The sequence below is a fragment of the Rhizobacter sp. P5_A1 genome (genome assembly GCF_056400745.1).
Genome location: NZ_JBFUKR010000040.1, coordinates 1 through 40,995 on the forward strand (window position 1 = coordinate 1; position 40,995 = coordinate 40,995).

Annotated in this window: 33 protein-coding genes; 17 read left to right on the forward strand and 16 right to left on the reverse strand. The window is 69.2% G+C overall.

Translation table 11 applies throughout. From position 1 onward, the window contains the following. From AC1DTW_RS26005 to AC1DTW_RS26020, 4 genes are all read left to right on the forward strand, one after another. A partial coding sequence (locus tag AC1DTW_RS26005) for an AsmA family protein (protein WP_477984540.1) occupies positions 1-1,096 on the forward strand: 1,096 nt, incomplete at its 5' end. A gap of 108 nt (positions 1,097-1,204) precedes the next feature. Continuing rightward, positions 1,205-1,756 carry a hypothetical protein gene (locus AC1DTW_RS26010; protein WP_477984542.1) on the forward strand — a complete coding sequence of 184 codons (552 nt, stop codon included), beginning with the start codon at positions 1,205-1,207 and terminating at the stop codon, positions 1,754-1,756. A 12-nt stretch (positions 1,757-1,768) separates the two neighbouring features. Continuing rightward, a complete protein-coding gene (locus AC1DTW_RS26015) occupies positions 1,769-1,972 on the forward strand; it encodes a hypothetical protein (RefSeq protein ID WP_477984544.1) in 204 nt (67 codons plus the stop codon). Between the two features lie 33 nt (positions 1,973-2,005). Beyond that, the gene (locus AC1DTW_RS26020) at positions 2,006-2,614 is read left to right on the forward strand and encodes a hypothetical protein (protein WP_477984546.1); all 609 of its coding nucleotides are present in this window, start codon (positions 2,006-2,008) and stop codon (positions 2,612-2,614) included. A gap of 18 nt (positions 2,615-2,632) precedes the next feature. Here the strand turns inward: AC1DTW_RS26020 and AC1DTW_RS26025 are convergent, their stop codons facing one another. From AC1DTW_RS26025 to AC1DTW_RS26060, 8 genes are all read right to left on the reverse strand, one after another. Then, a complete protein-coding gene (locus tag AC1DTW_RS26025) occupies positions 2,633-3,841 on the reverse strand; it encodes an AI-2E family transporter (protein ID WP_477984548.1) in 1,209 nt (402 codons plus the stop codon). A 112-nt stretch (positions 3,842-3,953) separates the two neighbouring features. Next, the gene (locus AC1DTW_RS26030; protein ID WP_477984550.1) at positions 3,954-4,268 is read right to left on the reverse strand and encodes a BON domain-containing protein; all 315 of its coding nucleotides are present in this window, start codon (positions 4,266-4,268) and stop codon (positions 3,954-3,956) included. A gap of 84 nt (positions 4,269-4,352) precedes the next feature. Continuing rightward, on the reverse strand, positions 4,353-4,889 hold the full coding sequence (locus AC1DTW_RS26035; RefSeq protein WP_477984552.1) for a ferritin-like domain-containing protein: 537 nt from the start codon (positions 4,887-4,889) through the stop codon (positions 4,353-4,355). Between the two features lie 142 nt (positions 4,890-5,031). Further along, on the reverse strand, positions 5,032-13,653 hold the full coding sequence (locus AC1DTW_RS26040; protein WP_477984554.1) for a glycoside hydrolase family 94 protein: 8,622 nt from the start codon (positions 13,651-13,653) through the stop codon (positions 5,032-5,034). 10 nt (positions 13,654-13,663) lie between these two features. Next, positions 13,664-13,834 carry a hypothetical protein gene (locus AC1DTW_RS26045; protein ID WP_477984556.1) on the reverse strand — a complete coding sequence of 57 codons (171 nt, stop codon included), beginning with the start codon at positions 13,832-13,834 and terminating at the stop codon, positions 13,664-13,666. Positions 13,835-14,142: 308 nt separating this feature from the next. Continuing rightward, on the reverse strand, positions 14,143-14,538 hold the full coding sequence (locus AC1DTW_RS26050) for a hypothetical protein (protein WP_477984558.1): 396 nt from the start codon (positions 14,536-14,538) through the stop codon (positions 14,143-14,145). Positions 14,539-14,611: 73 nt separating this feature from the next. After that, positions 14,612-14,773, reverse strand: coding sequence for a DUF1328 domain-containing protein (locus AC1DTW_RS26055; protein WP_477984560.1), 162 nt, complete (start codon positions 14,771-14,773; stop codon positions 14,612-14,614). A gap of 220 nt (positions 14,774-14,993) precedes the next feature. Continuing rightward, positions 14,994-16,400: a CHASE3 domain-containing protein gene (locus tag AC1DTW_RS26060; protein ID WP_477984562.1), complete on the reverse strand. Its 1,407-nt coding sequence runs from the start codon at positions 16,398-16,400 to the stop codon at positions 14,994-14,996. 50 nt (positions 16,401-16,450) lie between these two features. On the opposite strand from AC1DTW_RS26060, the gene AC1DTW_RS26065 reads away from it, so the two are divergent. Then, positions 16,451-17,083, forward strand: a complete 633-nt coding sequence (locus tag AC1DTW_RS26065; RefSeq protein WP_477984564.1) for a response regulator — start codon at positions 16,451-16,453, stop codon at positions 17,081-17,083. Between the two features lie 17 nt (positions 17,084-17,100). Here AC1DTW_RS26065 and AC1DTW_RS26070 read toward each other — a convergent pair whose 3' ends face one another. Next, positions 17,101-17,505, reverse strand: a complete 405-nt coding sequence (locus AC1DTW_RS26070) for a response regulator transcription factor (RefSeq protein WP_477984566.1) — start codon at positions 17,503-17,505, stop codon at positions 17,101-17,103. A gap of 231 nt (positions 17,506-17,736) precedes the next feature. Here AC1DTW_RS26070 and AC1DTW_RS26075 point away from each other — a divergent pair, with 231 nt between their 5' ends. From AC1DTW_RS26075 to AC1DTW_RS26085, 3 genes are read left to right on the forward strand one after another with little or no spacing between them, the layout of a single operon-like run. Beyond that, on the forward strand, positions 17,737-19,254 hold the full coding sequence (locus AC1DTW_RS26075) for an ABC transporter permease/substrate-binding protein (protein ID WP_477984568.1): 1,518 nt from the start codon (positions 17,737-17,739) through the stop codon (positions 19,252-19,254). Between the two features lie 34 nt (positions 19,255-19,288). After that, complete coding sequence (locus AC1DTW_RS26080) at positions 19,289-20,716, forward strand: DNA recombination protein RmuC (protein WP_477984570.1); 1,428 nt, start codon at positions 19,289-19,291, stop codon at positions 20,714-20,716. Continuing rightward, the gene (locus tag AC1DTW_RS26085) at positions 20,703-21,920 is read left to right on the forward strand and encodes an MFS transporter (protein WP_477984572.1); all 1,218 of its coding nucleotides are present in this window, start codon (positions 20,703-20,705) and stop codon (positions 21,918-21,920) included. The genes AC1DTW_RS26080 and AC1DTW_RS26085 overlap by 14 nt, the downstream gene beginning before the upstream one ends. On the opposite strand, the gene AC1DTW_RS26090 is transcribed toward AC1DTW_RS26085, so the two are convergent. From AC1DTW_RS26090 to AC1DTW_RS26110, 5 genes are all read right to left on the reverse strand, one after another. Beyond that, positions 21,910-22,551 (reverse strand): glutaredoxin domain-containing protein, encoded by a 642-nt coding sequence (locus tag AC1DTW_RS26090; protein ID WP_477984574.1) that lies wholly within the window; start codon positions 22,549-22,551, stop codon positions 21,910-21,912. The genes AC1DTW_RS26085 and AC1DTW_RS26090 overlap by 11 nt on opposite strands. Positions 22,552-22,641: 90 nt before the next feature. After that, positions 22,642-24,705 (reverse strand): M3 family metallopeptidase, encoded by a 2,064-nt coding sequence (locus AC1DTW_RS26095; RefSeq protein WP_477984576.1) that lies wholly within the window; start codon positions 24,703-24,705, stop codon positions 22,642-22,644. A 34-nt stretch (positions 24,706-24,739) separates the two neighbouring features. After that, on the reverse strand, positions 24,740-25,594 hold the full coding sequence (locus tag AC1DTW_RS26100) for a bifunctional methylenetetrahydrofolate dehydrogenase/methenyltetrahydrofolate cyclohydrolase (protein WP_477984578.1): 855 nt from the start codon (positions 25,592-25,594) through the stop codon (positions 24,740-24,742). Between the two features lie 93 nt (positions 25,595-25,687). After that, positions 25,688-26,311 carry a response regulator transcription factor gene (locus tag AC1DTW_RS26105; RefSeq protein ID WP_477914943.1) on the reverse strand — a complete coding sequence of 208 codons (624 nt, stop codon included), beginning with the start codon at positions 26,309-26,311 and terminating at the stop codon, positions 25,688-25,690. Next, complete coding sequence (locus tag AC1DTW_RS26110) at positions 26,308-28,851, reverse strand: PAS domain-containing sensor histidine kinase (RefSeq protein ID WP_477984580.1); 2,544 nt, start codon at positions 28,849-28,851, stop codon at positions 26,308-26,310. The genes AC1DTW_RS26105 and AC1DTW_RS26110 overlap by 4 nt, the downstream gene beginning before the upstream one ends. Positions 28,852-29,034: 183 nt before the next feature. Between AC1DTW_RS26110 and aceE the strand changes: the two genes are divergently transcribed. The 4 genes from aceE to lpdA are packed head-to-tail and all read left to right on the forward strand — an operon-like array spanning position 29,035 to position 35,825. After that, on the forward strand, positions 29,035-31,767 hold the full coding sequence (aceE, locus tag AC1DTW_RS26115; protein WP_477984582.1) for a pyruvate dehydrogenase (acetyl-transferring), homodimeric type: 2,733 nt from the start codon (positions 29,035-29,037) through the stop codon (positions 31,765-31,767). 35 nt (positions 31,768-31,802) lie between these two features. Next, positions 31,803-33,482 carry a dihydrolipoyllysine-residue acetyltransferase gene (aceF, locus tag AC1DTW_RS26120; protein ID WP_477984584.1) on the forward strand — a complete coding sequence of 560 codons (1,680 nt, stop codon included), beginning with the start codon at positions 31,803-31,805 and terminating at the stop codon, positions 33,480-33,482. A gap of 1 nt (position 33,483) precedes the next feature. Continuing rightward, positions 33,484-34,062 carry an Ntn hydrolase family protein gene (locus AC1DTW_RS26125; protein WP_477984586.1) on the forward strand — a complete coding sequence of 193 codons (579 nt, stop codon included), beginning with the start codon at positions 33,484-33,486 and terminating at the stop codon, positions 34,060-34,062. A 2-nt stretch (positions 34,063-34,064) separates the two neighbouring features. After that, positions 34,065-35,825 carry a dihydrolipoyl dehydrogenase gene (gene lpdA, locus AC1DTW_RS26130; protein WP_477984588.1) on the forward strand — a complete coding sequence of 587 codons (1,761 nt, stop codon included), beginning with the start codon at positions 34,065-34,067 and terminating at the stop codon, positions 35,823-35,825. Between the two features lie 15 nt (positions 35,826-35,840). Here the strand turns inward: lpdA and AC1DTW_RS26135 are convergent, their stop codons facing one another. Then, positions 35,841-36,386, reverse strand: coding sequence for an NUDIX hydrolase (locus AC1DTW_RS26135; RefSeq protein WP_477984590.1), 546 nt, complete (start codon positions 36,384-36,386; stop codon positions 35,841-35,843). Between the two features lie 123 nt (positions 36,387-36,509). Between AC1DTW_RS26135 and AC1DTW_RS26140 the strand changes: the two genes are divergently transcribed. From AC1DTW_RS26140 to pgeF, 3 genes are read left to right on the forward strand one after another with little or no spacing between them, the layout of a single operon-like run. Further along, positions 36,510-37,217 carry a fumarylacetoacetate hydrolase family protein gene (locus AC1DTW_RS26140; RefSeq protein WP_477984592.1) on the forward strand — a complete coding sequence of 236 codons (708 nt, stop codon included), beginning with the start codon at positions 36,510-36,512 and terminating at the stop codon, positions 37,215-37,217. Positions 37,218-37,222: 5 nt separating this feature from the next. Beyond that, positions 37,223-37,864: a maleylacetoacetate isomerase gene (gene maiA / locus AC1DTW_RS26145; protein WP_477984594.1), complete on the forward strand. Its 642-nt coding sequence runs from the start codon at positions 37,223-37,225 to the stop codon at positions 37,862-37,864. Next, positions 37,864-38,646, forward strand: coding sequence for a peptidoglycan editing factor PgeF (pgeF, locus tag AC1DTW_RS26150; protein WP_477984596.1), 783 nt, complete (start codon positions 37,864-37,866; stop codon positions 38,644-38,646). Before maiA ends, pgeF begins: the two co-directional genes overlap by 1 nt. On the opposite strand, the gene AC1DTW_RS26155 is transcribed toward pgeF, so the two are convergent. After that, the gene (locus AC1DTW_RS26155) at positions 38,563-38,838 is read right to left on the reverse strand and encodes a hypothetical protein (RefSeq protein WP_477984598.1); all 276 of its coding nucleotides are present in this window, start codon (positions 38,836-38,838) and stop codon (positions 38,563-38,565) included. The two genes, pgeF and AC1DTW_RS26155, sit on opposite strands and share 84 nt — an antisense overlap. 154 nt (positions 38,839-38,992) lie before the next feature. On the opposite strand from AC1DTW_RS26155, the gene phaC reads away from it, so the two are divergent. Both phaC and AC1DTW_RS26165 read left to right on the forward strand, forming a co-directional pair. Beyond that, complete coding sequence (phaC, locus tag AC1DTW_RS26160) at positions 38,993-40,699, forward strand: class I poly(R)-hydroxyalkanoic acid synthase (RefSeq protein WP_477984600.1); 1,707 nt, start codon at positions 38,993-38,995, stop codon at positions 40,697-40,699. Between the two features lie 57 nt (positions 40,700-40,756). Continuing rightward, positions 40,757-40,995, forward strand: a 239-nt coding sequence (locus tag AC1DTW_RS26165; protein WP_477984602.1) for a thiolase family protein, incomplete at its 3' end; no start/stop codon positions are given.

Below are 40,995 nucleotides of genomic sequence, written 5' to 3' on the forward strand. Positions count from 1 at the left end.
GCTGCTGCTCGCCGACCTCGGGCCGGCGGTCGGCGCCGCGCCGAAGAAGCCGGCCGCGGCAGCAGCGGCCGCATCGGCGCCGGCCACGACCAGGAAGAAGCCCGCCGCGCCGAAGCCCGCCGGCACGCCTGGCAGCGCCGCCGCGGCGGCGCCGCCGGGCCGCGTCCTGCCGACGCGCGAGTTCGATCTGCCGTCGTTGCGCGCGATGGACGCCAATGTGCTGATCGACATCGACAACCTCGACCTCGGCAGCGGCCTGCTCGAGCCGCTGCGGCCGCTGCGCACGCATCTGTTGCTGCGCGACGGGGTGCTGAAGCTGCGCGAGATCGACGCGCGCACCGGCCAGGGCCAGTTGTTCGGTGCCCTGGAGCTCGACGGCCGCGGTGCGCAGGCGCTGTGGAACGCCGACCTGCGCTGGCGCGGCGTGCAGCTGGAGCGCTGGATCCACCAGCCGCGCGCCGGCCAGGCGCCGCCGTACGCGACCGGCAGCCTCTCGGGCGAGGCGCGCGTGACGGGGCAGGGCCGATCGACCGCCGCGATTCTCGGCAGCCTGCGCGGCGGCGTGCGCATGCACCTGACGGATGCGACGATCTCGCACCTCGCGGTCGAGGTCGCGGGCCTGGACGTCGCGCAGGGCCTGGGCCTGCTGATCAAGGGCGACGACGCGCTGCCGGTGCAGTGCAGCGTCGCCGATTTCGTCGTCGACAAGGGCGTGCTGAAGCCGCGCGCGCTGGTGCTCGACACCCGCGACTCGACGCTGTGGGTCGATGGCTCGGTCTCGCTCGCGAGCGAGACGCTCGACCTGCGCGTCGTCACGACGCCGAAGGATTTCAGCCCGCTGACCTTGCGCACGCCGGTGACGCTGCGCGGCACGTTCGCGAACCCCAGCGTATCGATCGACAAGGGCCGGCTCGGCCCGCGACTCGGCGCCGCGGCGCTGCTGGCGCTGGCGAACCCGCTGGCGGCAATCGTGCCGCTGATCGATCCGGGCAACAGCGCCGAGGCGAAGCGCGACGCCGATGCCTGCCGCAAGCTCGCCCGGCGCTTCGCCGCGGCGCCGCTGTCGGCGCCGGCGAGCGCGCCGCGCCGCCAGTAGGAGAAGAACTACGGGCCGCTGCGGCACCGTCCGCTGGGCCGTGCGGGCGGCGACTTTCCATACTGGAAACACCGCGGAACTGCTTCCGCTCACCGAAAGGAGAGTTCGATGATCACCCTCCAACAGTCCAAGGTCGGCGTTGCGATCGCTGCGATGTTCGCGGTCTCGGGCGGCTTCGCCGCGACCGGCGACAAGACCGAATACAACGCGGCGAAGGACCGCATCGCCGCGGAGTACAAATCGGACAAGGCGGCCTGCGACTCGTTCAGCGGCAACAAGAAGGATGTCTGCCAGGAGAAGGCCAAGGGCAAGGAGAAGATCGCGCTGGCCGAGACCGAGTACAACTACACTGGCAAGCAGAGCGATGCGAACAAGGTCGCGGTCGCCAAGGCCGACGCCGACTACGCGGTCGCCAAGGAGATGTGCGACGACAAGGGCGGCAAGGACAAGGATCTGTGTCAGACCGAGGCCAAGTCGACCCACACCAAGGCGCTCGCGGACGCGAAGATGAACAAGAAGGTGGGTGAGGCCCGCCAGGACGCTGTCGACGACAAGCGCGAAGCCGACTACAAGATCGCGACGCAGAAGTGCGACAGCCTCGCGGGCGACGCGAAGAGCTCCTGTATCGCCGCCGCGAAGGCGAAGTTCCACAAGAGCTGAGGGGAGCACAGCATGCCACGTGATCGCCAACCGCAAGCGGGGTTCAAGCCGGATCGCCACCACGCCCGCAGGGAGTGGGAGCACAGCCTCGAGCACGAGCATCAGATGGAGGCGCGCGACGCGCACGCACGTCAACCCGGCAGGGTGCAGCGCGCGCACGCGTTGCGCGCGGCAGAGGCAGAAAGCCTGATCCGCGAACTCCGCGGGCGCCATTGAGTCAATGCATCGGTGTCGGGAAAGGATCGTGCGATGCGCTCTTCGACCCGCTGGCTGGTGGCGACGACGTTCGGTGCACTTTGCGCCTCGGCGGCGTTCGCCGATGACGATGGCGTCGATGCGCCCGGTGTGACGCGCGAGTCGCGCTTCAGTGCGGCCGACACGCTCGACGCGCCGCGCATCGTGCGCACCGAGTCGCCGGGCGAGCCGCAGCGCAGCCTGCCCGGCTATCGCAGCGAGACGACCGAGCTCGGCTACCGCTGGTGGCTCTCGCGCGGTCGTGCCGATCTGGGCCTCGGCTTGGGCACGCTGAACTATGGCGTGCGGCCGACCGGCAGCGTGCCGGGGCTCGGCGACGCCGCCAGCTCGACCGTGCTCGCCAGCGGCACCGTGATGACGATGGGCGTGCGCTACAGAACCTCCGATCGCTCGGCCGTCTATGCCGACGCGTCGGGGCTGCGCGGCCATGGCATCGAGGGCGGCGAGGGCGTGGTCGGCAAGGTCGGTGTCGAATTCAAGCTCGCGCGCTCCCGCTTCGACATCGGCTACGGCGGTCTCGGCATGCGGCTGAGCGGCGACACGCGGATGAGCCTGCGCGCCCGGCGCGGCGGGCTGGCGGTCTTCATGCGCAGCTCGTTCTGAACATCCGTCGGGCCTGCGTCAGCCCTGCATCAGATCAGCGAGGCGCCGGCCGGAATGCGTGTGGTCGGCGAGCACCTTCGTCAGCACCGTCAGCGCGGGGCCGAGCAGCAGGCCCCAGATGCCCCACAGCGTGCCCCAGAAGACGACGCCGATGAAGACCGTCGCCGCGTTCATCCGCGCGGCACGGCCCTGCAGCCATGAGAGCACGAGTGTGCCGATCACGGTCGACAGCAGCACCACGAAGGCGCCCATCGCGAGCGCCGACGCCAGCGAGCCGTGCGCGAGAAAGGTCTCGGCCGCGCCGAGACCGGTCAGCAGCGCCATCCCGAGGTATGGAACGATGTGCAGCACCGCGGCCGTCACGCCCCAGCCGGCGGCGTCCGGCAGCCCGGCGAGCGCGAACGTGCCCCAGACCGCCAGGCCGATCATCGTGTTCGTGACCAGCAGCACCGCGGCATAGAGCCGGATCTGCCGCACGCACTCGAGTGCGGCGTGCTCGGCCCGCGCGCGCAGCCCCGGGCGCACCGCCCAGAGGTCGAGAATGCGTTCGGCCAGCGGCTGGCCGCCGGAGAGCACGAAGAACGCGATGAAGAACACGACCGTCACGTCGATCACCAGCTTCAGCAGCACGCCGGAGCCGCTGACCGCGCCGTCGCGCAGCGCCTCGGTCGCGGTCTGCACGATGCTCACTGCGGACGCCGATGCGGCCGCGGCGCTCGCGGCCGCATCGACCCGTTTTGCCGCCGCGCGGTTGCGGGCGGCGCGCGTGATCGGCTGCGTGCCGCCAAGGCGCTCGGCCGCCACGTCGAGCTCGACGAAGGCGCGACGCGCGCGCTGCAGCACCGAGTCGACACCCGGGTCCGTGGTCGAGATCTTCTGCGCGACCAGACTGATCATGTCCGGCGCGCGGCCCGCGACACGCGCGAGCTGATCGCCGAAAGCCGCGGCGGCGCCGGCGAGGGCCGCGAGCACGAGCAGCAGGCTCAGCGTCGTTGCGAGCAGGCGCACGCGCAGCCAGCGCGTCAGCAGCGCCGTCAGCGGCAGCACTAGCAGCGCGAGCATCAGCCCGGCGGTCAGCGGCACCATGAAGCGGCGGCCCCACCACAGCGCGACGATGCTCGCCAGCACCGCGAGCACGGTGAGCGCAGGGTGGCCGCTGGCCTGCGTGGGCGTCGGCACAGGGATGGTTGCCGGCTCGGGCGTCCGGTCGAGCATCGGAAGCGTCATCGAGGGGCGGCCTGGCTGGCCGCGAAACGAAACGCCCCGCCATTCACGAGGAATGCGGGGCGTCGTTCGCGCGCCGGTAGGGCCGGCGTGCCTGGACCGAGGATCGTTGTGCCTACGGACGGACCGCGATCTCGTTCTTGACGCTCTTGACGCCCTTGACCTTCATCGCGATGTCTTCGGCGGTCATGCGTTCGGTCGAGTCCTTCGCGAAGCCGGACAGCATCACGGTGCCGTTCAGCGTCTCGACCTTGATGGACGAGGCGTCGACGTCCTTGTTCTGGACGAAGCGCGCCTTCACCGAGCTGGTGATGGTGGCGTCGTCGACATAGGCGCCGACGCTTTCCTGCCCACGCGTCACGGCGCAGCCGGCGCTGGTGGCAAGGGCGATCACGGCGATGGCGGAAGCGAGTGTGTGACGCAGTTGCATGGTGGATTTCTCCTTGGTTGTTGCGAAAACCGCTCGTTGATCGGGTGGCTCCAGGCCCGCCACCGATGGGCCGGGTTCAGCCTGTCAATCCGTCATCCAGTCGCGCAGATCTTCGGCGTGTTCCTGCTCCTGGCTCAGGATGCCCTCGAGGATGCGGCGCGTGGTCGAGTCCTTGTCGCCGATCAGGTGGATCATCTGCGTGTAGGCCTCGATCGCAATGCGTTCCGCGATCAGGTTGGCCTTGATCATCGCCTTCAGGTCGCTCGAGTCGTCATAGTCGGCGTGGCTGCGCTCGAGCAGCCTCGCCGGCGAGAAGTCGGGTTCGCCGCCGAGCTGCACGATGCGTTCGGCGATCTGGTCGCCGTGCGCCGCCTCATCGTTCGCATGAACCAGGAATTCCTCGGCGATCTTCGGCGACGCGAGCCCCGTGGCGGTGAAGTAGTGGCGCTTGTAGCGCAAGACGCAGACCAGTTCGGTCGCGAGCGCGTCGTTCAGCAGCTTGATGACGTCCTCGCGCCACGGCCCGTAGCTCGGCACGACGCCTCCTTGATCGAGCGAACGCCGCGCGTCGCTGAGGCCTTTTTCGTCGAGCACCAGGCGGGCTCCTTTTTCTGGGTTCATCGAAAGACTCCTTGCTGGGATCACGATGCTGCGAACGCGCGCCGGATGCACGCCGCTGTCGATAGAGGAACTGTAAGAACGCGGCCCGGTGCGGCCCATCGGAGCGCCACACCAGCCGCTGTAGGACAGCACCCCGAGGCGCTCAATGCACGGCCGACGCACTTGGCCGCGCCGGCGCTGCAGGCGTGCCCGAAATCGCGTCGAGCCGCACAAGACAGGTGTTGTGCGCAGCGAGCTCGCTCCAGCGCAGCGACTCGTCGCGGCCCAGCTCGAAGCCGGCGTCGATTGCGGCGGGTTCGCACGGGCCGCGACAGAAGATCACGCGCAGGCTGCGGCCATCGCGGCGCAGCGTCAACTCGGCCTGTTCCCAGTGCGACGGCAGGCACGGTGCGAAGCCGATCTCGTCGCCGCGCAGGCGCACGCCGAACAGGTGCTCGATCGCGGCGCGGTGCAACCACCCCGCCGAGCCCGTGTACCAGCTCCAGCCGCCGCGGCCGACGTAGGGCGGCTCGGCGTACACGTCGCCGGCCATCACATAGGGTTCGATCGCGTAGGCCCGCCCGTGTGTCGCATCCGCGCAGCGGTGCGCCGGGCTCAAGTGGGTGAAGTAGCGGTACGCGATGTCGCCGTGGCCGCTCATCGCGTGCGCTATCAAGGCCCAGACGCCGGCGTGCGAATACTGGCCGCCGTTCTCGCGCACGCCCGGCGGATAGGACTGGATATAGCCGGCGCTCGGCTGCTGCGCCTGCAGCGCGGGGGTCAGCAGCTTGATCAGGCCGGCGTCGGCGTCGACGAGGTGGCGCTCGAGTGCGGCCAGCGCCATGCGCTGGAAGGCCGGCGGCGCCGCGTTCGAGATCACCGCCCAGGCCTGTGCGATCAGGTCGATGCGGCACTCGGCGTTGGTGTTCGAGCCGAGCGGCGTGCCGTCGTCGAAGAACGCACGCCGGTACCACTGGCCGTCCCAGCCATGCGTCTGCAGCGCGACGCGCCATCGTTGCGCGGCCTCTTCCCAGCGCCGCGCGCGCGCGTCCTCGCCGCGCTGCCGCGCGATCGGCGCATAGTCGTCGACGAGCGCGCACAGGAACCACGCGAGCCAGACCGATTCGCCGCGGCCCTGCGCGCCGACGCGGTTCATGCCGTCGTTCCAGTCGCCGGTGCCCATCAGCGGCAGGCCGTGGGCGCCGGTGCGCAGGCTGCGGTCGATCGCGCGTGCGCCGTGTTCGAAGATCGTGGCACTTGCTTCGCTGATGCCCGGAACGTAGTACGCGTCCTCGGCGCCCTCGGGGATCGGCCCGCCTTCGATGAACGCAACCTCCTCGTCGAGCAGCGACGCATCGCCGGTGCATTGCAGGTAGTACGCGCAGGCGTGTGGCAGCCACAGCAGGTCGTCGCTGAAATGGGTTCGCACGCCGGCGCCGGTCGGCGCATGCCACCAGTGTTGCACGTCGCCCTCGGGGAACTGGCGCGACGCGTTCAGCACGATCTGGCGCCGCAGCATCGACGGGTCGGCCCAGGCCAGCGCCATCGCGTCCTGCAGTTGGTCGCGGAAACCGAACGCGCCGCCGGCCTGGTAGAAGCCGGCCTTGGCCCACAGCCGACACGCGACGGTCTGGTACAGCAGCCAACGGTTCACCATCGCGTCGAAGAGTGGGTCGGGCGTCTTCACGGTGGTGGCGCCGAGCAAGGTGTCCCAGCTCGCGCGCGTCGCTTCCAGACGCTGTTTCGCCGGTATCGCCGCCGCGGTCGTGGCGAGCTGGCGCGCCGCGGCCGGGCTCGCGCCGAAGCCGAGCAGGAAGACGCATTCGACGGTCTCGCCGGCAGCAATATCGAGCGGCGCCGACAGGATCGCGCAAGGATCGAGGCCGGCACCGCTGCGCTGGCCGAGGGCGTCGGGCACGACGAGGCGGCCGCGCGCGTCGAAGCATTCGCGGCGATCGCAGGTCCAGTCGAGCGCGGTGTCGGCATCGGTGGTCACCGCGAAGAACGCGCTCCCGCCGCCGAAACCCGCCGAGCAGTCGCGCTGCGTGCACGTCAATGCGGTCACGCGGCGCGGTTCGCTGCCGCTAGCGCTGGACAGGCGCTGCGTGAACGAGGCGGTGTCGGTGCTGGCGCGGTCGCCCCGGCCTGCGCCCATCACCCATTCGGCGATGCCGATCGCACGCAGTCGCTGGCCGCGCGGGCCACGGTTGACGACGCGCAATCGCAGCTGCTTGACGGCCGTCTGCGCATCGACGCACCAGGCTGCACTGACGTCCAGGTCGCCGCGCCGATGCCTGATGACGCTGTAGCCCTGGCCGTGGGCGATGTGGTAGGTCGCGGCCGTATCGCCCCAGGCCGATGGTGCGACGCTCCACAGCTCGCGCGTCTTCAGGTCCTGCAACAGGAACCACTCGCCCGGGGGATCGGCGAGCGCATCGTTCGACCACGGCGTGAGCTGGTTCAGGCGGCTGTTCAACGCCCAGGTGTAGCCGCCGCCAGTTTCGGAGATGTGGGCTCCGAAGCCCGGGTTCGCGAGCACGTTGACCCAGGGTCGCAGCGGGCGCTGGAACACGCTGACATCGAAGCGGAACTCACCGCCGTCGGGCATGAACACGCCCTGCGAGACGCGCGGCTCGGCACCGCCCCCGCCGGCGGCGCGCAGCGCGGTCGTCGAGGTCGCCATGCGTTCCTCGAGCGCGGCCTCGTGCTGCTCGCTCCATTCCTGCAGATGATGCGTCAGCGGTCGGCCGTCGGCGTTGAAGTGCAGACGCGCCAGCGTGCGCAGCGTGTCGAGCTCGTAGGCACCCAGTTCATCGGCGCGCAGCACCTGGAAGCCGGTGTTCGCGCTGGCCGGATGGCCGCCGCTCTGTGCGTTGAACTGTTCTCGCAGCGCGGCGACATCGCGCTGCAGCGCCATCAGGTACGACGCCGGCTCGGCGTTGACGACGACCAGGTCGCAGGCCACGCCGGCCCACGACCAGATTCGCAGCGCCTGCACCAGCGTGCGCAGCAGCCCGATGCCCTGCGGCGCGCCGGCCGAGACCAGCAGGATCGGTCGATCGCCGGAGATGCCGAAGCGCCACAGCAGGCGACGATCGCAGCCGGGGGCGCGGACCTCGGCATCGGGCGGCGCGGCCAGCGCCTCCGGCACGCGGGGCCGCGTCAGGTTCATCACGACCGCGGTCGTCAGTGTCTGGATCGCCGCGTAGTTCTCGGCGTTCAGCGCGAGCTCGCGCAGGCGGATGCCGGTCAGCGTCGCCGACATCAGCGACGCGCGCTCGATTGGGCCGTGCTGGCGATGCTTGTCGATCACCGCGTCCAGCGTTGCACGGTTGTCGGCCGCCGCGGTGCAGAAGGTCAGCTGCAGCTTGGCACCTGGTGCGAGCTGCAGACGCACCGACAGCGCGCAGACCGGATCGAGCCCGGTGTCGAGCGTGGATTCGGCGCTATCGCCTTCGGGCAACGGTGGAAAGGACGCGAGCGGCTGGCTCGCATCGCGGTTGCGGCCGAGCCAGCCGGCGCGGTCGGTCTGCACACGCAGCGCAAGGATCGCCGGATCGGTCTCGGCGAGGAAGTGCGCGGCATGCAGCCCGGCCTCGGTCGGAAGCCGCGGCTTGCGCTCGAACAGCAACGCCTGCTGCGCCGGCTTCCAGACCGAGCGCAGGAACAGGTTCGAGAACGCCGGGTGCGCTTCGTCGGCGCGCGGATCGGCGAGCGTGATCTCGAACGCCGACATCAGCTCGAGCTGGAGCGTGCGCTCGCCGAGGTTGCGCAGCTCGATCTGGCGGAACTCGATGTCGTCCTCGGGGCTGACCCAGACCGTCGTGTGCGCCTGGAGCTCGGCCCACGTCGCGTCGAAGCACACACGGTCGGTGTGGAAGGTGCTCTGGTAGTGCGCGGTCGGGTCGGGCGCGGAATGCTGCGTCAGCGACACGGCCTGGGGCTGGCGATCCCAGCGCAGGTAGAAGAACGCGCCGTGCGCATCGCGCAGCGCATCGTCGCGCGAACGCGTGATACCGACATTGCCCCAGCGGCTCCAGCCCGCGCCGTTCGGGCGCAACGCGACGCTGTAGCGGCCGTTCGACAGCAGGTGCGTCGGGGCGACCGCGGCCATGCCCGGCACGAGGTCGCGCAGCATGCCGGGTGCGCGGCGTTGGCGCGCGTCGGGCGAAGGCCCCGGCGGCGGCGCGAGCAGCACCGAGACCTCGCGCGGCGCACGCTCGTGCAGCAGCGAAGCCACGGCCTCGACATGCGCGTTGCCCATGCCCCAGCGGCGCGGCGTGCCGTCGAGCAGCACGTTCGCGATCGCGACGATGCTCATGCCCTGGTGATGTGCCATGAAGGTATCGACGCGGGTGAAGTCGGAACTCGCGCCTTGCCGGCCGGCGCTGAAGTCGAGCGCCTCGACGAATCCGTAGCGGGCGCGCGCCGTCAACTGCTCCATGCGCGCGAAGTTCGCGACCGACAGATGCGGCGCGAGCTGGGCCGCGAGCGCGGTCGCGTACGGCGCGATCACAAGCTCGTCGGGCGGCGTGCGGCGCAGTGCGAGCCGCGGCACGCCCTGCGGCGCGTACTGGTAGGCGAGCGTGTGATCGCTCGCGGCGTAGGCCGACTCCGAGATGCCCCAGGGCACATGCAGCTGGCGCCCGAACGCGACTTGCTCGCGGATTGCCGCGTGGCAGGCATCGCTGAGCACGCTGCCCTGCGGTTCGTCGAGCAGCAGCGTCGGCATCAGGTACTCGAACATCGACCCCGACCACGAGCGCAGGCCAGCGTACGCGCCGACCGCGTAGAACGGCCGGCCGAGCGCGGCCCAGTGCTTCACCGGCACATCGCCCTTCGCGATCGCGAGCAGGCTGGTCAGGCGCGATTCGGAGGCGAGCAGGTCGTAGAAGCTCGCGTCGAGCTGCTGCTCGGCGACGCGGTAGCCGATGTGGAACAGGTGGCGCTTGCGGTGATACAGGAAGCCGAAGTCGGCCTCCCAGGCGAGCACCTCGCAGCGCCGCGCCAGCACCAGCAAGCGACGTGCCGCGTCGTCGCCGTGCGCACCGTCGTCGCGTCGCGCCTGGGCATCGAACAAGGCACTGCGCAGGGTCACGAGGTGGTCGGCGGCGCGCCACGCGAACAGGTTCAGCGCGTTCGGGGCGAGCGCGGCGCCATCATCCGGTAGCAGGCTCGCGAGCTCGTCCGAGGCGTCGCGCAACAAGGCTTCGAGCCAGTCCGGCCGCGCGTCGATCTCGGCCAGCGGGTCGGGCAGCGCGAGCAGGCGCTGCAGGGCGCCTTCCGGTGCGCCCTCGGCCGCGGCCGAGCGCAAGGGCTCGATGCGCGCCTTCGAGGCACGACACGCGCGCTGCGCCGCGCGCGCGTCGTAGGGCGCGCGCGCGAGCTCGATGCAGGCCTGCGCGACCGCGAGCAGCTGGCCGCTGAGGTTGCCGCTGTCGACGGTCGAGACGTACATCGGCAGCAGGGCTGCCTTGCGCTGGGTGTCGTACCAGTTCAGGAAGTGGCCGCGGTGGCGCGGCAGCTCGGCCAGCGTTGCCAGCGTCGCCTCGAGCCGGGCAATGAGGTCTTGCGTGCCGATCCAGCCGAACTGTCGCGCGCAGGCCGCGGTGAGCAGGTACAGGCCGATGTTGGTCGGCGAGGTGCGGTGCGCGACCAGCGTCTGCGGCGTCAGCTGCAGATTGTCGGGCGGCAGGAAGTTGTCGTCGGGGCCGACGCAGCGTTCGAACAGGCGCCAGGTGTCGCGTGCGGCGTCTTCGAGATAGGCCTGGTCGGCGGCGGGCAGCGCGGCCTCGCGCTTCGGCGGGCGCGGGCGGCTGACCCACCAGGTCCACAGCGGTGAGGCCGCCCAGGCCGCGCACAGAGCCGACGCCAGGCCCGGCCACGGCGTGCCCGCCAGGAGCAGGCCGAGCCACAGCACGAGCGCGACGACCGGCACCGCGCGGTGCGCACGCACGATCGTGCGCCACTGCGTCGAGGCCGAGGCTTGCGCGGTCGCCATGGTGGTCCATTCGAGCAGGTGGCGGCGGCTGACCCCGATGCGCCATGCCGCACGCAGCACCGCATCGAGGCTCATCAGCGCGAGCTGCAGCAGTTGCGCGAGCAGCCACAGGCCGCTGCAGACCGCGCGCCGCAGATCGGCGCCTGCGCGCTGGTAGAAGTGCGCCGTCGCGATCCCGCTGTGGCTCGGCGCCAGGCCCGCGACCGCGCCCATCAGCGGCCCGGCGATCAGCGCGCCGAGCACCAGCGCGAGCGCGGCGAGCGGGTCGACGACGTTCGTGCCGAGCGCCAGCACCAGCAGCGCGAGCGACATCGGCGCGACCAGCGAACGGCGCAGGTTGTCGATCATCTTCCAGCGATTGATCGCGCGGATGCGGTACTCCGACGGGCTGAAGATGAACGGCAGCAGCTGCCAGTCGCCGCGCGTCCAGCGGTGCACCCGCGCCGCGGCGACGTCGGCATGGAACGGGGCGTCCTCGATCACCATGATGTCGGTCACCGCGGCGCAGCGCGCCAGCGAGCCTTCGAGCAGGTCGTGGCTCAGCACCTGCTCGTCGGGCACGCGCTGCGACAGCACCGCCTGCATCGCGGCCACGTTCAACAGGCCCTTCCCGGTGAAGGTGCCTTCGCCGAAGACGTCCTGGTAGACCTCGGAGGTGGCGGCGCTGTACGGGTCGATGCCGCACTGGCCGGCGAACAGCCAGTGGTAGAGCGTGAAGCGCTTCGGCGTCGGCAGCGGCGTCACGACGCGCGGCTGCAGGATGCCGTAGCCCTGCGTGACGATGCGGGTCACCGGGTCGACCTGCGGCTGGTTCTGCGGATGCGCGGCCACGCCGACGAGTTCGCGCAGGCGGCCGGGGGGCAGCTGTGTGTCGCCGTCGAGCGTGACGATGTAGCGCGTGCCGGGCTCGACGCGCGACAACTCGCCCAGATCGATGAAGGGCACGACGGCCGGCGCGCTGTCCGGCGGCGCGGCCAGCGCGGCGATCAGCTGTTCGAGCTTGCCGCGTTTGCGTTCCCAGCCGATGAAGCGCTGTTCCGTGGCGCTGAAGCTGCGCGCGCGGTGCAGCACGATGAAGCGTGGCGCGCGCTGCGCAGTCGGCGCGTAGCGGGCGTTCAGCGCGGCAACGTTGCGCACCGCCGCGTCGAGCAGTGCGGCATCGGACGGCAGCGTTTCGGTCGCTGCGTCGGCCCAGTCGGTCAGCAGCGCGAACTGCGCGTGCGGCTCCGGGTTCGCGAGGTGATGCAGTTCGAGGCGATGTGCGAGCTCGTCGGCTGTGCTCGAGCTCGTCAGCATGGCGGGGATCACGACCATCACGCGGTGCTCAGGCGGGATGCCCTGGGCCAGCCCGAGCCGCGGCAGCCGGCTCGGTTGGGCCGATTCGCTGATCAGCCGGTTGATCACCGCAACGACCGCTTCGGACGCCGGAAAGATCATCAACAGCGCGGCCATGAGCCCGAGCCACGGCGGCGGGCCGGCACCGGCCAGTGCATCGCCCTGGCGCAGCAACATCCACGCGACGAGCCCGACCGTGCCGACGCCGAGACTCGCGAGGTAGGCTGGCAGCGCGGCGCGCCAGCGGAACTTCTGCCACAGCCGCGCCCACGTCTCGCGCAGCCCGAGCTCTCGCGCCAGTTCCCGCCGGCCGGCACCGTGCAACCAATGACCCGCGATGGCATCGGCCGGACCCTCGCGCTCCATCAGGCGCATCAGGGTCTGCGCGACCTCGGTCTCCGAACGGCCGCTGCGGCGCGCCAGCAGCTCGATCGCATGCAGCGTCTGGTCGCGCGTGTCGGCGCGCTCGGCTTCGAACGCCGGCGAGCGCAGCAGCAACTGCATCGTCGTGCTGGTGCGATCGACGATCTCGGGCCAGTCGGCGTCGCCGATCAGCCGCAGCGAGCCGATCGCGTTGCTGACGCTCAGGTTGTCGGCCGCCTGTTCGGCGGGTTGCTGGATTTGGGCGGCGGCGAGATCGGGCAGCGCGCGCTGCAGCCAGTCGTGGTGACTGGCCGGGCCGACGACATGGTGGTCCTGCAGGCGCTGCGCGATCTGCACCAGGAACACGCGGCCGACGCCGCGTCGCTCGAGCAGCGCGAGCAGCGCGTCGAGTCGCTCGGTCGACCAGCTCTCGATGCGGTCGCCGACCAGGTTCGCGATTTCACGCGCCGCCTTGTTGGTCGCCAGTCGTTCGGCAAGGCGACGCAGGTTCTCGACCAGCACGACCCGCAGCGTCGTCGGCAGCGCCCACAACTCGCCGAGCGTGAGTTCGCGCGCCTGCTGGTAGGCGGCGAGAAAGTGCATCAGCAGGTCTTCGTCGAAGGCGCCGTCGGTGTGCGCGACAAAGGCCCACGCAACCCCGTAGACGCGCGGCAGGCCGGCAAGCGGCTCATCGATCAGCACCGGCAGGTTGCGGAAGTAGCGCCGCGGCAAGCCGTCGTGGATCTCCTTGAGCTGCCCTTCGATCAGGTGAAAGTTGTCGAGCAGCCATTCGGCCGCCGGGCTGACCTGGTAGCCGGTGCGCGCCTGGGCGCCGATGTACTGCTGGGCCTCGCGCAGCGTGCGGATGTTGTCCTCGAGCCGCGGGAAGAACGCGGTCGACCGGCTCGGCGCGAGCTGTGCGCGGTGCGTCGCGCCGAGGCTGTGGCCGTGCTGCGCGAAGCGCTCGGGGCCGAAGATCTCGGAGCGATTCGGCGGCTCGACCGGGCCACGCTTGCCGTCGAGGATGTCGAACAGTGATTCAGGAGCGTCGGGGACCTGCCTGAACAGTTCGGAGCGCCGCGTCATGCCGCATGCTTCACAGCGCCAGTGCCGCCAGGCCCATCAGCGCACCGGCGAAGAACACGGTGGTGACGAATCGCGGCGCAATGAAATCATGCACCGCATCGGCCGCGCATCGCAGTGCGAACCAGCGACCGCGGCAGCCGTTGCAGCGGCTGACATGCTCACCCAGCTCGCGCAGCTCCATCGGGGCGCTGTCACTGGCGTCGGCGATCGACGCCGTGGTCCAGCGGGGCGAGGGGGTTGCGCTCGAGCGCATGGGCTTCTCCGGAAAGTATCTGCAGATCGTAAGAAAAGCGTGTCGGTGTGTCTGTCAGCACGACGCGTCGGGGGGCGTAGGACGTGTCCTAGCGCTCGAACAATGGCACCAAAAAAGAAGCGCGCCGCAGCGCGCTTTCAAAGACCCCATAGGAGGGAGAACCGGTCGCGCACCGCGAGGGGGGCGCGACGAAGGGGTCGTTGGAGGTGACGGGTTGTTGCCAGCGCGCGAACGGCTCAGTCGTGACGATGCGACATCCGGCTGGCCAGCATGATCAGCGCCATCAACGCGGCACCGGTCGCGGCAGCGATCAGCATCGCCTTCGCGGGCTCTTCCCGGATGTAGGTCACGGTCGTGTCCTGCGCGCGGTGCGCCTTCTCACGCAACTGCGCCGAGGTCTCCTTGACTGCCTCCGCACTGCGGCGCGCGGCCGCTTCGGCCTGGCTCGAGATGCGGTTGATCAACGGTGTCGCGTGGTCACGGGCGCTCTCGACCTTCTCGCTCAGGCGGTCGAATGCGGTGTTCGCGACGTTCTGCGTCGAGCGGATCGCGTTGGTCGCGCCTTCGGCGGCGTGATCGATGAAGCTCGACGACGATTCGGTCGAGAGGGGTTTGCTGGCGGTGGTGTCCATGGCGGCATGTCCTTCAGGGTTGGCGGGCGTGGCGGGCGGGCGTCGGGCCGGCGCATGTGCGCCGGCCCGTGCTTCATCTCTTGATCAGGCCGAACAGAACGCTCGCGATGGCGAGGATCGCGAACAACACGAACAGGATCTTGGCGATGCTGGCGGCGCCGGCGGCAATGCCACCGAAGCCGAACAACGCGGCGATCAGCGCGATGACGAAGAAGACGACTGCGTAGTGCAACATGTTGGGCTCCCGGTTCATGAAGCGTCGGGCGGCGCTTCTGTTTCACTGTCTCATCTCACTTCTCGCACCGGGACTGATGCGATGGATGAAGTGTGGGTCGAGCCTCGGTCGAGCACGATAGGGCGCGTCGCCGCGGCACTGTCGGGAGAGGGTCTCCGCCGCTGTAGGAATGAACCGACGCGACGCCTGAGCCGCGCCATGGTGCGAACCGCGGGGTGGGTCAGTGGCCCGCGGCGCTGAGCGCACCGGGCGTCGTGGCGGGCGTCGGATCGGCGGCGCTTTCGGGCAGATCGGCCTGGATCAGCGTGCCCTGACCCGGCGCCGACTGCATCACGAGTCGCCCGCCTTCGGTCTCGAGCCGATAGCGCATGCCGAGCAGCCCGTGCGCGCTGCTGCGCGGCGCGTTCACGTCAAAGCCGACGCCGTTGTCGCGCACCGAGACGCGCACCTGCCCGTCGATGGTCACCAGGCGCACCTCGACCTCGGTCGCCCGCGCGTACTTGGTGACGTTGGTCAGCGCCTCCTGGACCAGCCGGTACACCGTGAGCTCGGCGGTCGGACGCAGGCGCACCGGCACGAACTCGACGTCGACCTCGATCTCGCTGCGCTGGCCCCATTCGCGCACCAGGATCTCGAGCGCCGCGACGAGCCCGAGATTGCTCAGCGAAGAGGGCCGCAGGTCTTCGATGATGCGGCGCTTCAGCGCGATGCCGCTGTTCAGCCCGTCGTTCAGGTGCTGCAGCCGCTCGGCGACTTCGACGCTGACGACGCCGAGGCGCGATTTGAGCCGCGCGACGTCGAGCTTGGCGGCCGTCAGCAGCGCACCGAGTTCGTCGTGCAGCTCGCGCGCGAGGTGATGGCGCTCGTCTTCGCGCACGGTCTGCAGGTGGCGCGCGAGTTCGGTGAGCTGCGCGGTGCGCAGCAGCACCTCGCGCTCGAACTGGTCACGCTCCATCTGCACCAGGCGCCGCTGCTCCTCGCGCTGGCGCACCAGCGCGGTGGTCTGGCGCAGGTACATGTACAGCGCGAGCAGGCTCAGCGCGGTCATCGCGGTCACGCCGATGCGGTTCAGCAGCAGTGTCTGCGACAGGCTCTCGCGCGCGACGTCGACCTTTGCGGTCTCGCGGTCGAGCAGTTGCTGACTCAGCGAGCGGACCGAGTCCATCTGCTCCTTGCCGATGTTGCTGAGCATCAGGCCGCGCCAGTTGGCTTCCTTGCCTTCGTCATACAGCTTCATCGTCTCGCGCAATTCGGCGAGCTTGTTCTGCGAGGCCTGTGCCACCTGCTTCATCAGCGCATCGGTGCCCGGATCGGCGCCGTAGTAGCTGTTCAACCACGCGAGCGCGTGGCCGACGCTGGTCTGCGCCACTTCGTACGGCTTCAGGTACTCTGGGCGACCCGTCAGCAGGTAGCCGCGCTGGCCGGTCTCGGCGTCGGTCAGGCCGCGCCACAGGACCTGGATGTTGGTGCTGGCCACGCCTTGCACGCGCAGCGCCTCGAAGGTCGACGTCGCGCGCTGGTACGAACTCTCGCTGATCAGGAACATCGCCAGCGCCGCCAGCGCGGCGAGCGGGAACGCGAACTGGCTGCCGCGCAGCAGCGGAAGCAACTTCAGTGACATCGGCATCGCGACCCCTTTAAACTCCTGTGAATCGTCACTCCGATCGGCAAAACATCATGATTCGAATCGCGATCATCGACGATCACGCAATCGTTCGTGCCGGCCTGCGTCAGTATTTTTCGGAGCAGGTCGACCTGACGGTCGTCGCCGAAGCGGCCAGCGGCAAGGAGGCGATCGACATTGTCCGCAAGGGCGACGTCGACGTGATCGTGATGGACCTGTCGATGCCCGACCAGAGCGGCGTCGATGCGCTCGCTGCGATCAAGGCGCGCGCGCCCGATCTGCCGGTGTTGATTCTGTCGGGTTTCCCGGAAGAGCACTATGCGACGACGCTGCTGCGTCAGGGCGCGAGCGGCTACCTCAACAAGGAATGCGAGCCCGAAGAGATCGTCAAGGCGATCCGCACGGTGTTCCGCGGCCGCAAGTACATCACCGCCGGCGTCGCGGAACTGCTCGCCGACAACCTCGGCGGCGCCGGCGACAAGCCCGCGCACGAGCAGCTCTCGGAGCGCGAGTTCCAGGTCTTCCTGCGCCTGGCCAAGGGCGAGACGATCGGCCACATGGCCGACAGCATGTCGCTCAGCGTCAAGACCGTCAGCACCTATCGCACGCGCGTGATGGAGAAGATGAACCTGTCGTCGAACAGCGACCTGACGTATTACGCGCTGAAGAACGGCCTGATCCAGTAACGTCCGCCGGGTCGCGGTCAGGACAGCAACGCGCCGTGGCCGGTCTCGCCGTCGGCGAGACGCGCGCAATACAGGATCAGCGCGTCGATCTCGTTCGACTTGTCGAACACGCGGCTGGCGCCGAGATCGAGGCACTTGCGGCGCATGTCGGCGGTGGCGTAGTTGCTTAGCACCACCAGGTTCATCGGGCGGCGCAGATCGCTGGCGGCGCGCAGCACGCCGAGGCCCGAGCCGCGCTTCAGGAAGATGTCGATGATGACCAGGTCGCACTCGTGCCCGCCGCTGCCGAGCCAGTGAACCGCAGCGGGTTCGTCTTCGGCCGTTCCGACCACCTTCACCGGCGCGAGCTCTTCGAGCGCGGCGATCAGGTTTTCCCGGATCACCGGGCTGTCTTCGACGATAAAGGCTTTCAAGGCGGGCATGACCGGAAGGTGTTCGAGGCGGACGGTTGCGGCGAGCAGGGAGCCTCGATCTCCAGACCCGAATCAAAGCCACGCCGCCGGGGGCGCATCCCCCAAGTGGCAAGCGATTGTTTCGCAGAAGCCAGAAAGCCACAAACCGGGAACGACCCGATGCAACGTCGGATAGCTCCTACACACCGGGCTCACTGGGTTGTGCTAGGGCCTGTTAACGCTAGCTGCCAGAATCGGCGCATGTCGCATCACCGGGTCAGCCGCGTCATCGCTTTCGCCATCGTCGCGCTGCTGACCGGTGTGGCGAGCGCCGCGCCGCCGCTGATCGTCGGCTCGAAGCGCTTCACCGAGTCGTACATCCTCGGCGAGATCGTGCGCCAGACGCTCGCGCAGCAGGGCATCGCCGCCGAACACCGTCAGGGGTTGGGCAATACGGGCATCCTGGAACAGGCACTCGCCAGCGGCGCGGTCGATCTCTACCCCGAGTACACCGGCACGATCGTGCGCGAGCTGCTGAAGCGCCAGGGCAACCCGTCGCTGGCCGAGCTGAACGAATGGCTCGCGCCGCGCGGACTGAAGGCTGCGGTGCCGCTCGGCTTCAACAACACCTATGCGCTCGCGATGCGCGAGGCGCGCGCCGCCGAGCTCGGCATCGCGCGCATCTCCGACCTGCTCGGCCCGAAGGCCCAGGGCCTGCGGCTCGGCCTCTCGCACGAGTTCCTCGAACGTGGCGATGGCTGGCCCGCGCTGAAGGCCGCGTACCGCCTGCCGCAGGCCGGCGCGAATGCGCTCGACCACGGCCTGGCGTACGACGCGATCAGCAACGGCACCGTCGACCTGATCGACATCTACTCGACCGACGCGAAGGTCGGCCGCTACCAGCTTCGCGTGCTGCAGGACGATCTCGGCTTCTTCCCGAAGTACGACGCGGTGCTGCTGATGCGCAGCAGCGTCGATCCGCGCCCGCTGGCGCGCCTCGAAGGGCGCATCGATGCACCTGCGATGATCGCGATGAACGCGCAGGTCGAGCTCGACGGGCAGAGCTTCGCGGCGGTCGCGCAGCGGTTTGTCGCGGGCGCTTCGGCCCCGCCTTCGACCGCCGCTTCTGCAGGGGCGGCAACGCCGCGCCAGCGCTTCCTCGAGCGGCTGTTCGCGCCCGACTTCGCGCGCCTTGCGCTGCAGCACCTGATGCTGGTATTCGGTTCGCTGCTGATCGCGATCGGCGTCGGTGTGCCGCTCGGCATCGCGGCGTGGCGCTGGCCGCGCAGCGCGAACTGGGTGCTGGGCGTCGTCGCGGTGCTGCAGACGGTCCCGTCGCTCGCGCTGCTCGCGTTCCTGATCGCGCTGCTCGGCAGCATCGGCCTGGTGCCGGCGCTGATCGCGCTGTTCCTGTATGCGCTGCTGCCGATCGTGCGCAACACGCACGCCGGGCTGCGCGGCGTCTCGGATGGCCTCGCGCAGGCGGCGCTGTCGCTGGGCCTGACCCGCGCGCAGAGCCTGCGCGAGGTGCAGCTGCCGCTCGCGCTGCCGACGCTGATGGCCGGCGTGAAGACCGCGGCGGTGATCAACGTCGGCACCGCGACGATGGCGGCGTTCATCGGCGCGGGCGGCTTCGGCGAGCGCATCGTCGCCGGCCTGGCGGTCAACGACACCGGCGCGATGCTCGCCGGCGCGTTGCCGGCCGCGGTGCTGGCGCTGGGGGTCCAGGCGGCGTTCGATCTGGTCGAGCACCGACTGGTGCGCGGCCGCACGCACTGACGGCGGCGGCGCGCGCACAGGCGACAATCGCAGGATGCCTTTCGACTGGATCCCGTCGGCGCTGCTCGCGCTTCTCGTTCTGTTGTTGATACTGACCGTGTGGCTCGCGCTGCGGCGCCCCGATGCGGCCCCGTTGAAGGCGCTGCGCGACGAGCTCCAGGCGGCGGTGCATGCCGACGTGCAGCAACTCGAGCGCGCGCTGCGCGACGAGGTCGCGCGCAGCGCCGGCGCCACGCGCGGCGAGCTCGCGCTGACGCTCGGCACCTTCCAGCAGACACTGCTGACGCAGCAGGGCGACACGGCGCGCACGCAGAACGAGCAGATCGACAGCTTTCGCACGCAGCTGGCCGCCACGCAGCAGTACCAGGCCGACACGCTCGGCCGTTCGGGCGAGCAGCAGGCGCTGGCGCTGCAGCGCTTCTCGGACGCGCTGATCGAGCAGCTGCGCGCGCTCTCGCAGACGAACGAGCTGGCGCTGCGCGAGGTGCGCCTGAGCGTCGAACAGAAGCTCGGCGCGATCCAGCTCGACAACGAGAAGAAGCTCGAGCAGATGCGCGCGACCGTCGACGAGAAGCTGCACGCGACGCTCGAGGCGCGCCTTGGCGAAAGCTTCAAGCAGGTCGCCGACCGGCTCGAGCAGGTGCACCGCGGCCTGGGTGAGATGCAGGGCCTGGCGAAGGATGTCGGCTCGCTCAGCCGCGTGCTCAGCAACGTCAAGACGCGCGGCAATTTCGGCGAGGTGCAGCTGGCGGCGCTGCTCGAAGAGGTGTTCACCGCGGACCAGTTCGCGCGCAACGTCGAGACCGTGCCGGGCAGCAACGCGCGCGTCGACTTCGCGCTGCGGCTGCCGGGCCGGCGCGACGACGGCGCGCCGCTGTGGCTGCCGATCGACGCGAAGTTCCCGCGCGAGGACTACGAGCGCCTGCTCGAGGCGCAGGAGCGCGCCGACCCGGTCGCGGCCGAGATCGCCGCCAAGGCGATCGAGATGCGGCTGCGCGCCGAGGCGCGCTCGATCCGCGAGAAGTACATCGCGGCGCCGCACACCGCCGACTTCGGCATCCTGTTCGTGCCGACCGAAGGCCTGTATGCCGAGGCGCTGCGCCGGCCCGGGCTGGTCGAGGCGCTGCAGCGTGACCACAAGATCATGCTGGCCGGGCCGACCACGCTGCTGGCAACGCTGAACAGCCTGCAGATGGGTTTTCGCACGCTCGCGCTCGAGAAGCGCAGCGCCGAGGTCTGGGAGGTGCTCGGTGCCGTCAAGACCGAGTTCGCGAGCTTCGGCGCGGTGCTCGCGAAGACGCGCAAGAAGCTCAACGAAGCCGCCAACACGATCGATGAGGCCGAGGTGCGTACGCGCGTGATGACGCGCAAGCTGAAGTCGGTCGAGGCACTGTCGGACGACGCCACGCAGCTGCTGCTGCCGGGGACCGCGATCGAGCCCGCCGACGATGAGCTCGCCTGACGCGCGCGGCCGCGAACCCGCGCTGCCGAGCGTGCTGCTCGCGCTGATCGTTGGCCAGATCTGCCTGCATTCGACGATGGCCGGCGTGCGCATGGCGGCGCCGCTGTGGGTGCTGCGCCAGAGCCATGCCGAGTGGGCGGTCGGCGTGCTGATGGGGCTGTTCGCGGTCGCGCCGATCGCGCTGGCACTGCAGGCCGGGCGGCTCGCCGACCGCCATGGCTACCACCGGCCGCTGTACGTGGCGGTCGCGCTCACCGTCGTCGGCGGCGCGTTCGCGGTGCTCGCGACGATCGTCGCGCCCTGGGCCTTCGCGCTGCTGTGCCTGGCCGCGACCTTCACCGGCGCCGGCGCGAACTACGGGCTGATCGCGATCCAGCGCACCGCCGGCCGCAGCGCGCGCGATGCGACCGAGCTGAAGCGCGTGTTCAGCTGGCTCGGCCTCGCGCCGGCCTTGTCGAACGTCGCCGGGCCGGTGCTCGCCGGTGCACTGATCGACGGCTTCGGCTTTCGCGTCGCGTTCGGCGCGTTGCTGCTGCTGCCGCTGTTCGGGCTGTGGTGGGCGCGGCGCGTGCCGGTCGAAGTGCCGCCGCCGCGCAGCGCACCGTTGCGCGCGCAACCCTTCTGGGACCTGCTGCACACGCCGGGGCTGCGGCGCCTGCTGGCGGTCAACTGGCTGCTCTCGGCGAGCTGGGACGTGCACACCTTCGTGGTCCCGATCCTCGGCCACGAGCGCGGCTTCAGCGCCTCGGCGATCGGCCTCGTGCTCGGCGTCTTCGCCGGCGCCGTCGCGCTGGTGCGGCTCGCGATCCCGACGCTCGCGCACCGGCTGCGCGAATCGCAGGTGCTGGCCGGCGCGATGCTGGGCGCGGGCGCCGTCTTCGCGGTCTATCCGCTCGTGCATGCGCCGTGGCAGATGGCGGCCTGCGCTGTCCTTCTCGGCCTCGCGCTCGGCTCGGTGCAGCCGATGATCATGACCACGCTGCACCAGCTGACGCCGCACGAGCGCCACGGCGAGGCGATCGCGCTGCGCTCGATGACGATCAACTTCTCGAGTGCCGTGATGCCGCTGGCGTTCGGCGTCGCAGGCGCGGCGCTGGGTGCGGCGTCGCTGTTCTGGGTGATGGGTGCGGCGGTCGCGGCCGGCAGCGCTCAAGCGCGGCGCATCGGCGCGACCGTGAGGCCCTCGGAGCCTCTCAGAACTTGATGCCCGACGGGTTCGCCGCCGGTGCGGCCGGCGGCGCATCGGGCTGCGAGGCAACGGCCGCCGGCGCGCGCGGCGCGCTCGCTTCGCGGCGCTCGACGACCGGCGTCGCCGCGGCGTATTGGTAGCTCGCGGGCAGGCGCGACTCGCGCGGGTAACCGGCGGCGTCGAGGTACGAGCTCCAGACCGCGGGCGCGTAGCCGCGCATCATCTGCGTGCCGATCGCCAGCGTCGGCGCGTCGCGGCCGCCGGAAAGGCGCTCGAGCGCCTCGCTGTCCTCGGAGCTCAGCACCTGCTTCTCGCCGTAGGGAATGCCGCGCTGGCGCAGCAACTGGCGCGCCGCTTCGCAGGGCTCGCAGGCGCCGCCGACGGTGTAGAGCGTGACCGGGTACTTCGCGGCCGGCTGACGCAGTTCGAGCGGCAGCGCGGCGTCGGTCGGGCCGCTCGCGACACCGCTGCGGCCGAGCGCGGTGACCTTGGCGGCGCTGGCCGGCGGCCGGTCGGTGTAGGTCACCTTGCCGTCGGCGCCGACGACCTTGTATTGCGCATGCGCCGGCACTGCCGCGAGCAGCGCGATCAACGGCGCCCAGCACAGCCAGGCCAGCCGGTTCGTGGACACGCAATCATGCTTCATTGGGAGCTCCCGGGGTGCGGCGATCAATGCTGGAATCTAACCGACGCGGCGGGGCAGCTTCAAGCGATGCGAACGCCGGGACCGTGATCTTCAGCTCAGACCTTGGTGGCGCAGCAGCGCATCGATGCGCGGCTCGCGGCCGCGGAAGGCCTTGAAGCTGTCCATCGTGCTGCGGCTGCCGCCGGTCTCGAGCACGGCCTGCCGGTAGCGCCGGCCGGTGTCGACATCGAGCACATCGGGCGCCTCCTCGAACGCGCTCCAGGCGTCGGCCGACAGCACCTCGGCCCACTTGTAGCTGTAGTAGCCGGCCGCGTAGCCGCCGTCGAAGATGTGCGTGAAGGTGTTCAGCGAACGGCTGAACGCCGGGGGCACCAGCACCGCGACCTCGGTGCGCACTTCGTCGACGATCTCGGCGATGCGCTGCGGCGCGCTCCGGTCGGTGTGCAGCCGCATGTCGATCAGCGCGAGTTCGACCTGGCGCAAGGTGGCCAGGCCGCTGTGGAAGTTCTTCGCCGCGAGCATGCGGTCGAACAGCGCACGCGGCAGCGGTTCGGCGCTGTCGATGTGCGCGGTCAGGCGCTTGACGACGTCCCACTCCCAGCAGAAGTTCTCCATGAACTGGCTCGGCAGTTCGACCGCGTCCCATTCGACGCCGGAGATGCCCGAAACGCCGAGGTCGTCGATCTGCGTCAGCATCAGCTGCAGGCCGTGCCCGAACTCGTGGAACAAGGTTGTCACGTCGTCGTGCGTCAGCAGCGCCGGGCGCACGACGCCGTCGACGTCGACCGGCGGCGCGAAGTTGCAGATCAGGTTCGCGACCGGCGTCTGCAGCTGACCTTCCGGGCGCAGCCAGCGGTCGCGCACGTCGTCCATCCACGCGCCCGGGCGCTTGCCGGGGCGTGCGAACAGGTCGAGATAGAACTGGCCGACCAGGCGCGGCGCGGCGTCGTCGCCTGGCGCAGCCGCCTTCTCGATGCGGAAGAAGCGCACGCTCGGGTGCCAGACCGGCGCGCTGTCGGCGCGGATGCGCACTTCGAACACCGTCTCGACGATGTGGAACAGCCCTTCGAGCACCTTCGGTTCGGTGAAGTACTGCTTGACCTCCTGCTCGCTGTACGCGTAGCGCTGCTCCTTCAGCTTCTGGCTTGCGAACGCAATGTCCCACGCAGCGAGCTCGTCGAGGCCGAGCTCGCTGCGTGCGAACTCGCGCAGTTCGGCCAGGTCGCGCAGCGCGCCGGGGCGCGCGCGGTGGCCCAGGTCTTCGAGGAACGCGATCACCTGCGCCGGCGAGTCGGCCATCTTGGGCACCAGCGACTGCTCGGCGGGGTTCGCATGGCCGAGCAGCTGCGCTTCTTCCTGGCGCAGCATCAGCAGCTCGCGGATCAGCGGGCCGTTGTCGAGCGCGGCCGGGCCGAACTCGCTCGCACGCGTCGCGTAGGCGCGATACAGGCGCTCGCGCAGCGCGCGGTTGCGCGCGTACTCCATGACGGGGAAGTAGCGCGGTGCATGCAGGGTCAGCTTGTACGCGTCGGGCCGGCCCTCGGCCGTCGCGGCATTGCGCGCGGCCTGCAGCACGTCGGCAGGCACGCCGGCGAGCTCGTCGGCGCTTGCGAAGCAGGCATAGCCATCGGTCGCGTCGAGCACGTGCTCGGAGAATTTTTGACCGACCTCGGCCTGCTGGTCCTGCAGCGCCGCGTAGCGTTGTTTGGCCACGCCTTCGAGCTCGGCACCCGAGAGCTTGAAGTCGCGCAGCGCGTTCGACAGCGCACGCAGGCGCGGTGCCGCGAGTTGCGCCGAGCCGGGCGCCGCGAGCACGGCCTTGTACTTCGCGAACAGGCGCTCGTCGGCGCCCATGCGGGTGTGGAAGTCGACGACCTTCGGCATGTTCTCGGTGTAGGCCGCGCGCAGCGCCGGCGTGTCGGCGACCGCGTTCAGGTGGCCGACCATGGCCCATGCGCGACCGAGCCGCTCGGTCGCGACGTCGAGCACTGCGGAAAGCGCGTCATAGTCGGCCGGCACCGCGTCGCTGGTGGCACGGTCGAGTGCGGCGTCGGCTTCGGCGAGCAGCGCGTCGACCGCGGGGGTGATGTGCTCGGGGCGGATCGCGTCGAAGCGCGGCAGGCCGACGGTCGGAAGCAGGGGGTTCGTGTCCATTCGCGGCCTTGTTCGTTCCAGGTTCGCGACCGGCTCAGCGCTGCGCCGCGCGCTCGGCGGCGTCCAGCGTGTTGACCAGCAGCATGGCGCGCGTCATCGGCCCGACGCCGCCCGGCACCGGCGTGATCCAGCCGGCGACCTGCGAGACGCCGGCGAAATCGACATCGCCGCAGAGCTTGCCGGCCTCGTCGCGGTTCATGCCGACATCGATCACGACGGCGCCCGGCTTGACCATCCCCGCGGTCAGCACGTTGCGCTTGCCGACCGCGGCGACGACCACGTCGGCCTGGCGCGTCAGCGCGCCGATGTCGGCGGTGCCGCTGTGGCAGATCGAGACGGTCGCGTTCGCCTGCAAGAGCAGCAGCGCCATCGGCTTGCCGACGGTGTTGCTGCGCCCGATCACGACCGCGTTCTTGCCGCGCAGCGCGATGCCGGTGGTCTCGATCAGCTTCATGCAGCCGTACGGCGTGCAGGGGCGGAAACCGGGCAGGCCGGTCATCAGCTCGCCCGCGGAGAGGGTGGAGAAGCCGTCGACATCCTTCGCGACCGAGATCGCCTCGATCACGCGATGCGGGTCGATGTGCTTGGGCAGCGGCATCTGCACGAGGATGCCGTGGATCGTCGGGTCGTCGTTCAGCGCCCGGACGCGCGCCAGCAGCTCGGCCTCGCCGAAGCTTGCCGGGTAGGTCTCGAGCACCGAGCGGATACCGGCCCCGACGCAGTCGTTGACCTTGTGCTTCACGTAGATCTGCGAGGCCGGATCGTCGCCGACCAGGATGACCGCCAGGCCGGGCGCGTGGCCACGGGCGGCGAGGGCGGCGGCGCGTTCGGCGACTTCGGCGCGGAGGGTCTTGGCGAGGGCATTGCCGTCTATCAGTCGTGCGGCCATCGGTGGCTCCGTGAATGCAAAAGGCCGCTGCGGCGATCACGAAGGGGGCGCCTTCGTGGCCCCGTGCGGCCTTGCGAGTTGATGCGAAAGTCGTCAGGCCTTGGCCTGGGCCCCGAGCGCGATCTTCAGCAGGTCGGCCACGGTGTTGGCGTTGAGCTTTTCCATGATGTTGGCGCGGTGCGCCTCGACCGTCTTGATGCTGATGCCGAGGTCGTCGGCGATCTGCTTGTTCAGGCGGCCGGCGACGATGCGCTCGAGCACCTGCGCCTCGCGCGTCGTCAGGCGCGACAGCAGCGCGTCGCGGCTCGCCGCCTCCTGGTGCTTCGAGAAATCGACGCGGGCGCGGTCGAGCATCTTCTCGACCAGCGCGACGAGTTCGTCCTCCTTGAACGGCTTCTCGATGAAGTCTTCGGCGCCCTTTTTCATCGTCGTGACCGCCATCGGCACGTCGCCGTGGCCGGTGATGAAGGTCACCGGCAGCGGCGAGCGGCGTTCGAGCAGGCGGTCTTGCAACTCCAGGCCGCTCATGCCGTCCATGCGGATGTCGGCGATCAGGCAAGCCACCTCGCGCGGGTCGAAGCGCGACAGGAACGACTCGGCCGAATCGAAGCACTTGACGCGGTAGTCCTTGCCCTCGAGCAACCATTGCAGCGAGTCACGCACGGCTTCGTCATCATCGACAACGTAGACGGTGCCTTTCTTCGGAATCAAGCTCATGAGGTGACTGTGGCCTTGACGTTGGGAAGGCGCTCGGGAACCGAGCTCTGGACCGGCAGCGTGAACGAGAAACGGCAGCCCACTGCGGCGTCGCCATTGTAGAGGTTCTGTGCCTTGATCCGGCCCCGGTGGCTCTCGATGATCGAGCGGCACAGGCTCAGGCCGATGCCCAGGCCCTCGACCTTGGTCGAGAAGAAGGCCTCGTACAGGCGCGAGATCACTTCGGGCTGCAGCCCCGGGCCCATGTCGGTGACGCTGAACTCGATCACCTCGCCTTCGTCCGGCGTGTGGCGCGGCACGACGCGCAGCTCGATGTTGCGGCGTGCCTGCGGCAGCTTCGCGTTGTCGATCGCCTCGGCGGCGTTCTTCAGCAGGTTCAGCACGACCTGCTCGATCAGGATCGGGTCGACCATCAAGACCGGCAAGCGTTGCGCGACGTACGTGTGAATCGCGACGTTGCGCCGCCGCAGCTCGATGCCGGCGAGCTCGACCGCGTCCTCGACGATGCTGCTCGCGCTCGAGGCCTGCCGCTGCGGCTCGCTGCGCTTCACGAACGATCGGATGCGGTGGATGATCTGGCCCGCGCGCTGTGCCTGGCGCGAGGTCTTCTCGAGCGCGGCGATCAGGTCCTCTTTCGCGATCGCGTTGTTGTTGACGCGCGTGATGATGCCGTTGCAGTAGTTCGTGATCGCCGTCAACGGCTGGTTCAGCTCGTGCGCAACCGACGAGGCCATCTCGCCCATCGTCACGAGCCGGCTCGTGACCTGCGCCTTCTCGGCCTGGTTCGCGGCCAGCGCCTCGGCGCTGCGGCGCGCGGTGATGTCGGTCGCGATCAGCATCTGCGCGAGGCGCCCGTCGGTCCACTGCAGGTAGCGCGCGCGCACCTCGAACCATTTCTGCAGCGGCTCGATGAAGACCTCGCGCGAGTCGGAGCCGGCCTCGGTCAGTTCCTGCGTCGGCAGGCCGCCGAAGTGCTCGACCGAATCGTCGAGCTCGGCCAGGAACGGCGTCCCGGCCTCGGCGCCGGCGAGCAGTGCGTGGCCCTGCGATTCGGCGCCGAACCACACGCGGTACGAGCGGTTCGCGAACAGCAGCTCGCCCTGCTGCACCGAGAGCACCGAGACCGCGGCGTCGAGGCCTTCGAGCACGGTCGTGAAGCGCTCGTGCGAGGCCGAGAGCTGGTCGCGGATGCGCTTGGCCTCGGTGATGTTGGTCATCGAGGTCATCCAGCCGGTCTGCACGCCCTTCGGGTCGATCAGCGGCGAGACGTACATGCGCGAGTCGAACAGCGAGCCGTCCTTGCGCATCACCTTGACCTCGATGCCGCCGGCCGGGCTGCGGCCCTGCAGCTCCTGCTGCAGCAGCCGGGCGTTCTCTTCGAGCCGGTCGGGCGGCCAGTGCGGGAAGGGCGGCGTGCGGCCGACGAGCTCGGACTCGAAGAAGCCGGTCATCGCACAGAACGCCGGGTTGACATAGCTGATTCGACCTTCGAGGTCCATCGCGCGCATGCCGGTCAGCATCGAGTTTTCCATCGCGCGGCGGAAGTTGGTTTCCGAGACCAGCGCGCTCTGCATCTGCAGCCGGCGGCGCATGTGGCGCCAGGTGCCGAGCAGCATCCAGACGGTCAGCACCGACAGCGCGGCGACCATCCAGAACAGCGTGTTGCTGATCAGCCCGATGGAGGTGCGGTAGCCGGCCGTGCGCAACAGCAGCCCGTTCGCCGCCGGCGCGAGCGGCAGGTGGTAGACGATCGCCGGGCGCGCCGGCTTCGCGCCGGGCATCTGCGTCACGGTGCTGGCGTAGACGTGTTCGTCGCCGTCGACCAGCGTGACCGCATGGCGGCGCGAGACCTCGGTCGGCACGTTGCGCCGCATCAGCCCTTCGATCGAATACTCGGCAATCAGCGCGCCGGCGAAGGCGCTGCGCTCGAGCAGCGGCACCTGGATCTGGAACACCGCGTTGCCGAACGCGTCGATGAACGGGCGCGAGTAGACCGGCTGGCGCTGCGCCCGGGCGGCGATGAAGGCGGCCTCGGTCGGACTGGTCGATCCTTCGATCGGCAGCGCGGCCGGCGTGTCGTCGGGCGTCGCGCCGGCCTCGGCCGGAAAGGTCGTCGCCGAGTAGCTGGCACGCGGGGCGCGGGCCGCGTTGATCCAGACCAGGTTCGTGATCTCGGGCCGCTCGCGCGTGAAGGCGCCGCCCTGGGCGACGAACTGATCGTGATCGATCGCGCGCGTGACGATCTCGCGCGCGATGCGCACGAGCTGCTCCTGGTTTTCGATCAGGCGCAGGCGAATCTGCGTCTGTGCGATCTCGGTATCGCGCTTGACCGATTGCTGTTCGCGCTCGAATTCCTCATTGCGCAGATACCAGAACGCCAAGATGATCGCAGCGAGAAAGAGCAGCACCGAGACCAAAGGCCCCAGCGTCGCGTAGCGATCCTGACGCGCGGCAGACTGGCGCCGCCACCAGTGGCCGAACAGTCTTTCGGGCCAGGTGCGTGACGAACGCGGCCGAACGGCCTCGATGGCGGGTTGCATCCACGGATTATCGAGGCTGGCGCGGGTCGGGGCCGGCAAGGTGCGCTGGAAAGCGGGTGGCTGCACCGGGCAATGTCAGCGCGAGTTGCACGATATGAAATCGACTCGCACCATTTGGAAATTGTTGTGAGTTGTGCGAGACTCCCGCGCCAGCCCACAAATTCATCCCTGGAGACAAGCAGCATGTCAGCACAGCCTGATTCCTTCCTCGGTGCGGCCGCCAACGATGCGGATGCGCAGGAAACCCGCGAATGGCTCGACGCGCTTTCGGCCGTCATCGGCGCAGAGGGCGGCGACCGCGCCCACTTCCTGCTCGAGACGCTGATCGATCACGCGCGGCAGGCCGGCATCGAGGTGCCGTTCTCGGCGAACACCGCGTACGTCAACACGATCCCCCCGGACCAGGAGGAGCGCACGCCCGGCAACATCGAGATCGAGGAGCGGCTGCGCACGATGATGCGCTGGAACGCGATGGCGATGGTCGTGAAGGCGAACCGCCTGCACCCCGCCGACGGCGGCGACCTCGGCGGCCACATCTCGAGCTTCGCGTCGCTCGCGACGATGTTCGGCACCGGCTTCAACCACTTCTGGCACGCCGAGACCGCCGATCACGGCGGCGATCTGCTGTACATCCAGGGCCACTCGTCGCCCGGCATTTACGCACGCGCCTTCATGGAAGGGCGCATCAGCGAAGAGCAACTGCTGAACTTCCGCCAGGAGGTCGACGGCAAAGGCATCTCGAGCTACCCGCACCCGAAGCTGATGCCCGAGTTCTGGCAGTTCCCGACCGTCTCGATGGGCCTGGGCCCGCTGATGGCGATCTACCAGGCGCGCTTCCTGAAGTACCTGCACGCACGCGGCATCGCCGACACCAGCAAGCGCAAGGTCTGGGTCTTCTGCGGCGACGGCGAGATGGACGAGCCCGAGTCGCTCGGCGCGATCGGCCTGGCGGCGCGCGAGAAGCTCGACAACCTGATCTTCGTCATCAACTGCAACCTGCAGCGCCTGGACGGCCCGGTGCGCGGCAACGGCAAGATCATCCAGGAGCTCGAGGGCGAGTTCCGCGGCGCGGGCTGGAACGTCATCAAGCTGCTGTGGGGCAGCTATTGGGATCCGCTGCTCGCGCGCGACAAGGAAGAGATCCTGCGCAAGGTGATGATGGACACGGTCGACGGCGACTACCAGGCGATGAAGGCCAACGACGGCGCATTCGTGCGCAAGAACTTCTTCGGCCAGCATCCGAAGCTGCTCGAGATGGTCGCGAAGATGAGCGACGACGACATCTGGCGCCTGAACCGCGGCGGTCACGATCCGCAAAAGGTCTATGCCGCGTTCCACAAGGCGGCCAACACCGTGGGCCAACCGACGGTGCTGCTGATCAAGACCGTCAAGGGCTACGGCATGGGCAAGAGCGGCGAAGGCAAGAACACCGCGCACCAGACCAAGAAGCTGATCGACGAGGATGTGCGCGCGTTTCGCGACCGCTTCAACATCCCGATCCCGGACGACCAGCTGGCCGACATCCCGTTCCTGAAGCCGGCCGACGACACGCCGGAGATGAAGTACCTGCACGAGCGCCGCCAGGCGCTGGGCGGCTACCTGCCGCATCGCCGCACCAAGGCCGACGAGAAGCTCGCGGTGCCGCCGCTCGACACCTTCAAGGCCGTGCTCGACCCGACCGCCGAAGGCCGCGAGATCTCGACGACGCAGGCCTTCGTGCGCTTCCTGACGCAGCTGCTGCGCGACAAGGAGCTCGGTCCGCGCGCGGTGCCGATCCTTGTCGACGAGGCGCGCACCTTCGGCATGGAGGGCCTGTTCCGCCAGATCGGCATCTACAACCCCGCGGGCCAGAACTACACGCCGGTCGACAAGGACCAGGTCATGTACTACCGCGAGGACAAGGCCGGCCAGGTCTTGCAGGAGGGCATCAACGAGCCCGGCGGCATGAGCAGCTGGATCGCCGCGGCGACGAGCTACTCGACGAACAACCGCATCATGGTGCCGTTCTACGTGTACTACTCGATGTTCGGCTTCCAGCGCATCGGCGATCTCGCGTGGGCGGCGGGCGACATGCAGGCGCGCGGCTTCCTGCTCGGCGGCACCTCGGGCCGCACGACGCTGAACGGCGAAGGCCTGCAACACGAAGACGGCCACAGCCACATCCTCGCGAGCACGATCCCGAACTGCATCAGCTACGACCCGACCTTCGCGCACGAGGTCGGCGTGATCCTGCACCACGGCCTGAAGCGCATGGTCGAGGACCAGGACAACGTCTACTTCTACCTGACGCTGCTGAACGAGAACTACCCGCAGCCGGGCCTGAAACCGGGAACCGAGGCGCAGATCATCAAGGGCATGTACCTGCTCGAACAGGGTGCACCGGTGCGCAAGGCCGACACGCGGCCCGCGGCGCCGCGCGTCAACCTGCTCGGCAGCGGCACGATCCTGCTCGAGAGCATCGCCGCGAAGAAGCTGCTCGAGGACGACTGGGGCGTCGAGGCGAACGTCTGGAGCTGCCCGAGCTTCAACCAGCTTGCGCGCGATGGCCAGGACGCCGATCGCTGGAACCTGCTGCACCCGAGCGACAAGAAGCCGCGCGTGCCCTACGTCACCGAGCAGCTCGACAAGCACGCCGGCCCGGTGATCGCATCGACCGACTACATGAAGAACTACGCCGAGCAGATTCGCGCCTTCATCCCGAAGGGCCGCAGCTACCGCGTGCTCGGTACCGACGGCTTCGGTCGCAGCGACTTCCGCAGCAAGCTGCGCGAGCACTTCGAGGTCAATCGCCACTACGTCGTCGTCGCCGCGCTGAAGGCGCTCGCCGATGACGGCGCGCTGCCGATCGCGAAGGTCGCCGAAGCGATCAAGAAATACGGCATCAACGCCGACAAGATCAACCCGCTGTACGCCTAACTTCTCACCCCTAAGAAACGACGGAGACAACAAAAATGGCATTGGTGGAAGTCAAGGTCCCGGACATCGGCGACTTCGCAGAAGTGGAAGTCATCGAGCTGCTGGTCAAGCCCGGCGACACGGTGAAGGCCGAGCAGTCGCTGATCACGGTCGAGAGCGACAAGGCGTCGATGGAGATCCCGTCGTCGCAGGGCGGCGTCGTCAAGGAGCTGAAGGTCAAGCTCGGCGACAAGGTCAAGGAAGGATCGCTGGTGCTGGTGCTCGAGGCCGATGGCGCCGCAGCGGCCGCGCCCGCGCCGACCGCCGCTGCGCCTGCGGCCCATGCGCCGGCGCCTGCGCCGGTCGCTGCGCCGGCCCCGGCGGCTGCCCCGGGCGCCGGCCCCGTCGATGTGGTCGTCCCTGACATCGGCGACTTCGACGAAGTCACGGTGATCGAGGTGATGGTCGGCGTCGGCGACAAGGTCAAGGTCGAGCAGTCGCTGATCACGGTCGAGAGCGACAAGGCGTCGATGGAGATCCCGTCGTCGCACGCGGGTGTCGTGCAGGAGGTCAAGGTCAAGGTCGGTGACAAGGTCTCGAAGGGCAGCCTGATCGCACGCGTCGAGGCCAGCGGCGGTGCCGCGGSGGCGGCACCCGCACCGGCGGCGGCGGCCGCGGCCGCGACATCGACGACGGCGCCACCGGCGCCACCAGCGGCACCCGTCGCGGCGCCCGCGACAGACAAGCCGGTGCCGACCGCCGCACTGCCGGCCCATGAGCCGACCGCGACGCGCGGCGTGCTGCCGCATGCGTCGCCGTCGATCCGCAAGCTCGCGCGCGAACTCGGCGCGCCGCTCGAGGAGATCAAGGGCAGCGGCCCGAAGGGCCGCATCACGCAGGACGATGTGCACGCCTTCGTCAAGGGCGTGATGGCCGGCAGCGTGCAGACCAAGGCGCAGGCAGCCGCTGCGCCGGCCGCTGCGGCCGCCGCGGGCGGCGGCATTCCGGGCCTGCTGCCGTGGCCGAAGGTCGACTTCACGAAGTTCGGCGCGGTCGAGCGCAAGGACCTGTCGCGCATCAAGAAGCTCAGCGGCGCGAACCTGCATCGCAACTGGGTGATGATCCCGCACGTCACGAACAACGACGTGGCCGACATCACCGAGCTCGAGGCGTTCCGCGTATCGACCAACAAGGAGAACGAGAAGTCGGGCGTCAAGGTCACGATGCTCGCGTTCGTGATCCGGGCCGTCGTCTCGGCGCTGAAGAAGTTCCCCGAGTTCAACGCCAGCCTCGACGGCGATCAGCTCGTCTACAAGCAGTACTTCCACATCGGCTTCGCGGCCGACACGCCGAACGGCCTGGTCGTGCCGGTGCTGAAGGACGCCGACAAGAAGGGCGTGCTGCAGATCAGCGCCGAGATGGGCGAGCTCGCCAAGAAGGCGCGCGACGGCAAGCTCGGTCCGGCCGACATGACCGGCGGCTGCTTCTCGATCAGCTCGCTCGGCGGCATCGGCGGCACGCACTTCACGCCGATCATCAACGCGCCCGAGGTCGCGATCCTGGGCCTGTCGAAGAGCGCGATGCAGCCGGTCTGGGACGGCAAGGCCTTCGTGCCGCGCCTGCAACTGCCGTTGTCGCTGTCGTACGACCATCGCGTGATCGACGGCGCGCTGGCCGCGCGCTTCAACGCCTATCTCGGCCAGGTGCTCGGCGACTTCCGTCGCGTGCTGCTCTGAGATGACCACCGTCGTGGTGGTCCGAAAGGGCGGCACGGTGGCCATCGCGGCCGACACGCTGGTCACGTTCGGTGACACGCGTCTCGGCCATGGCTACGAGGCGAACCTGAAACTGTTCCAGGTCGGCGACTCGTGGATCGGCATGGCCGGCACGACCGCGCACTTTCCGGTGCTGCGCCGCGCGCTGACTGCGCTGCCGCCGGACGAGCTGAAGCTGCATTCGCGCGACGAGGTCTTCGACACTTTCCTGAAGCTGCACCCGAAGCTGAAGGAGAACTTCTTCCTGAACACCAAGGAAGAAGACGCCGACCCGTACGAAAGCTCGCAGTTCACCGCGTTGATCGCGAACCACGCCGGCATCTTCGGCGTGTACTCGTACCGCGAGGTGTTCGAGTTCGATCGCTTCTGGGGCATCGGCACCGGTCGCGCGTTCGCGCTCGGCGCGATGTATGCCGGCTTCGACAAGGCGAAGAGCGCGCGCGAGGTCGCCGAGCTCGGCGTGCGCGCCGGCTGCGAGTTCGACAAGAACTCCAGCGGGCCGTTCCATGTGCACACCATCAAACTGAAAGTGAAGGGCTGAGCATGAGCCTCATCGAGATCAAGGTGCCGGACATCGGCGATTTCAAGGACGTGGCGGTCATCGAGCTGCTCGTGAAGCCCGGCGATGCGGTGAAGGTGGAGCAATCGCTGATCACGGTCGAGAGCGACAAGGCGTCGATGGAGATCCCGTCGTCGCATGCGGGGCTCGTGAAGGAGGTGCGGGTCAAGGTCGGGGATACGGTCAACGAAGGTTCGGTGATCTTGTCGCTGGAGGCCGAAGGCGCGGCGGCTGCGCCGGCGCCGGCGGCCGTCGCCGCCCCTTCACCTGCACCTGCGCCTGCACCCGCGCCGCTCGCGTCGAGCTACGCCGGCGGTGCCGATCTCGAATGCGACCTGGTCGTGCTCGGCGCCGGCCCGGGCGGCTACTCGGCCGCGTTCCGCGCCGCCGATCTGGGCATGAAGGTCGTGATGATCGAGCGCTTCGCGACGCTCGGCGGCGTTTGCCTGAACGTCGGCTGCATCCCGTCGAAGGCCTTGCTGCACGTCGCATCGGTGATGGACGAGGTCAAGCACTTCGACGGCTACGGCATCACGTTCGCGGCGCCGACGATCGATCTCGCGAAGCTCAAGACGCACAAGGAGAAGGTCGTCGGCAAGCTGACCGGCGGCCTCGCCGCGATGGCGAAGATGCGCAAGGTCACGGTCGTGCAGGGCACGGCGGCATTCCTCGACCCGTTCCACATCGGCGTCGCCGTCGCCAGCGGTGGCAATCAGACCATCAAGTTCAAGCAGGCCATCATCGCGGCCGGCTCCGAGGCGGTGAAGCTGCCGTTCCTGCCGAAGGACGACCCGCGCATCGTCACGTCGACCGGCGCGCTCGAGTTGCGCCAGAACCCGAAGCGCATGCTGGTGGTCGGCGGCGGCATCATCGGGCTCGAGATGGGCACGGTCTACTCGACGCTCGGTGCGCGGCTCGACGTCGTCGAGATGCTCGATGGCCTGATGCAGGGCGCCGACCGCGACCTCGTGAAGGTCTGGCAGAAGATGAACGCGCCGCGCTTCGACAACATCATGCTGAAGACCAAGACGGTCGGCGCCGAGGCGACGAAGGACGGCATCCTCGTCAAGTTCGAGGGCGTCGACGGACCCGCGGGCGGCGTCAAGGAGCAGCTCTACGACATGGTGCTGCAGGCGGTCGGCCGGGTGCCGAACGGCAAGCGCATCGGCGCCGACAAGGCCGGCGTCGCGGTCACCGATCGCGGCTTCATCCCGGTCGACATCCAGATGCGCACCAACGTCGCCCACATCTTCGCGATCGGCGACATCGTCGGCCAGCCGATGCTCGCGCACAAGGCGACGCATGAAGGTCACGTGGCGGCCGAGGTCGCGGCCGGCGACACGAAGGCGGCGTTCGATGCGCGCGTGATCCCGAGCGTCGCCTACACCGACCCGGAGGTCGCGTGGGTCGGCGTGACCGAGGACGAGGCCAAGGCGAAGGGGATGAAGGTCAAGAAGAGCCTGTTCCCGTGGAACGCCTCGGGCCGGGCGATCGCGAATGGCCGCGACGAAGGCTTCACGAAGCTGCTGTTCGACGAGGCGACGCACGCGATCGTCGGCGGCGGCATCGTCGGCACGCACGCCGGCGACATGATCGGCGAACTCGCGCTGGCGATCGAGATGGGCGCCGACGCGGTCGACATCGGCAAGACGATCCACCCGCACCCGACGCTCGGCGAGAGCATCGGCCTGGCCGCCGAAGCGTTCGAAGGCGCGTGTACCGACCTGCCGCCGGTCAAGAAGTAGGCCGCGGCAGGCGCATCAGGCGATGTCGGCGCAGTGCACGTCGAAATGACCCCCGCGCCGGTCGGCGAAGAAGTGCTTCAGGGTCTCGCGCACGGTGCGGAACGCGAGCTCGTCCCACGGGATCTCGTCTTCGCGGAACAGCCGGGCCTCGATCGTCTCGGTGCCGGGCGCGAACTCGGTGTCGAGCAGCCGCGCGCGGAAGTACATGTGCACCTGGCCGACCCGCACGACGCTGAGCACGGTGAACAGGCCCTGCATCTCGAAGTGCGCGCCGGCCTCCTCGAGGGTCTCGCGCGCCGCACCCTGTTCGACGGTTTCGCCGAGCTCCATGAAGCCGGCCGGTAGCGTCCACAGACCGTAGCGCGGCTCGATCGCGCGGCGGCACAGCAGCACCTGCTCGCCCCACACCGGCACCGTTCCGACCACGTTCAGCGGGTTCTCGTAGTGGACCGTGTGGCAGACCGTGCAGGTGGCGCGTTCGCGGTTGTCGTCGGCCGGCACCGCGTAGGCCGTGGCGCCGCCGCAGACCTTGCAGTGCTTGATGCTGTACGGGATCAACATGGGCGCGAGTGTAGCGGCGCGACCCGGCGCGGCAGCGACGCGAGGCAGCGCTGCATGGCATCATTCCACGCTGCCCGCGACCGTGTTTGCGCCGGTCCCCTCAGCCCAACCAGGACTCCCGACATGACCTTTGTTTTCACGCCGCCCGCCACCGCTGCCGTTCCCGTCCAGGGGGGCGCGGCGACGGCGCTGTTTCCGGTGCACCGCATCTACTGCGTCGGCCGCAACTATGTCGAACACGCGATCGAGATGGGCCACAGCGGTCGCGAGGCGCCGTTCTTCTTCATGAAGCCGGCGGATGCGGTGCTGCCGGTCGCCGAGGGCATGGTCGGACAGATGCACTACCCGACGCTCAGCAAGAGCCTGCACCACGAGCTCGAGCTGGTCGTCGCGATCGGCAAGGGCGGGCGCGACATCCCCGCCGCGCAGGCGATGGCACACGTGTGGGGCTACGCGGTCGGCCTGGACATGACGCGCCGCGACCTGCAGAACGACGCGAAGAAGCTCGGCCGCCCCTGGTGCATCGGCAAGGGCTTCGACGAATCGGCGCCGATCGGCCCGATCCGGCGCGCCGAAGAGTGCAGCCTGAATGCCGATACGAGGATCGCGCTCGAGGTCAACGGCCGGCCGCGCCAGGCCAGCACGCTGGGCAAGCTGATCTGGAGCGTCCCCGAGATCATCGAGCACCTGTCGAAGGCCTGGGAACTGCAGCCCGGCGACCTGATCTTCACCGGCACGCCCGAGGGCGTTGCAGCGGTCGAGGTCGGCGATACGCTGAGCGGGCGCGTCGAAGGCGTCGGCACGCTCGAAGTCAAGGTGATCGCGAGCTGATTCGCATGCAGCTGTACCACTACTTTCGCTCGTCGGCCTCGTACCGCGTGCGCATCGCGCTGGCGCTGAAGGGGCTGGACTGCGAGTTGGTGCCGATCCACTTGCTGAAGCACGAGCAGAACAGCGAGCGCTACACCGCGATCGCGCCGGCCGGCCTGGTGCCGCTGCTGAAGGTCGGCGACGAGGCGCTGACGCAATCGATGGCGATCATCGAGTATCTCGACGAGGCCTACCCCGAACCGAGCCTGCTGCCGGGCGATGCGTTCGACCGCGCGCGCATCCGCTCGCTCGCGCAGGACATCGGCTGCGAGATCCACCCGCTCGACAACCTGCGCGTGCTGCGCTACCTCGTGCGCGAGATGAAGCTGAGCGACGACGACAAGACCCGCTGGTACCAGCATTGGGTCGAGACCGGGCTGGAGGTCGTCGAGCGCCGGCTCGCCGGCGATGCGCGCACCGGCCGCTTCTGCCACGGCGACACGCCGACGCTGGCCGACTGCACGCTGGTGCCGCAGATCTTCAATGCGCAGCGCTACGCGTGCCGGCTCGACCATGTGCCGACCGTGATGCGCGTGTTCGACGAATGCATGCGGCTCGATGCGTTCGCGAAGACGCAGCCGTCGGCCTATCCCGAAGCGGGCGGCTGATGGGGCATCCGGACTGGCTGGTGCCGGAGTGGCGGGTTGACCGGCGCATCGGCGCGCTGATGACGACGCGCCGCGGCGGCGTCGGCGCGGCGCCGTTCGACAGCCTCAATCTGCGCGCCGCGGTCGGCGACGATCCGTTGGCCGTCGTGCACAACCAGCGCCTGTTCGCGCAGGCGATCGACGCGACGCCGGTGTTCCTGAACCAGGTGCACGGCGCGGCGGTCGTGCGCTTGACGGCGCTCGATGCACAGCCCGGCGCGGTGCCGCACGAGGCCGACGGCAGCGTCACGACCGAGCCGGGCATGGCCTGCACCGTGCAGGTTGCGGACTGCCTGCCGGTGTTGTTCGCAGCGGCGGGCGGGCGCGCGGTGGGTGCCGCGCATGCGGGCTGGCGCGGCCTGGCGGCCGGCGTGCTCGAGGCGACGCTCGCGCAGGTCTGCGCGGCCGCGCAGTGCGCGCCCAGCGAGGTTCATGCCTGGCTCGGCGCATGCATCGGACCGACGCGGTTCGAGGTCGGTCCGGACGTGCTCGAAGCCTTCGGTGTCGCGCCGCGGCCAGGGACTTCGTCGGCGCGTTTCGTTGCGGCGACGCAGCCCGGCAAGTGGCTCGCCGATCTGCCGATGCTCGCGCGCGAGCGCCTGCAAGCCGCTGGCGTGGGCGGGATCAGCGGCGGCCGCTGGTGCACCGTCTCCGAGCCTTCACGGTTCTTTTCGTTCCGGCGCGATCGCGTCACTGGGCGGATGGCCGCTGCCGTCTGGATCCGGCAGAACCGGCTCGCTTGACCCGGCCGGCGCCGCACGCCGCGACCGCCTGCGCGCCGGGGCCAGGAACAGGTAGGTCACGATCGACAGCGGCAGCACGCCATACAGCAGCAGCGTGAAGAAGGCGCCGAGCAGCGTGCCCTGCGGGCTCGTCGCTTCGACGACCGCGACCATCAGCACGACATAAATCCACGCGATGGCGATCAGTACCATCAGGCCGCCACCCGGTGCTGTCTTATCGTGAAATCAAAAGTCATAATGCGACACGAGAATAGGGATAGCCTGCGCTTGTACAAAGGCCCCGGAGTGACGTAAAACGAGTCCGGAAAGCGCCGCGCCAGACCGCCCCGAACCGCCCAGGAGACAGATGAAGAGCCAACCCAATTTTGCGGCCGCTGCGGGCGCTGCGGCCGCGTCGGACCTGAGCGCCAACGCCCAGGCGATGAGCGCGACCTTCGGCGAGATCTGGAAGTCGATGTCGGGACTGAGCCTGCCGATGCCGGCGATGGCCGAACTGCAGGGCGCCTACATGAAGCAGGCCACCGAGCTCTGGAACCAGACCCTGCAGTCCGCCGCGCCGGCGCCGACCGATCGCCGCTTCGCCGCGCAGGACTGGGCCAGCAGCCCGGCCGCCACCTACACCGCGCAGATGTACCTGCTGAACGCGCGTGCGCTGATGCAGATGGCCGACTGCCTGCAGGGGGACGAGAAGACGCGTCAGCGCATCCGCTTCGCCGTGCAGCAATGGATCGACGCCGCTGCGCCGAGCAACTACCTCGCGCTCAACCCCGAGGCGCAGCGCAAGGCGCTCGAGACGCATGGCGAGAGCATCGCGCTCGGCATGAAGCACCTGCTCGACGATGTGCGCCAGGGGCATGTCTCGCAGACCGACGAGAGCCTGTTCGAGATCGGCCGCAACGTCGCGACGACCGAGGGTGCGATCGTGTTCGAGAACGAGCTGTTCCAGCTGATCGAATACAAGCCGCTGACGGCGAAAGTGTTCGAGCGCCCGATCCTGTTCGTCCCGCCGTGCATCAACAAGTACTACATCCTCGATCTGCAGCCCGAGAACTCGCTGATCCGCTACACGGTCGAGCAAGGCCACCGCGTGTTCGTCGTCAGCTGGCGCAATGCCGACGAGAGCATCAAGAACTTCACCTGGGACCAGTACATCGAAGACGCCGTGATCCGTGCGATCGGTCTGGTGCAGGAGATCTCGGGCAGCGAACAGATCAACACTTTGGGCTTCTGCGTCGGCGGCACGATCCTCGCGACCGCGCTCGCGGTGCTCGCGGCGCGCGGCGAGAAGCCGGCCGCGAGCCTGACGCTGCTGACGACCTTTCTCGATTTCAAGAACACCGGCGTGCTCGATCTCTTCATCGACGAGGCGATGGTGCAGATGCGCGAGATGACGCTCGGCGCGAACAGCCCCGGCGGCGGCAGCCTGTTGAAAGGCCAGGAACTCGCAACGACCTTCAGCTTCCTGCGCCCGAACGACCTGGTCTGGAACTACGTCGTCGGCAACTACCTGAAAGGCGAGACGCCGCCGCCGTTCGACCTGCTGTACTGGAACAGCGACGGCACGAACCTGCCGGGGCCGATGTACTGCTGGTACCTGCGCCACACCTACCTCGAGAACAACCTCGTGAAGCCGGGCAAGCTGACGGTCTGCGGCGAGAAGGTCGATCTCGGCCGGATCGCCGTGCCGGCGTACGTCTACGCTTCGCGCGAGGACCACATCGTGCCCTGGGACGGCGCTTACCGGAACACGCAGGTGCTGGGTGGCAAGACCCGGTTCGTGCTCGGCGCTTCGGGCCACATCGCCGGGGTGATCAACCCGCCGGCCAAGCGCAAGCGCAGCCACTGGATCGGCGCCGGCGCGGCGCTGCCCGATGACGCGCAGGACTGGCTCGCGAAGGCGACCGAACACCCCGGCAGCTGGTGGACCGACTGGACCGCCTGGCTCAAGGGCCACGCCGGCAAGCAGATCGCGGCGCCGAAGACCTACGGCGACCGCCGGCACAAGACCATCGAGGCGGCACCCGGCCGCTACGTGAAGCAGAAGGCCGTCTGACGCCGAGCCGCGCCCGCGCCTTCGACACCTCTTTCATCGCAACCTCTGGAGAATCCCATGACCACCGATATCGTGATCGTCGCCGCCGCCCGCACTGCTGTTGGCAAGTTCGGCGGCACGCTGGCCAAGACGCCGGCGCCCGAGCTCGGCGCGGCCGTCGTCGCCGACCTGCTGCGCCGCGCGAACCTCAGCCCCGACCAGATCAACGAACTGATCCTGGGCCAGGTGCTGACCGCCGGCTCGGGCCAGAACCCGGCGCGCCAGACCGTGATCAAGGCCGGGCTGCCGCAGAGCGT

What these genes read in the sequence shown, in the direction of transcription:
- AC1DTW_RS26010 (WP_477984542.1), top strand. Translation starts at nt 1,205, where the DNA reads ATGATCACCCTCCAACAGTCCAAGGTCGGCGTTGCGATCGCTGCGATG.
- AC1DTW_RS26015 (WP_477984544.1), top strand. Translation starts at nt 1,769, where the DNA reads ATGCCACGTGATCGCCAACCGCAAGCGGGGTTCAAGCCGGATCGCCAC.
- AC1DTW_RS26020 (WP_477984546.1), top strand. Translation starts at nt 2,006, where the DNA reads ATGCGCTCTTCGACCCGCTGGCTGGTGGCGACGACGTTCGGTGCACTT.
- AC1DTW_RS26025 (WP_477984548.1), bottom strand. Translation starts at nt 3,841, where the DNA reads ATGACGCTTCCGATGCTCGACCGGACGCCCGAGCCGGCAACCATCCCT.
- AC1DTW_RS26030 (WP_477984550.1), bottom strand. Translation starts at nt 4,268, where the DNA reads ATGCAACTGCGTCACACACTCGCTTCCGCCATCGCCGTGATCGCCCTT.
- AC1DTW_RS26035 (WP_477984552.1), bottom strand. Translation starts at nt 4,889, where the DNA reads ATGAACCCAGAAAAAGGAGCCCGCCTGGTGCTCGACGAAAAAGGCCTC.
- AC1DTW_RS26040 (WP_477984554.1), bottom strand. Translation starts at nt 13,653, where the DNA reads ATGACGCGGCGCTCCGAACTGTTCAGGCAGGTCCCCGACGCTCCTGAA.
- AC1DTW_RS26045 (WP_477984556.1), bottom strand. Translation starts at nt 13,834, where the DNA reads ATGGAGCTGCGCGAGCTGGGTGAGCATGTCAGCCGCTGCAACGGCTGC.
- AC1DTW_RS26050 (WP_477984558.1), bottom strand. Translation starts at nt 14,538, where the DNA reads ATGGACACCACCGCCAGCAAACCCCTCTCGACCGAATCGTCGTCGAGC.
- AC1DTW_RS26055 (WP_477984560.1), bottom strand. Translation starts at nt 14,773, where the DNA reads ATGTTGCACTACGCAGTCGTCTTCTTCGTCATCGCGCTGATCGCCGCG.
- AC1DTW_RS26060 (WP_477984562.1), bottom strand. Translation starts at nt 16,400, where the DNA reads ATGCCGATGTCACTGAAGTTGCTTCCGCTGCTGCGCGGCAGCCAGTTC.
- AC1DTW_RS26065 (WP_477984564.1), top strand. Translation starts at nt 16,451, where the DNA reads ATGATTCGAATCGCGATCATCGACGATCACGCAATCGTTCGTGCCGGC.
- AC1DTW_RS26070 (WP_477984566.1), bottom strand. Translation starts at nt 17,505, where the DNA reads ATGCCCGCCTTGAAAGCCTTTATCGTCGAAGACAGCCCGGTGATCCGG.
- AC1DTW_RS26075 (WP_477984568.1), top strand. Translation starts at nt 17,737, where the DNA reads ATGTCGCATCACCGGGTCAGCCGCGTCATCGCTTTCGCCATCGTCGCG.
- AC1DTW_RS26080 (WP_477984570.1), top strand. Translation starts at nt 19,289, where the DNA reads ATGCCTTTCGACTGGATCCCGTCGGCGCTGCTCGCGCTTCTCGTTCTG.
- AC1DTW_RS26085 (WP_477984572.1), top strand. Translation starts at nt 20,703, where the DNA reads ATGAGCTCGCCTGACGCGCGCGGCCGCGAACCCGCGCTGCCGAGCGTG.
- AC1DTW_RS26090 (WP_477984574.1), bottom strand. Translation starts at nt 22,551, where the DNA reads ATGAAGCATGATTGCGTGTCCACGAACCGGCTGGCCTGGCTGTGCTGG.
- AC1DTW_RS26095 (WP_477984576.1), bottom strand. Translation starts at nt 24,705, where the DNA reads ATGGACACGAACCCCCTGCTTCCGACCGTCGGCCTGCCGCGCTTCGAC.
- AC1DTW_RS26100 (WP_477984578.1), bottom strand. Translation starts at nt 25,594, where the DNA reads ATGGCCGCACGACTGATAGACGGCAATGCCCTCGCCAAGACCCTCCGC.
- AC1DTW_RS26105 (WP_477914943.1), bottom strand. Translation starts at nt 26,311, where the DNA reads ATGAGCTTGATTCCGAAGAAAGGCACCGTCTACGTTGTCGATGATGAC.
- AC1DTW_RS26110 (WP_477984580.1), bottom strand. Translation starts at nt 28,851, where the DNA reads ATGCAACCCGCCATCGAGGCCGTTCGGCCGCGTTCGTCACGCACCTGG.
- aceE (WP_477984582.1), top strand. Translation starts at nt 29,035, where the DNA reads ATGTCAGCACAGCCTGATTCCTTCCTCGGTGCGGCCGCCAACGATGCG.
- AC1DTW_RS26125 (WP_477984586.1), top strand. Translation starts at nt 33,484, where the DNA reads ATGACCACCGTCGTGGTGGTCCGAAAGGGCGGCACGGTGGCCATCGCG.
- lpdA (WP_477984588.1), top strand. Translation starts at nt 34,065, where the DNA reads ATGAGCCTCATCGAGATCAAGGTGCCGGACATCGGCGATTTCAAGGAC.
- AC1DTW_RS26135 (WP_477984590.1), bottom strand. Translation starts at nt 36,386, where the DNA reads ATGTTGATCCCGTACAGCATCAAGCACTGCAAGGTCTGCGGCGGCGCC.
- AC1DTW_RS26140 (WP_477984592.1), top strand. Translation starts at nt 36,510, where the DNA reads ATGACCTTTGTTTTCACGCCGCCCGCCACCGCTGCCGTTCCCGTCCAG.
- maiA (WP_477984594.1), top strand. Translation starts at nt 37,223, where the DNA reads ATGCAGCTGTACCACTACTTTCGCTCGTCGGCCTCGTACCGCGTGCGC.
- pgeF (WP_477984596.1), top strand. Translation starts at nt 37,864, where the DNA reads ATGGGGCATCCGGACTGGCTGGTGCCGGAGTGGCGGGTTGACCGGCGC.
- AC1DTW_RS26155 (WP_477984598.1), bottom strand. Translation starts at nt 38,838, where the DNA reads ATGGTACTGATCGCCATCGCGTGGATTTATGTCGTGCTGATGGTCGCG.
- phaC (WP_477984600.1), top strand. Translation starts at nt 38,993, where the DNA reads ATGAAGAGCCAACCCAATTTTGCGGCCGCTGCGGGCGCTGCGGCCGCG.